At 46.2% G+C, this 57,671-nt stretch carries 29 protein-coding genes (1 of these 29 only partly in view); 23 read left to right on the top strand and 6 right to left on the bottom strand.

All coding sequences use genetic code 11. The annotated features are described in order from the left end of the window. The first annotated feature begins 27 nt into the window (after positions 1–27). The gene (locus AABI08_RS02765) at positions 28–420 is read left to right on the top strand and encodes a tautomerase family protein (RefSeq protein ID WP_338343852.1); all 393 of its coding nucleotides are present in this window, start codon (positions 28–30) and stop codon (positions 418–420) included. Positions 421–662: 242 nt separating this feature from the next. Continuing rightward, on the top strand, positions 663–1,835 hold the full coding sequence (locus AABI08_RS02770) for an iron-containing alcohol dehydrogenase (RefSeq protein ID WP_338343851.1): 1,173 nt from the start codon (positions 663–665) through the stop codon (positions 1,833–1,835). Positions 1,836–1,988: 153 nt separating this feature from the next. On the opposite strand, the gene AABI08_RS02775 is transcribed toward AABI08_RS02770, so the two are convergent. After that, positions 1,989–3,674, bottom strand: coding sequence for a glycoside hydrolase family 13 protein (locus AABI08_RS02775; RefSeq protein ID WP_338344189.1), 1,686 nt, complete (start codon positions 3,672–3,674; stop codon positions 1,989–1,991). Between the two features lie 164 nt (positions 3,675–3,838). On the opposite strand from AABI08_RS02775, the gene AABI08_RS02780 reads away from it, so the two are divergent. Next, the gene (locus tag AABI08_RS02780) at positions 3,839–4,687 is read left to right on the top strand and encodes an alpha/beta hydrolase (RefSeq protein ID WP_338343849.1); all 849 of its coding nucleotides are present in this window, start codon (positions 3,839–3,841) and stop codon (positions 4,685–4,687) included. Positions 4,688–4,813: 126 nt separating this feature from the next. Here AABI08_RS02780 and AABI08_RS02785 read toward each other — a convergent pair whose 3' ends face one another. Beyond that, a complete protein-coding gene (locus tag AABI08_RS02785; RefSeq protein ID WP_338343848.1) occupies positions 4,814–5,770 on the bottom strand; it encodes a GMP reductase in 957 nt (318 codons plus the stop codon). 136 nt (positions 5,771–5,906) lie between these two features. Beyond that, positions 5,907–7,196: an adenylosuccinate synthase gene (locus AABI08_RS02790; protein ID WP_203618111.1), complete on the bottom strand. Its 1,290-nt coding sequence runs from the start codon at positions 7,194–7,196 to the stop codon at positions 5,907–5,909. A 208-nt stretch (positions 7,197–7,404) separates the two neighbouring features. Between AABI08_RS02790 and purB the strand changes: the two genes are divergently transcribed. The 10 genes from purB (at position 7,405) to alsS (ending at position 45,728) form a co-directional block, all read left to right on the top strand. Then, positions 7,405–8,703 (top strand): adenylosuccinate lyase, encoded by a 1,299-nt coding sequence (purB, locus tag AABI08_RS02795; protein WP_338343847.1) that lies wholly within the window; start codon positions 7,405–7,407, stop codon positions 8,701–8,703. A 430-nt stretch (positions 8,704–9,133) separates the two neighbouring features. Continuing rightward, positions 9,134–12,388: a DUF1542 domain-containing protein gene (locus tag AABI08_RS02800; protein ID WP_338343846.1), complete on the top strand. Its 3,255-nt coding sequence runs from the start codon at positions 9,134–9,136 to the stop codon at positions 12,386–12,388. Between the two features lie 203 nt (positions 12,389–12,591). Next, a complete protein-coding gene (locus tag AABI08_RS02805) occupies positions 12,592–18,081 on the top strand; it encodes a DUF1542 domain-containing protein (RefSeq protein WP_338344191.1) in 5,490 nt (1,829 codons plus the stop codon). Positions 18,082–18,536: 455 nt separating this feature from the next. Continuing rightward, entirely contained in the window at positions 18,537–30,698 is a 12,162-nt protein-coding gene (locus AABI08_RS02810; protein WP_338344241.1) for a KxYKxGKxW signal peptide domain-containing protein, read from the top strand. Positions 30,699–30,713: 15 nt separating this feature from the next. Next, the gene (locus tag AABI08_RS02815) at positions 30,714–35,363 is read left to right on the top strand and encodes a DUF1542 domain-containing protein (RefSeq protein ID WP_338343843.1); all 4,650 of its coding nucleotides are present in this window, start codon (positions 30,714–30,716) and stop codon (positions 35,361–35,363) included. Positions 35,364–35,720: 357 nt separating this feature from the next. Next, a complete protein-coding gene (locus AABI08_RS02820; RefSeq protein WP_338343842.1) occupies positions 35,721–40,196 on the top strand; it encodes a S8 family serine peptidase in 4,476 nt (1,491 codons plus the stop codon). Positions 40,197–40,384: 188 nt separating this feature from the next. Further along, the gene (locus AABI08_RS02825; protein ID WP_338343841.1) at positions 40,385–41,281 is read left to right on the top strand and encodes an EamA family transporter; all 897 of its coding nucleotides are present in this window, start codon (positions 40,385–40,387) and stop codon (positions 41,279–41,281) included. A gap of 59 nt (positions 41,282–41,340) precedes the next feature. Beyond that, on the top strand, positions 41,341–41,880 hold the full coding sequence (locus AABI08_RS02830) for a GNAT family N-acetyltransferase (protein ID WP_338343840.1): 540 nt from the start codon (positions 41,341–41,343) through the stop codon (positions 41,878–41,880). 133 nt (positions 41,881–42,013) lie between these two features. Further along, complete coding sequence (gene lepA / locus AABI08_RS02835) at positions 42,014–43,813, top strand: translation elongation factor 4 (RefSeq protein WP_338343839.1); 1,800 nt, start codon at positions 42,014–42,016, stop codon at positions 43,811–43,813. Positions 43,814–44,048: 235 nt separating this feature from the next. After that, positions 44,049–45,728, top strand: a complete 1,680-nt coding sequence (alsS, locus tag AABI08_RS02840; RefSeq protein ID WP_338343838.1) for an acetolactate synthase AlsS — start codon at positions 44,049–44,051, stop codon at positions 45,726–45,728. 128 nt (positions 45,729–45,856) lie between these two features. Here alsS and AABI08_RS02845 read toward each other — a convergent pair whose 3' ends face one another. Next, on the bottom strand, positions 45,857–46,465 hold the full coding sequence (locus AABI08_RS02845; RefSeq protein ID WP_338343837.1) for a TetR/AcrR family transcriptional regulator: 609 nt from the start codon (positions 46,463–46,465) through the stop codon (positions 45,857–45,859). A 141-nt stretch (positions 46,466–46,606) separates the two neighbouring features. On the opposite strand from AABI08_RS02845, the gene AABI08_RS02850 reads away from it, so the two are divergent. Beyond that, positions 46,607–47,992 carry an MDR family MFS transporter gene (locus AABI08_RS02850; protein ID WP_338343836.1) on the top strand — a complete coding sequence of 462 codons (1,386 nt, stop codon included), beginning with the start codon at positions 46,607–46,609 and terminating at the stop codon, positions 47,990–47,992. A 114-nt stretch (positions 47,993–48,106) separates the two neighbouring features. Here AABI08_RS02850 and AABI08_RS02855 read toward each other — a convergent pair whose 3' ends face one another. Continuing rightward, positions 48,107–48,574: a DUF2798 domain-containing protein gene (locus tag AABI08_RS02855; protein ID WP_338343835.1), complete on the bottom strand. Its 468-nt coding sequence runs from the start codon at positions 48,572–48,574 to the stop codon at positions 48,107–48,109. A 405-nt stretch (positions 48,575–48,979) separates the two neighbouring features. Between AABI08_RS02855 and AABI08_RS02860 the strand changes: the two genes are divergently transcribed. The 9 genes from AABI08_RS02860 to AABI08_RS02900 all read left to right on the top strand — a co-directional run bounded on the left by AABI08_RS02860 (position 48,980) and on the right by AABI08_RS02900 (position 57,297). Next, positions 48,980–50,032 (top strand): 2,3-butanediol dehydrogenase, encoded by a 1,053-nt coding sequence (locus AABI08_RS02860; RefSeq protein ID WP_338343834.1) that lies wholly within the window; start codon positions 48,980–48,982, stop codon positions 50,030–50,032. Positions 50,033–50,259: 227 nt separating this feature from the next. Next, on the top strand, positions 50,260–51,312 hold the full coding sequence (locus tag AABI08_RS02865) for a 2,3-butanediol dehydrogenase (RefSeq protein WP_338343833.1): 1,053 nt from the start codon (positions 50,260–50,262) through the stop codon (positions 51,310–51,312). 168 nt (positions 51,313–51,480) lie between these two features. Then, the gene (locus AABI08_RS02870; protein WP_338344243.1) at positions 51,481–51,990 is read left to right on the top strand and encodes a CopY/TcrY family copper transport repressor; all 510 of its coding nucleotides are present in this window, start codon (positions 51,481–51,483) and stop codon (positions 51,988–51,990) included. Further along, complete coding sequence (locus AABI08_RS02875; protein ID WP_338343832.1) at positions 51,957–52,328, top strand: cupredoxin domain-containing protein; 372 nt, start codon at positions 51,957–51,959, stop codon at positions 52,326–52,328. Before AABI08_RS02870 ends, AABI08_RS02875 begins: the two co-directional genes overlap by 34 nt. Positions 52,329–52,382: 54 nt before the next feature. Beyond that, positions 52,383–52,652, top strand: coding sequence for a cupredoxin domain-containing protein (locus AABI08_RS02880; protein WP_338343831.1), 270 nt, complete (start codon positions 52,383–52,385; stop codon positions 52,650–52,652). A 34-nt stretch (positions 52,653–52,686) separates the two neighbouring features. Continuing rightward, positions 52,687–54,633, top strand: coding sequence for a copper-translocating P-type ATPase (locus AABI08_RS02885; RefSeq protein WP_338343830.1), 1,947 nt, complete (start codon positions 52,687–52,689; stop codon positions 54,631–54,633). A 238-nt stretch (positions 54,634–54,871) separates the two neighbouring features. Further along, a complete protein-coding gene (locus AABI08_RS02890) occupies positions 54,872–55,414 on the top strand; it encodes a PadR family transcriptional regulator (RefSeq protein ID WP_338343829.1) in 543 nt (180 codons plus the stop codon). Further along, positions 55,411–56,970 carry a DHA2 family efflux MFS transporter permease subunit gene (locus tag AABI08_RS02895; RefSeq protein WP_338343828.1) on the top strand — a complete coding sequence of 520 codons (1,560 nt, stop codon included), beginning with the start codon at positions 55,411–55,413 and terminating at the stop codon, positions 56,968–56,970. Before AABI08_RS02890 ends, AABI08_RS02895 begins: the two co-directional genes overlap by 4 nt. Positions 56,971–56,991: 21 nt before the next feature. Further along, positions 56,992–57,297, top strand: a complete 306-nt coding sequence (locus AABI08_RS02900; RefSeq protein WP_338343827.1) for a DUF2316 family protein — start codon at positions 56,992–56,994, stop codon at positions 57,295–57,297. Between the two features lie 44 nt (positions 57,298–57,341). Here the strand turns inward: AABI08_RS02900 and AABI08_RS02905 are convergent, their stop codons facing one another. Further along, positions 57,342–57,671, bottom strand: the 3' portion of a protein-coding gene (locus AABI08_RS02905) for a hypothetical protein (protein ID WP_338343826.1). Its footprint extends 48 nt past the window's final position; 330 of the gene's 378 nt are visible here — the last part of the coding sequence; the start codon falls outside the window, past its right edge — the gene reads right to left on this strand; it ends in the stop codon at positions 57,342–57,344.

Genomic DNA, 57,671 nt, shown 5'->3' on the forward strand with positions numbered 1-57,671 from the left:
AGCAAAGCCACATGAGGAGAAATGCGCATGCCATTAATGAAAATTGACTTGATTAAGGGTCAGTACGAACCCGCAGAAATTAAGAATATCATGCAACTGTCTTTCGACGTTGCCAAGGAAACGTTATCACTACCTGATCGTGACCGTTTCCAAATCGTGACACAACACGAAGATTATGAAATTAATTTTCAAGATGTTGGTCTTGGCTATGACCGTTCAGAAAAGGTTTTGTTCTTTACAGTATTGTCAACGCCACGTCCAGTGAAGGCCAAGAAGGAATTCACGAAGTCATTGGTGGCGGTCTTGGCCGACAAGGCCGGTGTTCGCCAGGAAGATGTCATTATCTCCTTTGTCAGCAACCATGCTGAAGACTGGTCATTTGGTGAGGGAAAGAATCATTTCTTGAACGGTGACCTTTAATAAAATTAGCTCGCTAGCACTTAGTGTTAGCGAGCTTTTTTGTTAAAATCAGTCATTGTTAACGGCCGGTCAATTTCCCGTAGCCACCGTGATAAATCCAAATGGTCTATTGAAAATTGACAGATGGAGATTGTTCTTCTAAAATAGATGGACAAACCTTTCAAGAGGTTTAAGTGGAACGAACAGGCCATTGAAAATTACAAATGGTCTGCTTGTATGTTTAAAAAGGAGTTCTGTCAAAAATGGAAAATTTTACATTTAAGAACACAACCGATATTCGTTTCGGGAAAGATCGCTTGGACACTGAATTGCAGGCTGCCATTGCCCAATTTGGTCAAAAGGTGCTCGTAACCTACGGTGGTGGTTCAATTAAAAAATCAGGTCTGTATGAACGCGTGATTAAGGCGCTTGCAGGTTTGGATGTGACAGAATTGTCTGGGATTGAGCCTAATCCAAAGATTGCCTCAGTACGAGAAGGGCAAAAATTAGTCAAGGATAACGATATCGATGTCATCTTAGCTGTTGGTGGCGGATCCGTGATCGATGCTTCGAAGGTAATCGCTTCTGCCAAATTCTATGAAGGCGACCCTTGGGACTTGGTTTTGGATTCCAAGAAGCGCTTTGCCATCGGCCAGTTGCCCGTTGTCGATATTTTAACGTTGGCGGCAACTGGAACGGAGATGAACACTGGTTCCGTGATTTCTAATCCGGAAACGAAGCAAAAGTTGGGAACCGGTGGTCCCAATACACCGGCCGTTTCCTTCTTGGACCCCAGTTTGACTTTCTCGGTTTCAAAGTGGCAAACGGCTGCCGGATCAATTGATATTTTCAGTCACTTGACGGAACAATACTTTGACCAAAAGGGTTATGAAAACGACGTTCGCAATGGCTTGATCGAAGGAATTATGCGCACTGTGGTTAAGTGGGCGCCGGTTGCCTTGCGTGAACCTGATAACTACGATGCTCGCGCTAATTTGATGTGGGCCTCAACGATGGCCTTGAACGGCTTGCCACGGACTGGGAATGTCAATTCATGGTCGGTGCACCCAATTGAACACGAATTGTCAGCCTATTATGACATCACTCACGGTGTTGGCCTGGGCATTTTGACACCACACTGGTTAGACTTTATCTATTCAGACGAAACAAAGCCTTATTTCGTTTCCTTGGGACGGAATGTCTGGGATTTGACGGGGGATGACGATGCCGTTGCCACCCAGACAATCGCAAAGACCCGAGAATGGATAGCAAGTCTTGACGTGCCAACGACATTGCCTGGAGTTGGAATCGAGACGGACCAGGACTTTGAGGCCATGGCTAAGAGTGCGGTTCAGGTTAACCACTTGGACCAAAACGCCTTTGTGAAGATGACAACGGTAGATGTTCGCAACTTATTGGAAGCGTCAATGAAATAAGTAGACTGATTTGCTGGAGGTCGAGTTTTCCTCGATCAACCACCGAATCATGGCCAAAGTAAAAGAGCCAAAGATCGACAATTTGTCGAATCTTTGACTCTTTTTTCGTTTCATTTAGTTGCGATGACCCTTTGATTTAAATCAAATCAGTCCTTAGCGCTGATACAAATAAGCCTTAGCTTCGTATGGCCGCAATTTCAGACCCAAGTCATCTTGGTAATTGCTGATGAGCAACTGGGCATCGGCGGGAACGGGATAATCGCGTTCCAGGTCTTGGTCGGTGAAGTTGTTAATAATCAAGAGTTCTTGGTCATCCCCAATTCGCTTGTACGTATAGACCTGGTCATCAGCCGGGTCAATCAATTCGTAGTGACCCGTGGTCATCAAATCGAGCTCGTGACGGAGCTTAATCAGCTTTTGGTAGTGGTAAAAGACGGAATGTTCATCCGCCAAGGCAGCAGTCGCATTGATGGTTTCGAAGTTGTCATTCAACTTCAGCCAAGGAGTGCCATCGGTGAAACCAGCGTTTTTCCCGGTTGACCACTGCATTGGTGTCCGGGCGTTATCACGACCCTTATAGTGGACGTAATCGAGCATGGTATCATTATCCACTAATTTTTCCTTGTCAACAATGAACTTCCGACCGTTGATGATTTCGATATCATCGAAGTCGTCCCAGCCCAAGTTGTAGGCATTGGTCATCCCCAATTCCTCGCCCTGGTAGATGTAAGGTGTCCCCTGCATGAAGTGCAAGAGGGTGGCCAGCATCTTGGCTGAAACCTCTCGGTATTCGGCAGAATCGTTCCCAAAGCGGCTGACGATACGAGGCTGATCATGGTTATCCCAGTAAAGGGAGTTCCAACTATTGCCTTCGAGTTCTGTTTGCCACTTGCTCAAATTGTCCTTGAGTTTGAGCAATGAAACTGGTTGGTTATCCCACTTGCCCAGTGCTGGGTTAGGGTTGTCATCCAAACCCATATGCTCAAATTGGAAGACCATGTTCAGCTCGCTACCATCGATGCCAGCATACTTGCGAGCATGCTCAATGTCGACGCCAGAAGTTTCACCAACGGTCATCAAATCAGCATTGTTCAACACCTTTTGTCGCATTTCCCGCAAGTATTCGTGCACGTGAGGGCCGTTGGCGGTCAATGAAACCGGATTAGCATAGGTATTACCGGCGGGCAAGGGTGCATCCGGCAATCCATCTGGCTTTGAAATCATCGAAATCACGTCCATGCGGAAGCCATCGATTCCCTTGTCGACCCACCAGTTCATCATTTGATAAACTTGGTCACGGAGTTCGTCGTTTTTCCAGTTTAAATCAGGTTGGCCCTCAACAAAGAGGTGGAGGTAATATTGACCACTTTTCTCGTCAAATTTCCAGGCAGAACCCGAGAAGAAAGAGGACCAGTTGTTTGGTTCATGACCATCAACGGGGTCACGCCAAATGTAAAAGTCGCGCTTGTCATTATCCTTGCTTGACCGGCTTTCGATAAACCATTTGTGCTGGTCGGATGAATGGTTGACCACCAAGTCCATCACGATTTTGATATCGCGGGCGTGTGCAGCGGCCAATAAATCATCGAAGTCCTGCATCGTCCCAAATTCTGGGTTGATGGCTTGATAATCCGAAATATCATAGCCGTTATCCTTGTTGGGTGATTGGTAGATTGGGTTGAGCCAGATTACGTCCGCTCCTAATTTAGAAACGTAGCTGAGACGCTTCTGAATACCCTTCAAATCACCAATGCCATCGCCGTTCGAATCCTGGAAGGAACGAGGGTAAATCTGATAAACAACGGCCTTTTGCCACCATTTAATCGCGCTTGTTGTCATTTAAAAACCTCCAATTTGTTTTTCGGTTGAAAATTGAATCTACCACGTCATTATAAAGAAAATCAGCTGTGAAATAAAGGGGCTCTAATTTAAAAAGCTTACTTTTCAACGGTAAGAGCGGTATAATTTTAGACATCAAATGAGGAATCTTGGAAGGAGTTTCTGTGCTTAAAAAGAAGTTGTTTTGGGGAATTCTGGTTGCGCTAATGGCAATTGGGGTTGTCTTTTATCTGGTTGGTGCCAAAATGAGTCCAACTTTGTCTGAGCAAAATGGCCAGCGGCCAAAGGAGGCCACGGTCTTCTTTCACGGCTACGGCTCCAGCCGCAATGCCGAGAAGTCGATGAGCCAGTACCTGGTGGACCATGATTATTCCAACCGACGGATTAACGTCACGGTTGCTAAAGACGGCACAGTCACCATGGATAAGACAATTGCCCCTGGTGACAAAAATCCGATTATCTTGGTCCAGTTTGATAACAATAAAAACCAGGACTTTAACCAGACTGCTAAGTGGGTTACGACCATTATGACCAAGCTGAGCCAGCAGGGTATCCGCTCAGTGAACTTGATTGGTCATTCGATGGGGAATATGGCCATCGCCTTTTACCTGATGAATGCAGCCGATAATGGTCACGACCTGCCGAAGGTGGTCCGCCAGATCTCGATTGCCGGGACGTACAACGGGCTGATTTTAGCTAATCCGCAGTCAAATTCACCGTTAAGTGCCGAAGGTGAGCCGCAAACGAAGACCGAAATCTTTAACCGCTTAGCGGGTCTGACGGCTTACTATCAAAACCACTCGACGAAGGTCTTGAATATCTACGGTAATTCGACCGGTGGTTCCGCCTCCGATACGACCGTTTATAACAATTCGTCCAAGGCCTTGAAGTATTTTGTGCGCCAGCCAAGTAGTTATCAGGAAACGCTGATTGAAGGGGCGGGTGGTCAACACTCAAAGCTTCATGAAAATCAGACCGTTGATCAAGATATCCTAAAATTCTTGCAAAATTAATATAGACAAAATAAAAATGATTGTAGCCATAGGGGCTGCAATCATTTTTTTGATGTCATCACTTGGTCGCCAATGCATTCAGCGTCGGCATCAGCGAGGCAAGGGCGAGAGCGAGTGAGGCAAAGATTAATAGTCAGTTAAGACAACGTAGTCAACCGTCTTGAGACTGTTCAAGTCACGGCCACCGGCATAAGAGATGGCTGACTGGATGTCTTCTTCCATTTCGGTCAAAGTGTTTTGGATAGGGCCCTTGTAAGGCACCAACAATTTGCGACCTTCCACGTTGTGGGAGTGACCCTTTTGGTAAGCTGAAGCAGAACCAAAGTAGGCCTTGTAAGTCTTGCCGTCCTGTTCAATCAAGTCACCAGGCGTCTCGTCGTGACCGGCAAACATCGAACCGACCATGACCATTGTTGCGCCAAAGCGAATTGACTTGGCGATGTCACCGTTGTGGCGGATACCACCGTCGGCGATGATTGGCTTATTGGCCACCTGAGCGCATTGGGCGATGGCGGCTAACTGCCAACCATTGGTTCCAAAGCCAGTCTTGTCCTTGGTGATGCAGGCCTTACCAGGTCCGATTCCGACCTTGGTTGCATCGGCACCGGCAGCTTCGATTTCAACGATGGCTTCTGGCGTTCCCAAGTTACCAACAAGCAGGAAGGCATCTGGCAAGTTTTCCTTAATATAAGTCACCATCTTGATAACATAGTCGGAATGACCATGGGCGACATCGATGGTGATGTAGTCCGGCGTGATTTGCGCTTCCTTGAATTGGTCAATCAAGGCGTATTCGCCATCCGTAATCCCCAGACTAATGGATGCAATCAAACCCTTAGATTGGATGTTTTGAACGAAGTCAAAGCGTGTTTCGGGTTGGAAGCGGTGCATCACGTAGAAGTAGCCATTGGAAGCTAACCATTCGGCCAAGTTCTCATCGATAACCGTGGCCATGTTGGCTGGCATAACGGGCAACTTAAAGGTGTTCTTTCCAAGAGTCACAGAAGTGTCGGCTTCGCGGCGAGACTTCAAGACTGATTTTTTAGGTAAAAGGCGAATAGCATCATAATCAAAGGTTTTCATCACATAATCTCCGTTTCTGCTGGTGCTTTAGTCTAACAAGACTAGATTAAAGCAATATCAGCAAAGAAAAGGGCGGCAGTGCTTGCAGTCCGACCATACCGGTCAGGCCGGCAGGACACTGTCGCCAAGTAATTCTTTAGTTGTTTTCCCACAAATCAGTTAAGACGTTTGTGGCATCGCGGTCTGGACCAACGGCAAAGGTAGCCAAAGGCAAATCAACGATTTCGCAAACGCGCTTCAAATAGTTGCGGGCATTTTCAGGCAAGTCTTCAAGTGACTTGGCCTTGGTAATGTCTTCAGACCAACCAGGCAATTCTTCATAAACTGGTTCGCAGCGTTCCAAATCAGCTTCGGAAGCAGGGTAGTGGTCGATGACCTGGCCATCCAACTTGTAGTGCGTGGCAACCTTAACAGTTTCAAAGCCAGACAAGACATCCAAACAGTTCAAGGAAAGTTGTGTCAAGCCAGAAACGCGCTTGGCATGGCGCAAGGCCACCGTGTCCAACCAACCGATTCGGCGGGGACGACCTGTGACAACGCCGTATTCGTGGGCGACGTCGCGGATGGTATTGCCGACTTCATCGAACAATTCGGTTGGGAAAGGACCTTCACCAACACGAGAGCAATAGACCTTGGCCACACCGACAACTTGGTCAATCCGGTTTGGACCAATTCCAGCACCGACGGCAGCGCCACCGGCAATTGGGTTAGATGATGTGACGAATGGATAAGTCCCATGGTCGATGTCCAACATGATTCCCTGGGCCCCTTCGAACAAAACGCGTTTGTCGTTGTCCAAAGCTTCGTTAATTAAATAGGAAGTGTCGGCCACAAAGGGACGCAACTTTTCGCCGTATTCCTTGTATTGGTTGAAGATTTCATCAAAATCAAGGGGTTCGCGGTCATACACCTTGGTCAAGAACAAGTTCTTCACTTTCAGTGCTTGCTTTAAGCGCTTTTCCAAAACCTTTGGTTCAAGCAAATCAGCAATCCGGATACCAATTCGATCCAACTTGTCTTGGTAGGCAGGTCCGATTCCCTTGTGGGTCGTTCCAATTTTTTCTTCCTTTAAACCTTCTTGCAATTCATCAAAAAGGGGATGATAAGGCATAATCACTTGGGCTCTTGAAGAGACCTTCAAGTTATGAACGGTGACACCGTTTTCCTTTAAATAGTTAATTTCATTAAATAGTGTTTCTGGGTTGACCACAACACCGGTACCAATCACGTTGGTGACCTGTGGCAAGAAGATTCCAGAAGGAATCAACTGCACGTGGAGTTTCTTACCATCAATGACCAATGTATGGCCAGCGTTGTCGCCCCCCGCGTAGCGGACAACGAAGTCGGCCTTCTGACTCAGAAAGTCTGTAATTTTACCTTTTCCTTCGTCACCCCATTGGGCGCCGGCAATCACGATTGAAGACATGGTTTACCTCTTTTATCATTTATTGGTCATTTTTGACCAAAGGTTAGTATACGGGGAAACGTTCAGAAAATCAAGGGAAAATCAGGGATTGGTTCGGTTTTAATGTTCGGATTCTGCATAAAACTGATTTATTTAATAAATAGTTCGTATTTATACCCGAATTCTTGCTATAATACTCTTGCACGTTTGATAAAAAAGGAGAGTCATAATGTTAGACCGTTATAGTCGACCAGCCATGCGTGATATTTGGTCACTGCAAAACCAGTACCAAACTTGGTTGGATGTTGAAATTGCCATTGATGAAGCTTGGTCAAAGTTGGGTGAAATCCCAGCTGAGGATGTTGAAAAGATTCGTCAGAATGCCACCTTTGATGTTGCACGCATCGAAGAAATTGAAGCGGTCACACACCACGACATCGTTGCTTTTACTCGGACAGTTTCGGAATCATTGGGTGAAGAAAAGAAGTGGGTTCACTTCGGCATCACGAGTACGGATGTTGTCGATACTGCCTACGGTGTTCGTTTGAAGCAAGCTAATGCCATCTTGGAAGAAGACTTGGAAAACTTCATTGCCGTTTTGAAGAAGAAGGCCATTGAGTACAAGGATACGGTCATGATCGGCCGGACACACGGTGTTCAAGCTGAACCAACGACCTTTGGTTTGAAGATTGCTCGTTTCTATTCTGAAATGGAACGCAATTTGGAACGCTTTAAGAAGGCTGCTCGTGGTGTTGAAGCTGGTAAGATTTCTGGTGCCGTGGGTACGTTTGCCAACATTCCACCTGAAATTGAACAGTATGTTTGCGAACGCTTAGGTTTGCACGCTCAGGAAATTTCATCACAAGTTTTGCCACGTGACTTGCATGCCGACTATATGGCGACTTTGGCCTTGATTGCTTCAAGTATGGAAGGTTTCGCTGTGGAAATCCGTTCATTGCAACGTTCTGAAATTCACGAAGTTGAAGAAAAGTTTGCTAAGGGCCAAAAGGGTTCTTCAGCAATGCCACACAAGCGTAACCCAATCGGTTCAGAAAACATCTGTGGTTTGGCCCGCGTGGTTCGTGGCCAAATGGTGACTGCCTACGAAAACATTCCTTTGTGGCATGAACGTGACATCTCACATTCATCAGCTGAACGCATGATTTTGCCAGACAGTACGTCATTGTTGGATTACATGTTGAACCGTTTCATGAAGATCATCGACACGTTGACGGTCTTCCCAGAACGCATGAAGTCAAACATGAACTTGACGCACGGTCTGATTTACAGCCAACGTGTGTTGTTGAAGTTGATTGAAACGGGAATGGCTCGTGAAACGGCCTATGACTTGGTTCAACCTTTGACAGCCAAGTCTTGGGATGAAGGCCGTTCATTCAAGGAATTGGTTGGAGGGGACAAGACGATTACTGCCCACTTGTCACAGGCAGAAATCGACGATGCCTTCGATTACCACTATCACTTAAGCCAAGTTGATACAATCTTCAAGCGCCTTGGTTTGACTGACTAAAAAATTAATCTTAATCAATCGATAGGAAGTAAAATTCCGCAGGATTCTTAGCTGCGAGTTTTACTTCCTTTTTTGTTTACCAATGGAAGCCCCATGAAAATCAGTTTTAAAAACGAAATGTTGCGTGATTATTTATTCTAAAAAGTATTACATTGTTACGAAAATAAGTGTGACCTTAATATTACAGAGTAGGTTGCTGTTTAGAAGAGCTCAAGACAAATATTAGATATATCATTTCCTGATGTCTAGAATAACAAACTTTTTACATCCTAAAGTTAGCGGTTTTTTTGTATAAAATGCTTATTTAATGGGCTTTTTCTCATAATAATCTAAATTATAAACATATAATGAGAATGAGAAAATTAATAAAAATCATTCTAAAAAAAACAATGTAACAGTATTGCAATGTTTTGCATTTTTTATTATAATAATGTTTGTAAATAATATTAAACATTTCCTGGGGGTATCAAACGTGGAAACTAGAGTAAATAAATTTCAAGAAAGAACGCATTTCAAGATGTACAAATCTGGAAAGCAATGGCTAGTTGCCGGAATGGCGACCTTTGCTTTGGTTGGTGCGGCCCAGGTCGTCACTGGCCATGCGCCAATTGACTTTGGACAAAATATTACGGCGCATGCCGCTGACTCAACCACGAACTACTGGATGGGTCAAAACACAGAATACTACAAGCGTTATAGTGAATTACCACAGAATTCATCAGTTCCTGAATCGACTCAGGCAAAGTGGGGTTATGCTTCTGGTGAAATCGTAAACATGAGAAATAACACCAAGTTTGTGTTCGACGGTTTGACTTATGATAAAGCCTCAAATAAGTATATTTTGAAGGCGGAATTAAGAGTACCACAATTGACGACTGGTGGTGCAGGACGAACATCATACTTTGATATGGGATTTTCTGATTCTCTGTCAGCAAAGACTAGTAACCCTCACTTGTCAGCAGCTAACGGTAACCAATCGGATTTAAGTCCTATCAACGGCGTTTATCATAATGATTTTAACGCTGGTGGAACAGTCGGTGGTACGTCAACAATCACGGTTGCTATTGATCCTGTTAAGGTTTTGCCAACTGATCAAATTACGGCGATGTATTCATCAGATACAGGTACGACTGGTTATCACGCTATCTTCTCAGTTGTTCGAACACTTGGTTATGATGACTTCGGCGCCGCATTTAACAATACTTTGATTGCTCAAATGAAGCAAAACTCAACAGATGCTATCAATAATTCAAAATTGTCGGATAAGCAAAAAACAGCTGAACAGGCTAAGGTTAACGCAGTCACGACTGACGATGATTTCGTTAATAAGTTGCAAGCCATCGATAAGGACGTTCAAGCTAAAAGTGCCGCAAACGCTGTTCCGATTGATCAGCAACGGGCAACCGCCTTACAACAATACAAGGACGCTCACAATGTCGATAAGATTTTAAACGAAATTGCCAATGACTCGACGTTGACTAAAGCTCAAAAGGATGCTCAATCAAAACAGGTTAACGATGCTGTTGCGGTTATTAAAGGTAACTTAGATAAAGCAACAGATTCTGATGATGTGGCCACTGCAATTGCAGATACATCGCAAGATAACGCCATTGCAACGGCCTACCAGCCAGGTACTGATTTAGCAACACAAATTAAGAATGCGCAAGATGCTATTGATGCACAATTAGTAAAGTCAAAAGCATTAGTAGATGATAATACCAACTTAACAGACAATCAAAAGACGGCTCAAAAAACGGCATTGGGTATTGCTGCAACCACTGCTAAGAATAATATTGGAACTAAAATAAATGCTGATGATATCAGCACGGCACAAACTGCTGGCATTAAGAACTTAACTGATTTGGACACGGCAAAGCCAGCAGCCTATACCACGTTGACAAATAAGGCTAACAGTGCCATTTCGACTATTAACAATGATCAAAATTTGACAGATGCTCAAAAGCAAGACCGAATTAACCAGGTTAATACTGCTTTGAAGGGTATCACTGACAAAATTGATCAAGCAACCGATGCTACGACTGTTAACAACTTAGCTGGTAGTGCTGATTTGGATAACGCGATTGCGACGGCTACTTCAGACAGTGGGGTAACACCAATCGCTAATCAGCGTGACAGTGCTAACAAGCAAATTGACCAATATGTAACGGATACGAAGGCCAAAATTGATGCTGACAATAATTTGACCTCTGATGAAAAAAAGACACAGAAGGCTAATGTTGATCAGGCAGCTTCAGATGCTAAGACAGCGATTGCCAACGGCTCGGCTCAAGTGGTTGCTGACACTGTTGCACGAGCACAGGGAACGATTGCGGGACAGTACGTTGCTGGAAAACCCTTGCCTGACCGTCAAAAGGAGGCTGAACAGCAGCTGCAAAACACTGCTGATACGGCTAAGTCAAACTTGGATGCCCAAGTTGCTCAAGCAAATAATGACATCAATAATAACAACTATTTGACGGATGCTCAAAAGCAGGCTCAAAAGGACGCCATCCAAAAGGCGGCGCAAAGCGCTATTAACCAGATTAATAACGCCACTGATGCTGATGCTGTCAATAATGCTTTGGTAAATGGACAAAACGTTGTTAGCAACTTGAACGCTCAAAAGTTAGCAGCACGTACAGCCGTTAACAAAGCAGTGCAAAATGCGGAAGCGACAGTCAACAACAATAATGCTTTGACTGCTGATCAAAAGAAGGATCGCATTGATCAAATTGAGGAAGCTAAGACGGCTGCAGGGAATACGATTGATTCAGCAACTGATGCTGATGTGATTTCAGGAGTGCCTGCAAGTGGTTCAACCTTCGATCAGGCCATTAAGGCTGCAACAGACTTCTCAAACGTAACCTCATTGGATGGCCAAAAGGATGCTGCTAAGGCTGCCCTTGATACTGCAGGACAAAATGCCAAGAATGCCTTGGACGCTGCCAAGACTGCTCAGGAAAATGCAATCGACCAAGATGGTAACTTGACACCTGAGCAAAAGACGGCCCAAAAGGCCGCAATTGACCAAGCAGTGACGAATGCGAAGAGTGATATTTCAAACGCAACGAATGCGGATGATGTGACGAAGGCAAAGGATACTGCGGTAATAGCTATTTCAAACTTATCTGGTGAGAAGACGGCAGCTCGCCAAGCATTAGCTAAGCAAGCACAAGCTGCTATTGATACGATTAATGGCAACAATGCGTTGACGGCTGCCGACAAGGCAAGTCGAATTAAGCAAGTACAAGATGCTTATAACACGGCAACCAGTGCAGTTGATGCCGCAACGACTGCTGCAGATGTAACGGCTGCCCAAAACTCGACTGATTTCTCTGGTGCTATTGCTAAGGCAACTGACTTTACTGGGATTCAGTCGTTGGATGGTCAAAAAGCTGACGCTCAGAAGGCATTGGATACTGCAGGACAAAATGCCAAGGATGCTTTGGATGCTGCTAAGGTTGCCCAGGAAAATGCCATCGACAAAGATGGTAACTTGACGCCAGAGCAAAAGGCCGCTCAAAAGGCCGCAATCGACCAAGCTGTGTCGAATGCGAAGAGCGACATTTCAAACGCAACCAATGCGGATGGTGTTGCTAAAGCCAAGGATGCTGGGATCACTGCCATTTCAAACTTGTCTGGTGAGAAGACAGCGGCTCGACAAGCATTAGCTACGCAGGCATAAGCTGCTATCGATAAGATTAATGGCAACAATGCGTTGACGGCTGCCGACAAGGCAAGTCGAATTAAGCAAGTCAAGATGCTTATAACACGGCAACCAGTGCAGTTGATGCTGCAACGAAGGCTGCAGATGTAACGGCTGCCCAAAACTCGACAGATTTCTCTGGTGCCATTGCTAAGGCAACCGACTTTACTGGGATTCAGTCGTTGGATGGTCAAAAAGCTGACGCTCAGAAGGCATTGGATACGGCAGGACAAAATGCCAAGGATGCTTGGGATGCTGCAAAGGCTGCCCAAGAAAATGCCATCGACAAAGATGGTAACTTGACACCTGAGCAAAAAACTGCTCAAAAGGCCGCAATCGATCAAGCAGTGACGGATGCTAAGACCAACATTACAAATGCAGCTAATGCTGACGATGTTGCTAAGGCCAAGGATGCTGGTATCACTGCCATTTCAAACTTATCTGGTGAGAAGACAGCAGCTCGCCAAGCATTAGCTACGCAAGCCCAAGCTGCTATCGTTAAAATTAATGGCAACAATGCGTTGACGGCTGCCGACAAGGCTAATCGAGTTAAAGAAGTACAAGACGCTTACAATACTGCAACCGGTAAGGTTGATGCTGCAACGAAGGCTGCAGATGTAACGGCTGCCCAAAACTCAACTGATTTCTCCGGTGCTATTACGAAGGCTACGGACTTCTCTGGTGTGATATCTTTGGATACCCAAAAATCAGATGCCGCAAAGGTCATTGATGATGCAGCCACTTCTGCCAAGGCCAAGATTGATGCTGATCCATCAATTTCAACTGATGACAAGACAGCTCAAAAGGCAGCCATTGACGGTTTGGCAACGACTGCTAAGAATAACATCAACGATGCAACGAACGCGGACGGCGTTATTGCCGCTCAGACTGCTGGTGTTAATAGCATCAATAGCTTGGAGAAGACAGCAGTTGATAAGACATTGGCTGACCAAGTGCAACAGGCGCACGATGCTATTAATAAGAACGTTAACTTATCACAAAGTGAAAAAGATACGCGCAATGCAGCCATTGATGCTGCTGCTAAGGCAGCTCAAGATGTCATCAACAATGCCAAGACGTTGGATGAAGCCAACGCAGCTTTGGCAAATGGCTCTGACTATGACAAAGCTATGAAGGCCGCTCAGGATGTCTCAAATGTTCCAACATTGGATACACAAAAGACGACTGCTGAGAAGGCCATTGATGATGCCGCCACTGCTACCAAGGCCAAGATTGATGCAGATCCATCAATTTCAGCTGATGACAGTGCAGCTCAAAAGGCAACCATTGACGGTTTGGCAACGAATGCTAAGACGAACATTGACAATGCTAAGGATGCCGACGGTGTTACAGCCGCAAAGACTGCTGGTGTTGATAGCATCACTAATCTGGATAAGACAACAGTTGATAAGACATTGGCTGACCAAGTGCAACAGGCACACGATGCTATTAATAAGAACGTTAACTTATCACAGAGTGAAAAAGATACGCGCAATGTAGCTATTGATGCCGCTGCTAAGGCAGCCCAGGGTGTCATCAACAATGCCAAGACATTGGATGAAGCCAACGCGGCTTTGGCAAGTGGTTCTGACTACGATAATGCCATGAAGGCAGCCCAGGATGTCTCAAAGGTTCCAACATTGGATGAACAGAAGAAATCAGCTGCTACTGAAGTTGATAATACTGCCCAGACAAACAAGAACAACTTGGACAAGGCTGCTGAAGCTGCCAAGGATGCCATTGACCAAGACGGTAACTTGACGCCGGACGAAAAGGCTGCTCAAAAGCAAGCAGTTGATAACGCTGTTGCAGCTGGTAAGACCCAAATTCAGGGCGCTGCCTCAGCCGATGATGTTACAAATTTTAAGAATGACGTTATCGATAACCTGAATGGCTTGAATGCTGAAAAGCAACAGGCTCGTGAAAGCTTGGCAAAGCAAGCTCAAGCTGCAGTTGATACCATTAACAACAACCCAGCATACTCTGCTCAAGAAAAGGCTGACCGAGTACAAGATGTAAAGGACGCTTACAAGCAAGCTGTTGATGGTGTTGATAAGGCCACTGACAAGCCTGGTATTGATTCTGCCGCTGATTTGAAATTAAACGGTTTGACAGATGCTATTTCAAAGGCAACTTCAATGGATGGTGTCAAGACAGTTGCCGAACAACAAGCAGCTGCTGTACAAGCTATCAACGATGCTCTTGCTAAGGTTAATAATCAAATTGATGCCGACAAGACATTGAATGATGCTGATAAGCAAGCTCAAAAGGCTGTTGCTGCAAAGCAAGCAGCAGATGCCATTGCCAATATCGATAAGGCAACCAACGCTGACGATATCGCTACTGCTCAAAAGGCAGGAATCGATGCTTTGAATAAGTTGGAAGATGCTAAGACAACTACTGACTCAAGCTTGGCTGACAAGGTCAAGGCAGCTGAAGATGCTATTAATGGCAACAAGGCATTGACGTCTGACCAAAAGACAGACCGTTTGAATGCTTTGCACCAAGCACAAGCTACTGCTCAAGACGCGATTAACAAGGCAACTGACCCAGATGCCGTTGCGCAAGTAATTGCGGATGGTTCAGACTTTGCGAAGGCTGTTGCTACGGCTACATCTAATGATGGTGTTAAGACCATTGCTGACCAGCAAGCAGATGCTGACAAGGCCATTGATGATGCAGCTGCCAAGGCAAAGCAAGCAATCGATGCTGACAAGACTTTGACGGATGCCGATAAGCAAGCCCAAAAGGACGTAATTGACGGCCAAGCTGACATGTTCAAGAAGGCAATCAATGCTGCGGACAATGCCGACGATATCAATAAGGACACCGCTACTGGTGTTAAGTTCTTGCAGGATTTGACGGATGCTAAGACGCAAGCAGATGCTAAATTAGCTTCTGATGTTCAAAACGCACATGATGCCATCAACAACAACAAGTCTTTGTCACAGGCGCAAAAGGATGCACGCAACAAGCAAATTGAAGATGCTAAGGTAGCAGTTCAAGATGTGATTAACAAGGCAACGACGCTAGATGGTGTTAACGGTGCTTTGGCAAGTGGAGCCGACTACGATAAAGCCATGAAGGCAGCACAAGATGTTTCGAATGTGCCATCAGTTGCCGATCAGCAAAAGGCTGCTATTGCAGCTATTCAACAAACAGCCGACAAGGAAAAGCAAACAATCGATGCCGATAAGACGTTGACAGATGCTCAAAAGGCTGACCAAAAGGCTGCCATTGATGCGATTGTTAAATCAGCTACGGACGCTATTAACCAAGCAACGGATGCTGATAGCGTTAACAAGATCCAAGCCGATACAACTGACGCTTTGAATAATATTCATGACCAAAAGGCTAATGCCTTGAGTAAGTTGCAAAAGCAAGCTGATGATGCCAACCATGCAATCGAAGCGAACAATGCTTTGACAACTGAGCAGAAGCAAGCAGCACATGAAGCAGTTGCCAAGGCTTTGACGAATGCGCAAGTGGTAACGAATCAGGCAACTACTGCCGATGACGTTGCTAAGTCAGGCAACCAAACCGTTTATAACAAGGCCCTCCAAGATATCGCCGATGGTCTCGCTAAGGTGCCATCATTGGCTGACCAAGCAAAGGCTGCTATCGAAAAGTTGACGGAAGCAGTCAACAAGGCCAAGGATGCCTTGACCGGACCAGATGCTGATGCTCAAAAGAAGGCATTGGACAAGGTTTTGTCAGACGGAACGGCTAAGTTGAATGCTCAGACAAACGCTGATGACTTGAATAAGACTTTGGCTGATGTTTTGAACACAGTTAACGGTTTAAACCAGGCCAAGGCTGATGCTTTGACTGATTTGGATGCTCAAGCCAAGAAGGCAACGGATACAATCAATGCTGACCCAGCCTTTACAGATGATGAAAAGGCAACTCGAGTTGCAGCAGTTGCGAAGGCGCTTCAAGATGCTCACGATGCCGTCAACGAAGCAACTGATTTGCCAGGTGTGGATGCCGCACGTAAGGCCGCTGCCTTCCCTGAAGCCTTGAACAACGCAATGTCTGATGCAGGGGTACAGACTCTTGCAGACCGTAAGGCGGATGCCAAGAAGGCTCTCCAAGATGCAGCCGACAAGGCTAAATTAGTAATTGATGCCGATAAGACTTTGACTGACGCTCAAAAGATTGCGCAAAAGCAGGCGATTGATCAAGCGTTGAAGACTGCTCAAGGTCAAATTGATGTTGCTTCGACTGCCACAAAGGTTGATGTTTCAAAGGCAACGAACTTGCCAACATTTGATACGTTGAACACTGCCAAGACTGACGCCCACCAGGCAGAGGACAAGGCTTACAACGATGCAAAGTCTGCTATTCAAAACAACAATGATTTGACCGATGCTGAAAAACAAGCTCGAATCAGTGATTTAGATAAGGCTCATCAGGCTGCTAGTGATGCCATTGATAAGGCTGTGACACCAGATGGAATCAAGACTGCTGCAGAGACAGCTGCCTTTGATAATGCTGTCAAGGAAGCAACTGATTTCTCAAAGGTGACACCTTTGGCAGAACGGAAGCAGGCTGGCGCTACTACGATTAACAATGCTTTGCAAAAGGCTGTTGATGAAGTCAACGCCAATACGAAGTTGGATGATGCTGCCAAGGCTCGTCAGATTAACATCTTGAAGCAAGAAGCACATGATGCCGTTACCAAGTTGAACGGTCAGACGAATGCCCAAGGTGTTGTGGACTTTGTCCCAACGTTTGAAAAGTTAAACCAATCAAAGGTTGATGCGCGTGCAAGATTGCAAACCAATGCAGCAACAACCAAGGCAGCTATTGATGCAGATGACAACTTGAGCAATGCCCAAAAGCAAGCTCAAAAAGATGCTGTTGACGCTGCTTTGAAGCAAGCTGTTATCGATGTTGATAATGGTCAGGATGTTCCAACGGTTAATGGTATTCCAAATGGTTCAACTGCTGTTAAGGAAATTAACCAAGGACACGTTACTGCAGCGAAGACATCTACTCAACAAGAAGATGACTTGAATGCCGAAATTAATGACCAGGCTGCAAAGGTTAAGGCTGAAATCGATGCCGATGTGACACTCAAGGCTGCTGAAAAGGCTGCACAAAAGCATACGATTGACAGCTTTGTTGCCGAAACAAAGGCAAAGATTGCTGGATTAACTAAGTACCAAGACCGTTTGGATGTAACTAACCAAGCTTTGGATTCTCTTCAGAATCTTCATCAGCAAGGTAAGCCATTAGTTGACCAAAAGGCCGATGCGATTGCAGCCATCGATCAGAAGGCAGCTCAGATTCGTTCACAGATTGCCAATGATACTCGTTTGACTCAAGCACAAAAGGATGTGGACTACCAGTTGGTAGCCGATGCAGTTGCCAAGGCAAAGGCCCAGGTCAACGCTGCTACGAACGCTGATGAAATCGCGGCCGGTTTGGATTACGGTACGGTTCAGCTTGAATCTGCATATCAACAAAAGGTCCAGGAGCAATATGCTGAAAAGCAACCAACGACTCCTGAAGCAGTATTACCAACTACTGCTGAAACGCCTGTTTTGCCACAAACTGGTGAAACAGAAAAGAACCATGAAGGAGCACTTGTTGCAGAAGCTTTGTTAGCTTCCGTAGCCGGATTCTTCCTTGGAAAGACAAACAAGCGTCGACAAGACGAAAAGTAAATACAGCGAAGAGATTAGAAGCAATTTCTAAGGTGATAAAGCGAAGTAATACACAAAACGTGTGTTGCTTCGTTTTTTTATACCAAATTGGACTAAAAATGGATAATCGCATTGCTGATGATGAGCACTTTCATCCGGCTGATAAAATTTTTTCGCCTTTTCAGCAGATTTTAAATAAATTATTTTAATTCACTTGAACTTAAACACGTAAAAATTTTTGTTATTTAAAAAAATACACAAAAAAGGCGTTAAAGTCTTATTTAGAGCGATTATGAAACATTTCAGAGTAATCTTTAGTTGATTTTTTAATCGACTTTTTAAACAAAACGTTGGTTAAACGCCTTGAGATTGGGAGCCTTGCTTTCATTTTCTAGACAAACGGCGTACAATAAAATCATGTATAGAATGTTTCAAATGTTGAAATGAGGTGTGGCTTATGTTGAATTACCACGAAAATATTATTACAAAAACAACATTATAAAATGTATAAGGCGGGGAAGAACTGGCTCTTTGCAGCGATTACTGCCTTTACTTTGGGTGCCGGGGCCTTCGCGGCGGCACCGAGTTTAAATGTGAATACAGCAAGGGTAGAAGCGGATTTGCAATCTTACCCGCAAGCGGGGTGGAAGACTGTCAACGATGCTCCTAATAATGGCTATGTCTATTATCAAATTCCGTTCGATTCTTCCTATGTTTCGCCAACACAATCCCAGGTTGAACACTTTGACAGTGACTTGGATGGCACAATTGGAAAGTGGACTGATTTACCTTGGATTTCGCGGGCGGCAACTGCAGCGAGAGTGAATGAGTCAGTTGATGTCCAACTCCGTAATGTCTATGTACGACGGATTAATGGTCAAATTACCTATACCATTGTTCCGAATGTGACGTTGCTGTATGTTCGGCCACTGGCTCCGTCTAGCGGGCGCAATAACTCAATTCAACCACTTTTTAATGGGGTTAACCCGGTTAACGTGAAGTACACACCTGATGCAGGGGTGTATGGCCAGGTGATTGTTCTTCCGGTTCCTAGTAATACCCAAGATATGGGCAGTAAAAATTCACTGAGTGTTGCTTTTGAGCCAAGTTCTGGAAGAGATTTTCCCAAATATACCTTTAATAACTTTTTTGTCTTGAGAACATTACAACAGGTTAACGACCAGCGGGCCGCTGATATCAAGGGCGCCATCACAAGTTTAGGTGGTTTTGGTCCAATTACTGCTGAACAAAAGCGAGTCAATGCTTTAATTGATAATGATCCAACTTTAACCCTGGCGAATAGGGCCATCCAACAGGAACAGATTACTACAGCTGTATCGAAGGCTGAAGAAAACATTAGCAGGGCCCAATCAACGGCAGATTATAACAGGGCAAGGGATGCTGGAATTAAAGCAATTAATGCTGTTTATCAACCAGGAGTTAGCTTACCTGATCAACGGCAAGCCGCTAAAAGTACAATTCAGGCTAAGGCCAGTTTAACGATTAACCAAATCGGGACCGATCCAACATTACTACAAAGTGAGAAATATCAAGAAACTTCAGCAGTATCAGCTGCGGTTAATGCGCTATCGGCCAAGATTGATGCTGCTTCTGATGCTGATAGCATTAATAAATTAGCTGCTGATCCAAGTATTGAATCACAAATTGTCAAGGGCTGGACTCCTGGTGCGCCAATCCCCAAGCAACAAACAGCTGCAGTTGGTCAAATTAATACCAATGCCCAAACGGCCATTGACCAAATTAACCAGGATTCTACCCTCGATAGTGGGCAAAAACAAAATCAAATTACTCAGGTAAATGCTGCCAAGCAGGCGGCACTAGATGCTGTGACGGCAGCAGTAACGGGTAATACCTTTCAAACGGCTGATTTGATTGCGGCCCAGGTGAAGGTCTCAACCGGCTGGAATTCCTTGCACACGGTGGGAAAATCCATCCCAGACCAACAAAGCGCTGCCAACACTGAAGTTAACGGTTTGGTTAGTGATGTCAAACAAAAAATTGACCAGGACTCAAGCTTGAGTAACGCTGAGAAGACCCAGGAAAAGCGCAATGTCGATATTGCCGCTGGAATTATCTTGGGTAATATTACCAAGGCCCAGACGGCTGATGCCATTATTTTGGCCAAAAACGATGAAGTGGATCGGGCAGCGGTTGCCAATGCTTATCAGCCGGCTAAGATTACCTTGCCGGATCAAAAGAACAATGCTAAAAAGCAGATTAGCCAGTGGGTCACCCAGGTGACGGCAACGATTAATGCCGATACAACACTTGTGCAAGACGATCAAAATCGTCAAATCAGTACCTTGAATGCTATGGCTCAGCAAATGAACCAAGATGTCGATAACCAGGTGGATGCTCAGCATTTGCTTGATTTAATGGCGACAGAGCAGGCAAAGTTGCAGGCAGTACACGTCTCCGGTACTGCTCTTTCGGACCGCATTGCTGATGCGCAAGAGCAAATTAAGAGCGAAGGGCAAAAGATATCCGGACAGATTCAAAATGATGTGACCATTTTGGAGGCTTCACGGGCTCAACAGCTGAAAAACGTGGCTCAATATGTCGTCAATGTGACGAATAGTATTGGTCAACAGCCAAATGCTGAAGGCGTCAAGCAGGCGCTGGCCCAAGCAATTCGCAATATTGACTTGGTTTACACGCCCGGTACGTCGCTAGCCAGTCAACAAAGGCAGGCTTCTGACCAGTTAGCTCAAAAAGCCGCGAATACGAAGACGGCTATTGCAACAGATGTCGCTTTGACGCAGGCACAACAAACATACCAGAAGGGCTTGATTGATCAAATTGTCACGGCCGCTCAGACGAATATCACCCAACAACAAACTGCCCAAACGATTTGGGATACGGAAGCCCAGGCCGAGCAGAATGTTGTGGCTCAGTACGAAGCTAGTACTACGATTCAAGCTGCTCAGCAGGCCGCAATGTCAGCCTTAGATCGGGCTAACCAGCAAACAACTAGTAAAATTCAAACAGAACCAACGCTTTCCCAGGACGAAAAGAATCAAGAACTAGGGGATTTGGCGACGGCTTATTCGAGTGCACAAAAATCTATCCAAGGTGTTTTGACGGCGGCTAATGCAACGGCTGCCGGTCAAACAGGTTCCAACGACCTACAGGCGGTCTTCCACACCGGGATGGCTGTTTCTGACCGACAAAATGTGGCCAAAGCTGATTTGAACCAAAAGCTATCTGATACGAATACGGCCATTAACCAGGATGTGACGCTAACTAATGCTGACAAACAGCAGCAACAAAAGGCCGCTCAGGATGCCTATAACCAGGCATTGATTGCTTTGACTGCTGCGAAGACGGCTCAGGATATCCTTGACCAGACTGCGATAGGGAATAGCAATATTGCTGGAGTCCATGTTAATGGTCAAAGTTTGGGCAACCAGCGTCAGGCAGTCCAGTCCCTACTTGATGGCGAAAATAACCAAGTAACCGGAGCGATTAGCGCAGACGGAACCTTGACTACTGCCGACAAATCAGCGCAGGCTAACAAACTGGCAGTCGCTTACCAGCAAGCCAGTCAAGCATTATCTGATGCTCAGGATGCGCAGGCAATCTTTGTTGCGAAGACGACCGGGTTAGTGAACATTGACCGTACTCACACCGTTGGGACTGGCATTGATCAGCAGAGGAAGGCCGCTCAAGCCACCCTTGATCTTGAAAATAGTCGGGTTCAGGGCTTGATTAATAGCGATCAGACCTTGTTAAACAGTGAAAAACAAGCTGAATGGTCCCAGTTGCAAGCCGCCTACACTCAGGCACAAGCTGACTTAAATCAGGCTCAGGATGCCCAGGGAATACTCGATGCCAAAACAACCGGTATTAACTCATTAGCACCAAACTATACAGCCGGTCAACCTCTGGCTGACCAGCAGCAGGCCGCTAGCGATGCTTTGACTGCCGCTGAAAATACTGTGACGACTGCCATCAGCAATGATGGTACTCTTTTGAATACCCAAAAATCAGACCAGCAGCAGGACGCATTAACAGCCCAAGAAAACGGGCAAACAGCGATTAAGCAGGCAACGACTGCCCAAGGAATTGCTGACGCTAAGGTCAATGCACTCACGTTAATCAATAATGCGCACCAGCCAAAGACAGACGTTGCTAGCCAACGCCAAAGCGCCTTGGATGCTTTGCAAGCAGAGAATGGTCAAATTCTCAGTGACATTCAAGGCGATGTCACGCTTTTAGATAGCGAAAAGACGGATCAAGAGGAAAAACTGGCCAAGGCTTATCAGGCCGGCCAGGATGCGCTGGCAGCTGATCAAACCCCAGACGCACAAAGTATTTTAGATGCGATGAATGCGGCCATTAAAAAAATTGATGGCAGCCATGTTCCGGGGACTGATTTTGCTAACCAATTACAGGCGGCAATTACAAGCTTACACAATAAGCATACTTATACTATTCAGGCTATTCATAACGACAAGACCTTGACAACGGCTGATCAGACTCTTCAGGTTGGCAACGCTGATACAGCCTTCCAGACTGCCCAAAGTGCGGTTAATGCTGATGCGGATGCTCAGACATTAGCCAATGACTTGGCAGCCGGTTTGACCAATATTGCGGCCACCCACCAGGTTGGGACGGCTGTGAGCGACCAGCAACAAGCGGCCATTAGTGTTTTGCAAGGCCTTGCCAAGCAGGAAGTGACAGCGATTAATATGGATGTCACCCTGTTGACCAGCCAGCAACAAAGCCAGGTTAGCCAAGTCAATCAAGCCCTGGCAAATGCTGAGACCACCATTCAGGCTGACGATAATGCCCAGGCCATCCAAAATGATCAAGCGACGACTACCAGCCAAATCAACGCTGTTCATACGCCCGGTCAAGCTCTTGATCAGCAGCAAACCAGTGCTTTGACCAAATTACAGACCACTAATGACCAAGTGTTAGCGGCAATTACAGGGGATGTCACGTTGACCGATGCGGATTCGGCTCAGCAAAAATCAGCCTTGGCAACTGCCTACGCGAGCGCGCAAAACCAGATTAACCAAGCAGCGAACGCACAAGCGGTCGCTGACCAGTTGGCTCAGCAGACAATTAATTTACAAGCCAGCCACCAGCCGGCTGACACGATTGCTAACCAGATTGCTACTGCACAAAACAATTTGAAGGCCGTTCAAGATGGCTTACAAAATGACATTCAAGACGATGTCACGCTGGTGGATGTTGAAAAAGCTAGTCAGTGGGCCCAGGTCCAAAGCGATTACAAGAAGGCCCAGGCTTCTTTGGCCAAGTTGACAACTGCTCAGGCAATTTTAGACCAGTTCAACCAGGCTAAAAGCCAATTAAGTGCCAATCATGTGTCCGGTGCGGCCCTTGACCAACAACAAAATAATGCCATCGCTGCTTTGACCAGTCAGGTCAAGCAGACAAAGGCTGATATTGCAGCTGACCCAACCTTAACAACAGCCACGCAAATAGCTCAAGGTCAGGCTGTTGATCAGTTAAACGAGACTTATGCGACACAGATCACTCAAGCACAAACTGCCCAGGCTGTGGCAAATCAAAAGGCAACCGGGTTGGCGGCTATTCAAGCCGACCACCAAGTTGGTGATTCCGTTTCGACTCAGGCGCAGGCCGCCACAGCTGCCTTAACGAAGTTGGCCAGTCAAATTGCCAATGCGATTAGCTTGGATGCGACACTGACGGATAGCCAGGAGGGCAGCCAACGTGCCCAGGTGCAAGCTGACCTACAAGAAGCGCAAGGAAAATTGCAGGGCGCTCAGACAGCTCAGGCGGTTGCTGATTTGCAAAACCAGTACCAAGAACGACTTAACGCAGATCATCAAAGTGCAAGTAATCTCTCCGATCAGTTGCTGCAAGCTCAGACTGCCTTAAGTGACTATGCTAGTGGTCTTCAGAGACAAATATCAAGTGATCCAACGCTACTGGCCTCTGAACAAACAGCTCAGACGGACACAGTGACCACTGCTCTTGCCCAAAAGAAGACAGATTTGGCGAATGCAGCCACATCAGCCCAGTCTCTCCAGGATGCCTTAACCCAGGCCGAAAAGAATCTTGATCGCCTGCATCAGCCGGGACTCGATTTACCGACGCAAATCGCCAACGCCAGTCAAAATTTGACGGGGGTGGCTAAGTCAACTAACCAAGCGATTACTAACGACGTGACGTTGACCGAATCTGCTCGCCAAGCACAGCGAGATGCTGTGACCCAGTTGGTTGCTCAGGCGCAGGCTGATTTTAATAACGAAACGACGGCCCAACAGTTGGCTGACCGTTTAGCTCAGGCCAACAACGACGTGGCGAACGCCCATCAAGTTGCCCAACCACTGGCCGATCAAAAGAAGACTGCTTTGGGACAGTTGCAGTCCACTTATCAGGCGACCCAAAATACCATTAAGAGTGACGTGACCTTGACGAACGCCGTTAAGGCTAGCCAATTGGCGAGCTTGGACACGAATAACGGTCTGGGTCAGACGGCGATTAATAACGCCGCTTCTGCCCAATTGGTTTCAGATACGCTTTTCTCATGGTCACAAAAGCTGAATAACTCGCATGTTGTCGGCAAGGACCTGGATAGCCAGCGTGTCGATGCCAAGACGGCTATTAAGACGCAGTACACGGCGACCTTGACGGCCTTATCAAACGATAAAACGTTACTGACGGCTGATAACCAGACGCAGACGACCAATGTCAACAACGCCTATGATCAGGCGGTTGCTTCTTTGGCAGTGGACCAAACAGTCGATGCGCAGAGCATCCAAGATGCTGTGACTGCCGGTAAATCAGCCATTCAGTCGGCTTATGTACCAGGAACATCGTTGGCTGACCAGCAAAAGGCCGCAACGGATGTTGTTGATCGAGCCGCTGAGGCCGTTATTAGCGAAATCAGTAATGATGAAACGTTAACAGTTTCGGCAGTCGGCACGCAGGGCCAAGCCGTGACCGGTGCCGGGGATAGCACCAACCAGGTCATTAGTGGGGATGTAACGCTCAGTAAGGCTGAAAAAGCGGCGCAAAAGGCGGCTGTGGCACAAATTATTCAGGCGGCCATTACTAAAATTAGTGCTGATACCAAAGCAGCTCAAATTGAGGCCGATAAAAACCAGGCCATTCAAGATATTAACGCTGCTTACCAGCGTGGTCAGGCAATTAGCAGCCAGCAAGCTGCTGCAATTGCCGTTTTGCAGGCTGAAGTCACCAAGGTCAAGGTTCAGATTGAAAATGATGGTACTTTGCCCGAGGCAGAACGCACGACTCAAAAGAGTGCCGTTGATGATGATTACAACTTAGCTGAGGCAGCCATCAACAAGGCCCAGACTGCTGATGATATCAACACTGCCCAAGTTAACGGTGTAAATAGTATTGACGCCGATTACAAGACAGGGGATGCCATTACGTTGCAGAAGCAGGCCGCTGTTGAGAGCCTGCGCGATGAAGCCCAAAAGATTCAAACGGCAGTGCAAAATGATCCAACCTTGGATACGGCAACCATCAATAGCCAGGTTGCTACCTTGCAAGCCGCTCGAGATGCCGCGATTGCCAAAATTAACGCTAGTGACACGCAAACGGCCGATCAAATTGATATGGCCAAAAACGATGGTGTAACGGCTATTGATCAGAGCCACGTGGTCGGGACTGATTTGCCAACCCAAGTGCAAAATGCCTTGAATCAATTAGAAGCATTGAATACCGCAGTCACGTACTCGATTAATACCGACAATACTTTGACCAACGCCACGAAGCAGACACAAAACCAGAATTTGACCGCTGCTTACCAAAGCGGCCAGACCAATGTGAAAAAGGCCGTGAATGCTCAGCAAATTGAAGATGCCATCACGAATGCCCAGTTGGCGATGGAACAAGCTTACGTGGTCGGAACTGCCGTTGAAAATCAGCGGGCCAATGCGTTAAACAGGTTGCAAAACCTGTCACAAGGTTTTAAGGCTTTGATTAATATTGACCCAACTCTGACGAATGCCGATAAGCAGAGTCAGGCGCAAGCCCTAGCTCAAGCGGTTACGGCGGCGCAGACAGCTTTGTCTGCCCAAAATGCACCTGATGCCGAGTCCATTGCTCAGGCGTTATCACAGGCAAATCAGAATTTGGCAGTAACCCATGTTAGCTTGACGTCCGTTGCCGACCGGGTCACGGCTGCTAAGGCACAATTGGATCAGGAGCTGCAAAATATTAACGGTGTGATTAATGGGGATGCTACGCTTTTAGCGACACAAAAATCAGCCCAAAAATCAGCTGCGCAGGATGCCCATGATCAAGCCGTGGCTAGTTTTGCCTCATCCTTCTTATTGGATGCACAAACTGTTCAAGACCGGTTGAATGTTGGATTAAAGGCGGTTGATGCCGCTCATACCAGTGGCACTGATTTGACCACACAGCAAAACCGGGCCATTGATGAATTGACCCAAACTGCTAAGAATACCAAACAAGACATCACGAGTGATAATACGTTGCTCGAAGCAGAACGGACGCGCCAACGTGCCTTGATTGACCAGAGCCTGGCCGATGCAACGAAGGCCTTGCAGGCAGCCAAGGATGCCGACAGTGTTCAAAGTTTGCAGGGCCAGTATGACCCACAAATTGCTGCGGACCATCAGGTTGGCACGCCATTGGCCGACCAGCAGACAAGTGCTAAAGCCGATCTAAGCCAATATGCTGGTTCTGATAGTAATCAGACTGGGGTATGGTTGGCCATTGACCGTGATTTGACCTTGACGAATGCTCAAAAAGCGGACCAAAAGGCTGATTTAGCTGCGGCTATGGCTAGTTATGAAGACAAGGTCGTTGTGACGCCGGATGCACAGACACTGGCTGATTTGGTTGCAAAAGCTCACAATGCCCTCGATGCTACTCATGTCGTAATGAGTTCACTAGCTGACCAGCGGGTAACTGCCAACAAGCAGTTGGCTGTGCAGCTTGCTCAAACCAAGGGGCAAATTGCTGCTGAAACGACCTTGACCACGGCTGAAATAGCAGCACAAGGCCAGGCAGCCGAGGCGGCTTCAACTACGGCCCAGACGAATTTGACTAACGCAGTAGATGCCCAGGCAATTTTGGATGCGACAACGGCTGGGGTGCAAAATATTAGTCAGCAATTCCAGCCGGGCCAGGCCCTCTCAGGCCAGGTGACTGATGCCAAAGAGGCCATTCAGGATGCAGTCATTGCTGCTAAAGCAGCGATTAGCACCGATAAAACGTTGAATACAGCCGATAAGGATAGCCAAGATCAGGCAATCGAAGCCACTTTGACGGGAATTGATGATGACTTTGCCAATACTTCGAATGCACAAGCTATCCTTGACTTGAAGAATAAGACCATTGCGGCGGTCAATGGGGTTCATCAAGCAGGCGCAGCCATTACCACTCAGCAACAAAAGGCCAATAATGGCTTGACTATTACGGCTAATCAGGTGCAACAGGCTATCTCCAAAGATCCTAACCTGACGAATGCACAACGGGTGAGCCAGCAACAGGCAGTTCAAACCGCCTTGGCAAGTGCCCAGGCAACCATCACTTCTTTGACGGATGCTCAGGCAATTTTGGATGCTCAGGCTCAGCAGAATGTGGTCATTCAAGACCAGCACGTCCTACAACCAAGCGTGCAAGCCCAGCAGGCAACGGCGCGGCAAAATTTCCAGGGTGAGTACGACCAAGTCCGCCAAGACATTGTTGATGATCAAACCTTGACTACCATAGATCGGAACAGTCAGTTAGCGGCTGTTGACCAAGCGTTGACGACCGCCAACAACCTGTTAACGAATACGGTTGATGCGCAAGATGTTTTCGACGCACAAACGCAGGGGATGAAGGATATCGATGCTAGTCACGTTTCTGGCCTGTCTTTGGATGTTCAAGTCCAAAATGCTGAAAAGACCTTGACTGATTTACAAGATTCATTGGCGACAGCTGTGACAAATGATGCCAACCTTCTTGACCGTAGTAAATCAGCCCGAAAGCTACTCCTATCAACATCGTTATCTAAGTACACTGACAAATTAAACGATGTTTTGGCCGATTCGGCAACGACTGGACAAACGATTTTAGACTTGTTAACGGCTGGTCAACAGGAATTGCAAAAAGACCGTCAATCAGATGACGGTCAAGGTGCTAGTGCTGATCAACCATTGGCAACACAAATCACAGCGGCCTTGCAACTGGTGAGCCAACAGTCGCAGAGCGTTCAAAATGCGATTAATCAAGATGACTCCTTGAGCCAGGCACAGATTGATCAGCAAACGGCTGCTAACCAACAAGTGCTACAACAGGCGCAGTCGGATTTGAATGGGAAAGCTAATGCGCAAGCACTAGCTGACCGCCTACAAGCCGCTTTGAGCGATTTGAATCAAATTCACGTACCAAATTCAGTTTCACTGGCGGACCAGAAGAGCACGGCGGTGGCTAATTTGGATAAGCTGTATGGTCAAGTTAAAGATGCCATTACCACAGATAAAACCTTAACGAGTAGCCAAAAAGCAAAGCAGCTTGCTGATTTGGATAATGCCAGGGCACAAGGTAACGATAAGTTAAATCAAAGTGCTCGGGCAACTGAGTTAAACACGCAGATTGAACCAATCAACCAGGCGCTTAGTGCAACCCATGTGGGGGGTACGGCAGTTGATAGCCAGCGACAGAGTCAAGAAAACTGGTTGGATAACCAAGCGTCAGCCCTCATGACCGCCTTGTCTCAGGTCCAAGAAAAAGCAAGTCAGGCACTGACTAGTGCTACGACGGCTGACCAGATTAATGCTGTCATTGATCAACTTAACCAGGACTTGGCCGGCGTTCAATTGAACCTGCAACAGGATATTTCTCAAAATGCGGTTAACCAAAATGCCCAGCAAGTGGCAACGGCTATTAACCAGGATGCAACCCTTGATGATGGTCAAAAGCAGGCTCAACAGGCCAATGTCAGTGCCCAGCAACAAGCCGCTCTGCAACAAATTGCTTCAGTAACCACTGTAGCTGATGTTCAAGCTGTTGAAACAACCTTTGATCAAACGGTCACTGCAAATCACGTACCGGGTCAAAGTATCGATGATCGGCGGTCACAGTTGACTGAAACGATTACGACTGCCTTTAATCGGGCCACGTCTGCCATTAATGGTGATGCCTCATTGACAACGGTCGCTAAAACCGACCAACTGAATCAATTAACCCAGGCTAAGGAGGGGGCTTTGACTCAATTAACCAAGGCAGCAACAGCAGCTGATGGTGTCAATGGTGTGAACCAAAGCGTGGCAAAAATCGTCGCTATTCATCAACCGGCAGAAAAGTCGCTAAATCAACAACGCCAGGACCTTCTGGACTCGATTACACAGTTAGCCAACCAGGTAGTAGAAACTATTGGTCAAGAAAAGTCCCTGACAGATAGTGAGACAGCCAGTTTGAAGGATCAAGTGACCGCCTTGCAAGATGCCGCTGTTCAGAGTGCTACTCAAGCTCAGAATGCTGATGATTTGCAGGTGGGCCAACAGGCACTTCAAGATGGTCTTGATCAAGTCAAGTTTATGACCCAACAAGACGTCGACCTGCATGCCTTGAATCAGGCTCAGTTAGCTGCCAACGAGGTGATTGCCAATAACCAAACTTTGTCGGACGTTGAGAAGGCGAGCCAAAATATTCAGGTCATGCTGCTCTTTACTCAGTACCAACAGGCCTTACTGGCGGCTCAAAATCTGGCTAGTTTAGCTAGTGCTTTGACTAACGGATCATCTGCCATTGCAGCCACACCACAAGATGGCGCTACAATCCAGCAGCGAATCGCGAACTATAGCGACCGGTTGAACATTGAGAAAAACAGGGTTCAAAGACGCATAGATGCCGATAATACTTTGACGACGGCTGCTAAGAATCAGCAAAAGGCTCAGGTTGAGCAGGTGCTTGCAGATGGAACAGCGACGATTCAGGCTGCTTCGAGCGTTCAGGATGGTGTGGACAAGACAAACCAAGCATTGCAAAAGATTGATGCCGTCTATCAGACGGGTTCATCACTCTGGGATCAGCAGGTCGCTGTTCGCAATACCGCAGCTAATGACTTAAACACGGTCAACAGCGCTATTAGTGGTGACGATACGTTAAGTACGGATGAAATCAGCAATCTCGATGGCTTGATGGACCAGTACAAAGCAAACTTTGTGACAGCTGTTCAGGCTGCTCAGTCGGCCGATGAAATGAATCAAGCATTGGTTGATTTCCATGCTAATTTGACAAAAATTAGTAACCAGCATATGAAGTACAACTTAGTTCATCAATTGCAACAAAGCGCAACGGATACAACGACTGCCATTGAAAATGACCCAACGTTATCCGCCAGTGCCGAACAAGAGCAGTTAGCAGCGGTGCAAACGAATCTGAACCAGGCAACGGCTGCCATTTCGGCCGTTGAGGTGGCTGATGATCAGGCACAAACTAAACTGGCGAGTGCTTTGTCAACAGGAACACAACAAATTGAGGCTAGTCACCAACCAGGCCAAGCCGTTGCAAGCCATGTAGATGACTGGCAGAAGGCTTTGACAACAGCTGCTAGTCAAGTGGCAGATGAAATTAATGCTGATCCAACGTTGACCACCGCAGACCGCAGTCGTCAGGTTGCAAGTGCTCAGTAGGCTTTGGCAAATGCTATGGCAGCCTTACAGGCCGTGACAACGGTCCAGTCCGGTGAAACGACCGTTTCAAATGGGCAAAAGGCACTTGGTGCCGTCCACGTCGCTGGCTCGGCAGTCACGGACCGACAGCAATCTGCTAGCACGACGGCTCAGAATGTAGTTCGTGCCGAGCAGCAAAAGATTAACCAGAATACCAGTCAATTACAGCCAAGTGATCAGTCTGATTTGACAGACCAGGTTACCGCTGCGCAGAACGCAGCAGACGCCGCGATTAAATCAGCGCAGTCGGCTGATGAAGTTAACCAGGCAGTGGCTGATTTGAATCAAAAATTAGCGGCCATTGATTTGGATTTGGCTCATCGAGTTGGCCAATTCCAGTTAGCGGCGGCTAATGAGCAGATTCAAGCGGCCATTGACGGGGATGTGACCCTCTTGCCGGATGTTAAGGCGGCCCAACAGGCTAACCGAATAGCAGCTTTGCGCAAGACGACTGCTGATTTAGCAGCGACAACAACGGTTGCTAGTGCGCAACAAAGCGCAAGTGATGGTGTTACGGTCATTCAGGCGGCTCACCAGGTTGGCCAAAGTCTGGCTGATCAAAAGCAGTCGTTGGTGACGAATTTGCAACAGGCCGACCAGGTGGTTAAGAGTCGAATCGATGCTGATCAAACCCTGCCACAGGCGGAAAAGGACCGACAAAAGGCTGCAATTGACCGTGCTGAAGCACAAACAATTAATCAAATTAACACTGCCACCACTGCCACAGCTGCTAAGCAGGTCGCCGATACCGGCACAACGACTAATGAAAAGATTTATGTTCCTGGCCAAACAATCACGGGGAACGGTGGTCAGGCTGCCCAATTTAAGGGCCAAGTTACCAATCAAAGTGCGGTCGTGCAACAGGCTATTAATACCGCGGCAACTAGAGGCCAGATTACAGCTAATCAAGAAGCCAGCTTGACCCGGCAGTTGCAACGGGTTGTGAGTGCTGCTCAAGCAGCTGGAACGGCAGCAACTAATGCTGATCAGATTTTGGCTGCCAACCAGCAATTGACGGCTGATTTGACTAGTGTCCAATATAATTTGGCTATCGCTAGTGCCAACTATCAGCTATTAGTGGCCTACAGTAGTGCTGACCAAGCGATTAATGATGATCCAACATTAAGTAACCAGGAAAAGGCTGATCAAGCTGAGATTGTGAATGCTCGTTGGAATACTGGCCAGCAAAACTTGGCAACAGCGAAGACAACTGAGCAAGTATCCCAAATTGCTACGGAGATGGTTACTGCTATCAGCCAGATCCACCATGGTGGTCAATCGGTTGAGGAACGAATGCAGAGTTATACTGCTAAAATTCAAGCGGCAACAGCCCAAGTTGTCGTCCAAACCAACCAGGATAAGAGTCTTTCGTCAACCGGTCAAGCAATTATTGTGGAAGCGGTTCAGAACAACCGCGATTGGTACTTGAATGAATTGCAGAGTGCCAAGAGCGTTGTTGAGGCCGAGATGATGGTCCAAGACGATTTGAATGCAATGACTTTTGGCCAGAATGCTACTAGTCAGCTTGGTCAGGGGAAGGCGGACTGGTTTGCTCGCATTTATAACGAATTGAAGACCACAGACCAGTCGATTAATGGCTATTCAGCCTTGTCTTCTGATGAAAAATCAGCCTTGCTGCAAACGATGCAGTCGCTGGTGGCAGCGACAAATACTCAGATTCGAAAGGGCCAGACGCTGGATCAAACAGTGCAATTGTTGCAAGATTTGATGCTGGATTTGACTAAGTTGAACTTGCATGCAAGTCAACGTGATGCCACTAACCAGTTACAATCAGCCTTGGTAACCACTAAGACGGCTATTACGGCTGACCGGTCATTAGCTCACCAAGCGGTCCAAGACCAAATTCAAGCTGCTCAAGCCGCATATGATCAAGCCAGTGCACAAGTGCAGCAAGCTGGTGATGTGCGGGCGGTAGCGAGTGCTTTGGCGGCAGGCCAACAGGCTGTTGAAGAAAGCCACGAATCCCAAGCTGATTTTGCAGAACAGTTACCAAAGCTTGACCAGCAAGTAGATGACACAGTCAAGGCGACAACGAATGCGATTAATCAGGATCGGACGTTGACTGCTACTGAGAAGCAGCAGCAAATTAACAAGGTTAACCAGAAGGCGGAAAACCTGAAAAAGGCCATGGCCAATGCGGTGGATTTGCGAGAAGCTGATGAAGCCCTAAGCCAAGGCTTGCCGAGCCTGAATGGCAGTCACCAACCTGGTTTGGCTGTCAACGGTTCAACCGGTCAAGCAGCTCAATTGAAGGCTCAGGTAGTAACTGCAAGCCAGCAAGAGCAAAATCAGATTGACCAGGCGGTAGCAAATGGTCTGATCACAACCGAGCAGAAAGATGCTTTGACAACTGCTCTTCAGGCAGCTAACACCCAGACACAGGCAGCAGCTAATCAGGCTGAGAATGCCGATCAAATTCAAGCAACAAATGCGGCTTGGCAGTCCGCTCTGGCTCAGAGTCAGACGGCGTTGGCCAAAGACATCGCCTTCCACCAGTTGGGAGTCGCTCAGTCTCAGGCTGATGCGGCGATCATTGCTGACGGCACTTTGAGCCAGCAAGAAAAGCTAGCCCAACAAATGAGTTTGCAACAAGTTGTTGATACTTGGACTAAGTCAATCAATGACGGTCAAAATGCTGACCAGGTGACTGGCGCCAGCACAACGGCTGTTCAAATTATCAATGGCATTCACCATAGTGGCCAACCCGTGGCCGACCGGTTAGCCGGCTTTAACCAGCAGGTTGTGGCTGCTTCGATGGCATTAGTTGCTAAAACGATGCAGCAGGCAAACCTTTCGGTTGCTGGTCAACAGATTATTGTCCGGGCAATCAACGGTATGCAGGTCTGGTTCATCAATGAATTGAAGTCTGCTCCAACAGTTGTGGCGGCCGAAACGATGGTTCAAGACGATGTAACGGCTTTGGCTCTGGGCCAACCAGCTCAGACGCCCGTTGCTGAAGCAAAGGCCGACTGGGTAAACCGGTTGTACCAAGGATTGCAGGCAGTGGACCAGACTATTCATGGTTACCAAAATTTGACTGATGATGATGTAACTGATTTGATGAACCGGTTGGGCGAACTAACCGATGAAACCAATGACCAGGTCCAAGAAGGTGCATCGGCCACGGTTGTCACTGCAGCCCTGCAAAAATTCTTGGATGCTTTGCCAACCTTGACTTTTGCGGCTAGCCAGCAGGATGCCGTTCGTCAACTTGAACAGACGGGAACGGCTACTCAGCAGGCGATTAGTACCGACCGGACATTGTCTGACCAACAGGTACAAAATCAGCAACAAGCAGCTCAGACTGCTCTTGACCAGGCCATTCAAGCAGTTAAGGCAGCCCAAGGTCCTACTGCAATGACGCAGGCCTTGGCAGATGGTCGTGCTGCTGTTGAAAACGCCCACCAAGAGCAAGGCGATTTGACTCAGCAGTTACCAAAGCTTGATCAGCAAGTTGATGATGATACTCAGCTTGTCGTTGACGTAATTAACCAGGATCAAACATTATCAGCTGACGAGAAGCAACAGCAGATTAAGGCCGTTCAGCAACAGGCAGCCGATTTGAAGAATGAATTGAAAAATGCTGTCGATCCACGCGCAGCCTACCAAGACCTTGACAGAGGCCTCCAAAAACTGTCGACGATTCACCAAAACGGCCAGGCACTGAAAGACCAAGAGCAATTGACCCAGAAAACAGTTGATCAAGAAGCGGTAGCGGCTAAGCAAAAGTTGCCGGACGGTCAGCAGGCTGCCTTTGACTCGGCCATTGATGCAGCGCGTCAAGATGCTGAAAAGAGCCTTGCTCAAGCAAAGAGTGCAGATGACATCCAGCAAGTCTTAACGAAGTTCAAGCAGACGGTTGATAGTTTGCAAGAACAAGCGGTGACGAATGCTCAAGCTCAAGCTGAGCAAGAAACGGCCAAGAGCCAAGCGGTCACAGCAATTACCCACGCTGTTGAAAGCGCCAAACAGGCATTGCCAGCCGGTCAAGAATTACAGTTTGAACCAGCTATTGATCAAGCCAAGCAAAAGGCACTGGACGAAGTTGGCAGAGCGAATGATCAAAAGGCCATTGCTGCTGCTGTCGCTGATTGCAACAAGGAATTGACTAGTGTTCAACAACAGGCAAAGGAGCAAGATGCAGCTGAACAGAAAGCTAAGAAGGAAGCGGACCAGGCGATTAACAACGCGGAAAAGCAATTGCCAGCAGATGAACAACCTCAATTGATTGATAAAGTTCAGCCTGCTGAGCAAGAGTTCTTGACTGAAGTACAGCGAGCGCGAACAGTGGGGGATGTTCAGGATGCTTATCAGCAGTTCTTGGATACGCTTCAGCAAATTAGCCAGCAAGTCCAACAAGAGAGTGCACAACAGCAGAAAGCGGAGAAAGATTCTGTTGAACGCCCTGCAAGTCCAGCAACGTTAATGAACAATTTGTTCCCTGCAAAAATTGTTCTACCGGATACTTGGGAAGTCGAGCGTTCAGACCAGCCATTAACATTTTTGGCTGTAACGATGGCGAGTCTCTCAATTGGTTTGGCTGGTTTTGGACTAAGATTACGTCAACTAAAGGTAAATGGAGGTAAAAATAGAACGGATAAATAGCATTAGTTTAGCAATAAGCATATAATGGTAATTTACGATTTAGACGGTCATTCCCAAAATTATATGGGGATGACCGTTTTTAATTGATTTTTGTTATTAGAATAATGGACTATTTGGAGGTAGTTTGTTGCTTTTTTATCGACTAGTTAATCGGCAGAATTTTTTTGGTCAAAAATAACGGCGGCAGAATGATTTTTTAGCGCTGAAAATGGCGATTTGGCATAACCGGTCTTATTTTGTCCTCGTTGGCGAGAAAATTTGTGTCGAAAATTGATTCTCTTTATAATAACGGCAGAAATAGGAAAAAAGGCAAGTGGAATCAACACCTCCATCAGAGGTAGAGAGGAAGGTTGTCCTATGTATTATCAGAAGAAGCGGTTGGCATTGGCGTTACTAGCCTTATTGTTAGTGCCCTTTGTAATCGAGAGTGGTCTTCCAGTTGTAGCAGCGGAAAATCAGTCCGAAAAACAAGCCGTGAAAAAAGCCAATAAGGACCCAGTCGGTGTACAGGCGAATCCTCAGGGTCAAAAGAACCCTGAAGAACAAATGAAAGCCGATCATCAGCGGATTCGCCAACAAGCTGACCAAAATTTTAAAAAACGGGTTAAAGATCAGCTCAAAGCGAAGGGGTTACCGGTCCCTAAATCAGAGCAAGCATTGGCCGAAAGTCCGGTGACTTTGATGGTTGAGTTTGATCGGCCACCGGCGGTCTTGAAAGAAGAAACCAAGGTGGAGAGTGCTGACACCGCGGCCACGCAACAAAAGCAAAAACAAGATGATTCGCCGGCTGGTCAGCACTCTCGCGTTCGACGAGATACAAAGAAGAAAAATATCGAGGAAATTCGCGCCGCTAGCCGACAGGTAGTGGCCGAACAACGTCCTGCCCGCCAAGCAGTCGAGAAAATCGCCAAGAAAAAGGCCCAACATGAATTTGGTTACTTAACGAATACGATGTCGATTGTGGCGAAGGTCAAGGATGTGCAAGCTGTTCAGGCCGTTGCCGGGGTAAAACGTGTGACGGCTGCCAATATTTATCAGCCTCAAGACCTGGCCGCTGATCAAATTGTTCAAGCTTCAACCGTTTGGCATCAGCATCGTCTGAAGGGGGATAAAACGGTCATCGCGATTGTTGATACGGGTATCGACACTAATCACGAAATCATGCGACTTGGGAAAAATGCCAAGAAGAAAATTAGTCAAAAAGAGGCAAAAGAGGCTATCGACCACCTTGGTCACGGCCGCTATTCATCGGCCAAGATTCCATATTCCTATAACTATGCCGACGGGACGGCCAATACGATCTTTGATTTAAATAAAAATTCGATGCATGGGATGCATGTTGCCGGCTTGGCCGCTGGTTATTCGGCCTTGCCTAATTTCGCTGGCTTTAATCAAAAGGCTTATGCCATCGGAACTGCGCCCAATGCGCAGCTTTTAAACATGAAGGTCTTCTCGAATAACGGTGGTGGAGCTAGTAGTGACGACATCATTGCGGCGATTGAGGATGCTGTTTTGCTTAAGGCTGATGTGATTAATCTTTCCTTAGGTTCTACAAGTGGCAATGTTGACTCGGATAGCCCGGAACAGCGGGCTGTGAGTTTGGCGGCACAGAAGGGGACGATTCCGGTTGTTGCTGCAGGAAATTCCGGTCTGTCCACTTCTAATAAAGGGCTCAACATTGTCAACACGCGCAAAACGAATGATACCGGGACAATCGACTCGCCGGGTGTATCACCTTCTGCATTAACCGTCGCTTCATCGGATAACTTAGCTTATGATATTCCGGCCGATGGTCCGGCAAAACTGAGTCATCTGTCTTCCTTTTCGTCTTATGGTCCGACACCTGATTTACAGCTAAAGCCTGATATCACAGCCCCCGGCGGTCGTTTGTTATCGAGCTTGAACGGTAATCGCTACGATTATAAGTCGGGCACGTCGATGGCGACACCGGTAATGGCCGGTTCTGCCGCTTTATTTGCCCAGTCATTGGCAGGACGGGTACCGGCTGAAAAAATCAGTCAGCACATGAAGACGGCTTTGATGAACACTGCTCGGCCGTTAATAGATGAAAAAACGCTATCAATTGTTTCACCTCGTGTCCAGGGCGCGGGCATCGCGCAGGTTGAAGATGCGATTGACAGCAAGACGTCTTTGACGACTTCTCAAGGCATTGCCTCTTTGTCGCTAGGTGCCTTTTCCGAATCGAAACAATCCTTGCAGGTTTTCTTAGAAAATCAGACTGATCAAGATCAGACGTTCCGTTATCAAGCAGATCACCGAGTCTGGACCGATGGCTCGGTTCCAGGAAAACCAGCAACGGATAAGCGCATTTTGGGCGCTGATTTATCAATATTGGGATTAGATACAGCAGGTCAAGCGCCAAATGGCGAGAAGGCAGTGATTAAGGTACCGGCCCATCAGCGGGTGGCCGTTCGCTTTGGTTTGACACTGCCCGACCGGGCTAAAAATGGCTTTGTCGAAGGCTATCTGCAATTTAAGGCGGTCGATTCTGCCGGCCACTTACTGAAAAAGGGTGGCAAGCAGTTAGCCATGCCATACCTTGGCTACTATGGTGATTGGAAAAATCAACAAATTTTTGACCGACCAGCATGGAATCCTGATTCCTACTTTGGCCAATCGATCCTTGTTAATCACGACCAAGTGCCTTTGGGACTGAACAAAGCGGGAACGATTATTCCAGAAAATATTGCCATTTCATCGAGCCAGGGGGCTACTAATAAGCAAGCCCAGCCACTGGTTAACCTTTGGCGCAATGCCCACCACGTCGTGGCCGAGATTTATCAGCACAATCCGGTTGAGGCCCAGTGGGTAAACCAACAGCCGTTACGCACGGTTAGCATTGATGAAGACGTTTTAAAATCCTATTATCAACGGGGAAAAGACCAGTTTACGACTTATGGTGCTGGTGGCAAAAGTTGGCGCGGTGACGTCTGGAATGCTAAAACTGGTCAAAATGAGGCGGTTGCGGACGGCCAATATTATTATCAACTATCAGCTGAGGCGGCTAGTGGCCGATTAAATGATGCAACTGGTGATCAATCCGCTCGCCAGCGTCTAATCTTGCCCATCAAAGTCGACGGCCACGGGCCGGTGATTGCCAATCCTCAGTTCCAGATAAAAAATCAGTCAGATCAGCAGTTAGCCAAATCAAAAAAAGAAATTGCTTTAGCAGCTGATTTATCGGATGGATTGAGCGGTATCGATGCTTTTGGTCGCATTGGCTTGGTGATTAATGGTGTGTTGACGATTGTTGATCAGCCATTGCAAGAAGATCACCAGGTTCACCAACGCTTATCGTTGTCATTAAATTCCGACCAAATCCGGTCGTTCCATCCGGGCCAAAGTAACCAGGTGCAGATTTTGGCTTTTGATAATGCTGGAAACCTGACCAGTCAATCCTTTACAATATCTGGGCCGGGTGCGACTGATTTAGCAAACAACTCCTCGTCGGAATCGAATTCTCCAGCAAAGGGAACAAAACCGGGTCAGTCGGAATTTGACAAGGGTGGTCCGAGTCCGATTGGTCAGACATTAACCGGGACAGGTAAGAAAGAGCCGGCTGACGAGGGGGTACTGGATGGCGCTGACCAGCCAATTGTCAGTTTTGATCATGGCGTTAACTTTGAGTTGAACATGGTGACGGCCCAAACACAGTACTACGACCAGCAGACGCAAAAACTTACGATTAGCGGGCACTTGCGCCGACCTGTTGAGCAACTATTGATTGGTGAAAAACAGGGAAAGCGTCAAGTGGTCGCAGTTGATCCAAAGACGTTGGCCTTTAAAACGGTTGTGGAAGCTAAAGCAAATGCGAAAACAGCGGTTCCAATTCAGATTAATGCTGGCGGCCGGACTGTGTTTGATGGTGGTCTGCAGTTTTATGTGGACACCAGTTTGCCGGAGTTAAATTTTTTTAACGAGAGCACGTTGGCGCGACTAGATGATGGTACTTACCAGGTTAAAACCAATCTGGAGACCTACCAACTGAGCGGGCAGGCTGGCGATAACTATGATGGCTACGAACTAACGATAAATGGCGATATGGTTGCTACTAAGCCATTTAGTCTGATTTTTAACCAAAAAACTACAGGTGGCTTGACGAAATTTTCAGTGCCTCTTCACCTAACCAAAGGGGATAATCGGTCGATTTTAGCTATTCGTGATGGTGTTGGCAATCAGACTAAAAAGAAATTAAATGTCCGCTATTATCAAACTAATTTGCCAGCACCAACTGTTACAAAAGATAGTAGTGGCGTTAGCCAGCGTTTCCCACTGTTACTCACAGCAAAGGCAAATCTACCAACCGATAATCCAAGCGATAATGAATTGACGATTGTGTATTCCTTGAATCAGGGTCGCCAGTGGCAAAAATACCAGGGTGATTTGTCAGTTCGAGAAAATAAAACGATTCAGTTTAAAACAGTCGATGCGTATGGGAATCAGTCGCAGGTGGTGGCAGTGACTGTTAATGAATTTTTGCCAGCCCAAAGTAAACAGGTAGCTGTTGTCAGCCATCAACCACAAAGGCCAACTCATAATGTTTCGTGGCCGACGCCAATCCTTCGCCGACAATCGCAAGGTCAACGAGGCCATCATGATGGCCTCCATTCACACCATTTTTCTCCTGCTAGTATGAACCATCATGGTCATGGTTGGGGTGTCCTTGGGCCGAGGGTCAGCCGAATTCATTTCAGCCAAAATCGAGGTTTTCGCAATTGGAATATGCAGGGATTACTGCAACTAATGCATGGTAGGCACCAAAATTTTTATCAATTTAACGGAAACATGCGTACCATGGGGAATCAGTGTTGATAACGATAATAATAGAAGGAGGTGATAGAAAAAGTAACTTTAGCAATATTTTTAGATAATGTACACTTATAAGTCAACTTAACAAAAACGCTTAATTAATCTCGGAAGAAGGCAAATCTATCTGGTTTGCCTTTTTTTCGTGTATAATCAAGCTAATTTTACTAATTTAGAAAGAGAAGGGCTTTGCCGTGGTCGAGAAGAAAACAGGGCGGGGAATTTTGTATGCTGTAACCGGTAGTGTTTTTTGGGGAGCATCCGGCACGGTGGCGCAAGCTCTCTTTGCTAACAGTCAAATTTCACCACTGTGGTTAGTAGGTGTTCGTTTATTGCTGGCTGGCCTGTTATTACTAGCATGGTATGGCTTGGCAAGTAAGCAATCTTTGTTTGCCATTTGGAAAAATCAGCGATCAGCAACTCTTCTCTTGCTCTTTGCTTTCTTAGGCATGCTACCATCGCAATTGTCCTATTTTATGGCCATTCATTATGGCAATGCGCCAACGGCGACGGTCTTACAATTTTTGGGACCAATTTTTATTATTTTGTACCTCACGGTTCGTAGCCATGTCTTGCCCCGGCGCTTGGACTTAATTTCGGTCATCGTTGCCTTGGTTGGAACTTTTTTACTGGTAACAAGTGGCAACCTGACGAAACTTTCGCTGGCACCGTTAGCTTTATTTTGGGGATTGGCAGCTGGTTTAAGCCAGGCTTCCTATACGTTGTTACCAAAAGAACTTTTGGCTAACTTTGATGGCCGTTTGGTTGTCGGCTGGGCGATGACACTTGGTTCGATTCCATTCCTTCCAATTCTGTTCAGCCATCCGTTGAAGTCGATTTCGCTAGTCAGTGGTGGGCAGATTACTTTTATCGTTATTTTTGGAACCATGCTGGCCTATTTGTTCTATATTAATAGCCTCCAGGATCTTCAGCCGGCAACAACAGGGATGTTAAGTTCTTTTGAGCCCTTAACGGCGACATTCTTAGCAGTTGCTTTCTTGGGGACCAGCTTTACGGCCATTCAAGTTCTTGGCGGACTATTTGTTCTTTCAACGATTTTCCTCCAGTCAATCCCAACAAAGGTGTCATGACTGTGTTAAAATACCAATAAGAAAAAATGCTTGCTAGCGCACTGAAAGGGGTGGTCACCATGACAGAGATTCAGTTGCAAGATCATCCTGGGGTATCTTTGGTTTCCGCTCGGGTTGAGATGGCGGAAGAAATTTATACGGTTGTGGACCAAGACCGCGAGCATATTGGCCAGTTTTTACCTTTTGTTGATCAAACGGAAGTCGTCCAAGATACGCTGACCTATCTTGAGTCAAAATTAAAAATCAGTGAACCGGGTAAGGAGCTGATTTTTACCATTCAAAAAGCTGGTCAAATCATTGGGATGATTGAACTACATCACTATTCAGCAATGGACCGGCGGGCTGAGATGGGCTATTGGCTGACCAAAGCCTATACGAAGCAGGGGATTATGACGGCAGCAGCCAAAACGCTTTGCGACTATGCTTTTCGGACTGTTGGTCTGCACCAGGTTGTTGTTTTGGCCGATGTTGAAACCCCCGGGTCAAACGGTGTGATTCGCGCTGCTGGCTTTACTTATCTGACAACGCATCCGGATTACTCATATCGGGCGGGCACATATCACGATATGAATGTTTATTACCGTTTGGCTAATGAATAGCCATTATTCAAAGTAAAAGGAGAAAAGTACTATGACGATTCAACTTGTTGGCTTCTCATTCTGATAACAGAATGGGATTGAAGCCTTTTCAGCCCATTCAACGTGCACAGCATTCGAATGGAGAAACTGAACAATGAACCTTAAATTAATTCGTAATTTTGCAATTATTTCCCACATTGACCATGGTAAGTCGACATTGTCGGACCGGCTAATGGAAGAAACCAAGACGGTTTCTGATCGGGAAATGACGCCCCAGTTGCTAGACAGCATGGGGGTGGAGCAAGCACACGGCGTGACGGTCAAGTCACGGACGGTACAAAATACTTACCGGGCCAAGGATGGTCAAGACTATCAGTTGAATCTGATCGACACACCGGGGCACGTCGACTTTAACTATGAAGTTACGAAAAGTTTGTCGGCAACCGATGGCGTTATCCTCCTAGTTGATGCAACTCAGGGTGTGCAAGCACAAACGGTTGCTAATTGGCGGTTAGCCCATGAATTGGGTCTACCAATCTTGCCGGTTTTAAATAAAATCGATGCCGCCAGTGCTCAAATTGATGAGAGCGAAGAGCAAATCAGACAGTTGGACCCAAGTCTAGTTAATCGGAAGATTTACCATATTTCAGCTAAAACTGGTTTGGGTGTAGCGGACCTTTTGGAGGCGATTGTTCATGAATTGCCGGCACCAGTCGGTGAAGAAAGCAGTCCGCTTAAGGCCTTGGTTTTTGATTCTGAATATGATGCCTTTCAAGGGGTGATTGCCCAGGTCCGAGTGATTGATGGTACCTTGAAAAAGGGAGCCGCACTCCAATTGATGGCCAATGGTCAAAAATTGTTGGCCAAGGAAGTTGGTATTTATCGTCCAAACCGGGTGCCAGTCGATGAGTTGACTGCTGGTGAGGTTGGCTATGTCGTGACTGGGATTAAAGATCCCAAACAGGTAACTGTTGGGGACACGTTGACGAGTCAAAGTCAGCCGGCTAAAACTGCCTTGCCCGGTTATCAGCAGAGCCAGCCAGTGGTTTACGCTGGAATTTATCCAGTTGATGACTATAATGCCTTACAAGAGGCACTGCAAAAATTAGCTTTGAATGATACCTCCCTTGTATTAACGGATGACCAATCTGAGGCGATGGGCCCGGGCTTTCGTGCCGGTTTTCTGGGAATTTTTCACCTACAAATCATTAAAGAACGCCTCGAAACGGAGTTTGGGATTGAAGTGGTAGTCACGGCTCCAAACGTCTCTTACCGGGTTCAAGTGGCACAAAAGGGTCAAGATATTCAAACGGTGGAAGTTAACAATCCCACTAAGTTTCCTGATTTTGACCAAATTTTAGCCGTTGAGGAACCGGTGGTCAAGGCAACCATCATGACACCCAATGACTCGGTCAACCAGCTGATGAAATTAGCGGATGACTATCGTGGAATCTTTATGGATATGGGCAATCAGGGCGATTACGTCCGTTTGGTGTATCAAATGCCTTTGTCCGAAATCGCTTATGATTTCTTTAACCAGTTAAAATCGTTGTCGCACGGCTATGCTTCGTTTAGCACGGAAACAATTGGCTATCAGGAAGCTGATTTAGTTAAGGTTGACGTGCAGATTAACTACGCCAAGGTTGATGCGCTGGCCTTTGTGACCCATCGTTCACGAGTGGCTGGGCAAACGCAACAATTGGTCCACGAACTAAAAATGACGATTCCAAGGCGTCTTTATCCGATGCCAGTTCAGGCGTTGGTGGAGGGCCGAGTGGTTGCCCGAGTTGATGTGCCACCGCTGCGTAAAAATGCTGCAGTGAATGGTCAGGCACGGAGTGTCTCTAAGAAGCAGGCACTTCTTCGCCGTCAAAGTGCCAACAAGCGTCAGGCGGCTCAGTCCGATATTGAGCTACCGCAAGCCGTTTTTAATGCCTTACTTTCACTAAAATAATCAAAAATCAGCCTCAACGTAGTTCGCGTTGGGGCTTTTTAATGCTAAATTAAGACTGCTATTTAGAATTGACGAAAAGAAAAACATCTCGATATTCGGAAAAAAGTGGGCTAATTCGCCAATTGTTTTTAATATTTAAAGAAAAATTTGATAATTTTTGAACTAAATTGACTTTTATTGTTTCAAAGCATAGACTAAAAATTGTAATATTAATAAAAAAGAAGGAAAATTTAAAATGAAAAAACATGGTGCCGATATTGTCACAGATTCTTTGGTGAATCACGGGGTTGATCTCGTTTTTGGAATTCCAGGAGCGAAGATTGACCGTTTATTCGAGACATTAGAGCACCCTCAACCGGGGCAGCGGGTACCAAAGTTAATCGTGACCCGTCATGAGCAAAACGCCGCCTTTATGGCCCAGGCTTTTTCGCGAATTACTGGTAAGACTGGGGTTGTGATTGCCACTTCTGGTCCTGGGGTTGGAAATTTGGTAACGGGGTTGATGACCGCTAATGCCGAAAGTGATTCAGTTTTGGCCATCGGTGGTCAGGTTCCTCGTCGTGACTTGTATCGGTTGACACACCAATCAACGAATTCGGCGGCTTTGTTTCAAAGCGTGACCCGGTTTAGTTCTGAAATTCAAGATCCAAACAATATTTCTGAGATTATCGCTAATGCCTTTGCGGCAGCGAATGGAACGAAGCGGGGAGCAGCCTTTGTTTCTTTGCCACAGGATGTCGATGATGTTGAAGTGACTAGCCCTGCCATACCAGTTGTGAACCAACCTCGCCAGGGGGCAGCGGCTCTAACTGATTTAGACTGGTTGGCTGAACAAATCAAGGCGGCCAAGTTGCCCGTCTTGCTTGTTGGTGCGCGCGGTTCAGACGATGACACGGTGGCGGCCTTGCACACGTTATTGAAGCAAACGCCTTTGCCAGTAGTCGAAACCTTCCAGGGTGCCGGCGTCATTTCGCGTGAATTGGAAGCCCAATCATACTTCGGTCGGGTTGGCCTTTTCCGTAACCAAACGGGTGACAAGTTGCTGAAGCAATCTGATTTAGTTGTGACGGTTGGCTACGACGCTATCGAATACGAACCACGAAATTGGAACAAGGAAAACGATTTGAAGATTGTCGCAATGGATGTTGCGCCAGTTCAAATTGACAATAACTTTGTACCAACGCGCCAATTAGTTGGTAATTTGGCTCAATCATTGACGCTTTTGACGGAGAAGGTTGCAGGCTACCAGGTGCCATCAGAAAGCCAGGGCACTTTGCAAGAGTTGAAGGCTGATTTGAAGGCGTCTGATGAACCTTCCTACACGCCGGCACAAGCCAACTTGAATCACCCACTGAACGTTATCAAGGCTTTGCAGAGTCATGTGACTGATGACATGACGGTTTCGACTGATATCGGCTCGCATTATATTTGGATGGCCCGCCACTTTAAGTCGTATGTCGCTCGCCACTTCTTAACGTCTAATGGAATGCAGACTTTGGGAGTTGGACTACCTTGGGCAATGGCCGCTGCGATGGTTCGTCCCAACGCCAAATCAGTTTCCGTTTCTGGCGATGGTGGCTTCTTCTTCTCCGCAATGGAATTGGAGACGGCTGTTCGCTTGCAATTGAACACGGTGCATATTGTTTGGAACGATAATGCCCATTACGACATGGTCAAGTTCCAAGAAGAAATGAAGTATGACGGTCAAGCCGCTGGTGTCGACTTTGGTAACATTGATATCGTGAAGTATGCCGAAGCCTTTGGCGCTAAGGGATTGCGTGTTGAAACGCCAGATGATCTTGATGCCGTTTTGACAGAAGCCTTTGCAACAGAAGGACCAGTTGTTGTCGATGTACCAGTTGATTATTCACACAATTTTGAATTAGGAGCTCAGTTGATCGAATCTGAGGGCTAATATTGGCTCGATTATCGTTCAAAAAATTTTTTCGTTTGGACAAACGTCGGCCTCAACCCTTCTTTAATAATTAAAAGCCTTTCAGAAAAATGTTTCTGAAAGGCTTTTTTGGTTGACCGACGCTGATTTTACTGCTGGTTGGCTAACCAAGCTGGCAGGACAATTTGGTCGATTAGTTCTTCTGGATTAGGCGCTTGCTGGGTAGCGATAAAGGCATAGTAGCGGCGGATATTACCGAGGAGCATGAGGACCTCCGTGGTAGGAACCTTCTTTATTTCACCACGATTGATGGCTCTGGTGGCCAACAAGGTGCCGAGCGTAACGGCGCCTTCCTCGGCCTTTTTCAAGAGGTCGTCACCGATTGCTTCACCGTTGACTGCTTGATAGAGCGTAAATTTGATTAGATATTGGCTGATTCGTTCATGGAGTCCTTCAATTTGCCGGGCGTTTTCAATCAGGTCACCACGGAGACTACCGGTATCGGGAAAGGATTGCTTGTCCAAATTTTCTGGAAAACCAGAATTTTCGTGTGCCCAATGGTGGACAGCAGCGACTAAGAGGGCGGAGGGTGAGTCCCAGCGGCGATACAAGACGCTCCGAGATGTTTTGGCATAGTGCGCGACGTTTTTAAAGGTCACCGCATCGATGCCTTCTTGATCAAAAAGGCGTAGTGTGACCGCATAGATTGTCTGTTCAAGGGCTAAGCCACGTTTTCTTGTTTGGGTTTCTTTTTCCATAGAAATAGTTTAACACACAATATAAGGAACGTTATGTTTCTTATTGACTTTTCCTTGATAGCCGAGTATATTAATCAGCGAATCAAGATAGAGAACAATTTGTTCCTTATTTTCTCAAATAAATCGAGTGGAAATGGAAAAATGGAAATTAAAAAGATACGCAATGTCGCGCTGATTTTGGCTTTTGGCCTTTTGGCGCCCATGCTTGATACGACCATGACCAATATCGCTATTAATGATATCGGTCGTGATTTGCATACCACGCTATCGAATGTGCAGTGGATTATTACGGCCTATGTTTTAGCCACGAGTATTGCTGTGCCGTTCTCGGGCTGGTTAACGCAGCGCTTTAATGGCAAATATGTTTTCTTGGCGGCACAAATTTTCTTTGGTTTGTCCTCAGTTGGAGCGGCGTTGAGTCATGATATCAATGTCTTGATCTTTTACCGAGTCGTCCAAGGGTTTGCAGCCGGATTAATCATCCCGCTGGTCACAACGATGCTGGTCAATGTCGCGCCACGGGAGCATTTGCAAAAACTAATGATGGTGGTAATGTTGCCAATTATGGTTGGCCCAATCTTTGGTCCGATTATTGGGGCGCTCGTTGTTGAATACGGTAATTGGCAATGGATTTTTTGGATTAACGTGCCAATTATGATTCTCGCAGCTGGCTTGAATTTTTGGAAAGTACCAGATGTTCCGGCCTTGAATAAATCAGCGAAAATCGATTCCCTTGGCATTGCCTTGCTAGGGTTAGGATCGGCCGCCGTTATTTATGGCCTTTCCCGTGCTGGTGATTTGGCTAGCTTTAATAATGCCGATACCCGTCTCTATGTAAGTGCTGGCTTGTTGGCTTTTGTTGTCTACTGGATTTGGGGGCGGTACAAAAAAGATCAGGCGGTTTTGCCACTTGCTTTGTTTAAGTCGCCGGTTTACTCAGCAACGACGATTAACTTGGTCTTGGCTGGGATGGTCACGAATGGGCCGATGCTGATTTTGCCACTGTACTTCCAACAAGGCCGCTCAATGTCTGTCTTGGAAACAGGCCTTTGGCTGTTGCCTCAAGGAATTGGGATGTTGTTGATTCGCCCGGTTTTGCTGAAATTACTTGATCGCGTTGGTGTTCGCTATGTGGTTTGGTTTGCGCTCTCATTGGCATTAATTGGGACGATTCCGTTTGGTTGGATTAATGCCAACACGAACATGGGGATTGTTAGTGCCGTTCTCTTTGTCCGTGGCCTGGGTGTTGGTGGTGTGATTATGCCACTGATGACGACAATCCTCTTGGGTATGGAAAAGGAATTGATTCCGCAAGCTAACATTGGCGCACGAATTTTCCAAAACGTTGGTGGCGCCTTCGGATCCGCCTTGGTTGCGACCGTTGTTGCTGCCTATATTTCAACTCACCGGGTCCTCGGTGCTAATATTGTTGCCTATCAACACGCCTTTTGGTGGTCGGTGGCCATTACTGTTGTAATGTTTATTCCGGCAATCTTTTTGCCAAAGCAAGTTGAGCCAAAGAAATAATGCGTTTACAGCAAAGTAAATGATAAAGAAAAAGTATCCGCCAGTTTGTCTCACTGATTTTAAATCAGCAGGGCAGTGATGGATACTTTTTTCGTTAATTAAACATTGTGTGGCTTAGTTTTTAGCCGGCGTAACTGATCCTTGGACCTTTGCTAAAACAGCTCGAGCAATTGGTCCAACGACTAGGATTTGCATTGGCAAGGCCAAAAGTAGGTTAAAAATCCAAGCCTTTGGATAAGCTGACAGCGAGTGACCGTTGATTAAAACACCAAAGAGGGACATGCAAGTGACCATGCCCAAAACCATTAGCGTGGAAATGGTCAGTGGAATCTGGAGGCCATCCGTTGTTTTGAAGCGGGGGACGATGTGCTTGAAGGTCAGCATCTTAGCTAAGGGACCAACGAGGAAACCGTCGCAAACCATGGCAACAATTAAGGCGATGGGGTAGCCAACGACGACTTCGTGCCAGAAACCATCCGTTAGTCCCTGGGCGAGGTAGATATTGTAAATGGACATGCCTAAGACCATTAGGCCGGCCATCATCAACATGAAAATCAGTTCTTCTTTAAAATTACGTGGCATTAATCAATGCTCCTTTTCTTAGTAATTCCAACTTAGCATATAAAAAATTTTCTCGTAAGTAAGAATTTGATGAGAACTACTAGAAGATTATTTCAAAAATAAAATAGCAATCAATAAAGTCTTCTTCAATCTAAATTAATTGCTTATTTTGGTAAAAATACTCGATAAATGCTTAAAATCAAGATGATTATTTGTTGTCCGATTTCATTAAAAAGACCATGATGGTTCGGTGTTCTGTTGTACTTGTTAATGTTGATTTAACGAAACGTGACTTTGGTTGATATTTAGAAAACGGTCAGCGTCAAAGTAATGACAAATGTCCAAATTCCTGCTATGATGTAACTACATTGGAATATTATTGCAACATTGATGCGATGAGTTCGCTGATTTTTACAGGAGTTTTACATGAAGGCAGCTGTTTGGCATGGAGCCAAAGACATCAGAATCGAAGAAGTGGACCTTAAACCACTTGCCAACGACGAAGTGACGATTAAGGTAGCCTATGCGGGTATTTGTGGCAGTGACCTTCATGAATATCAAGAAGGACCGGTCTTAATCCCAACGACCTTCCCTGATCCGCTGACAAATGAAGAGGCGCCAATCGTCCTCGGCCATGAATTTTCGGGAGTTGTTGAAGCTGTTGGACCTGATGTCTACGATTTTCAGGTGGGTGATCACGTGGCGGTCAATCCTGCAATTACCAAGCGAGAATCTCCGGACGACGTCGATGTTTATGATGGTTATAGCTTTATTGGGCTGAGCAAGGACGGTGGGTTAGCACCCTATGCGAACGTGTCAGTTCAAAATCTTTATCATTTGCCACAGAATTTTTCATTAAAAGCGGCTGCTATAATGGAACCAGCAGCGGTGGCCGTACAAGCGGTAAAAGAGGCTGGTTTGGACTTCGGCCAAACGGTCGTGATTTTCGGTGCAGGTCCAATCGGTGCAATGCTGGCAGAGGTTGCCCGTACGGCAGGTGCTTCGAGAATTGTTGTTGTTGACCTTTCAGAAGTCCGCCTGCAAAAGGCCCGCGAAATGGGGGCGACGGATACGATTAATGCGAGCCAGGTTATTGATGTTGAGCAAAGTATCGCCCAAATTTTACCAAACGGAGCGGATGCCTCCTTTGAGGTGGCAGGGGTTCAGGAAACCTTTGACCAAGCAATTGCTGTGACGAAGCCGCGGGGCTTTGTTGTCGTTGTCTCGATTTTCCCACAGCCAATCCGTTTGGATATTCGACAGCTGATGAATGCCGGCGTGCGGCTTGCTACTTCGATTGCTTATTCACGTCAAACTTTCCAACAAACGGTTGATTTAGTCACCAGTGGGCAACTCAAGGTTGAACCGCTGATTACGTCTGAAATTCGTCTAAATGACTTTTTCAAGAAAGGATTATTGCCTCTAATGGATGATCCTTCTGAAGAAAAAATTTTGGTGAACTTGGCCAAAAGTAAATAAATGGTGAGGAAAAGCTTTCAGAGATGGGAGTTTTTTTTGTTGGTTCCAAGAAGAAGGATGATACTTAGAATTAGGTTACTATCTTCACATTTATTTGCTCGATAATAAACAAATTTAGCGTTGAAAACGATTTTTTTCTTTAAATCAGTGCTATAATGTACTTGTATCATGATATATAATTCACAATATCCGGTTGATATCGACCGGTCAATGAAAAGAGGTCAATCATGAAAGCAGCTATTTGGCATGGTAAAAAGGATGTGCGGGTTGAGGAAACTGATTTGCCGGAACCTAAAGAAAATGAGGTTCGGGTCAAGGTAGCCTATGCGGGTATTTGTGGCAGTGACCTTCATGAATATCTAGAAGGGCCAGTCTTTATTCCGACAGAATTTCCTGATCCCTTAACTGGTGGGCAAGCACCTATCACAATGGGGCACGAGTTCTCTGGTCAAATTGATCAGGTTGGTACAAATGTTCACAACTTTAAAATTGGCGACCATGTGTCTGTCAATCCGACGATTACTAAAGGTGAGCTACCCGATAATGTGGATGTGTACGATGGGTATAGCTTTATTGGGCTGAGCACGGATGGCGGTTTTGCTAGTTACGTCAATGTCCCGGTTGAAAACTTGTATCCGCTACCAAAGGATTTTTCTTTGAAATTAGCAGCGGTGATTGAGCCGACTGCGGTTGCTGTGCAAGCGATTAAGGAAGCCCATCTTACCTTTGGACAAACCGTGGTGATTTTTGGTGCGGGTCCAATTGGCGCAATGGTTACAGCGGCTGCGAAGGCGGCCGGTGCAACCAAGATTGTCGTTGTTGATTTGTCGGCTGTTCGGTTGCAAAAGGCACTTGCAATGGGGGCTACGGATATCATTAATCCAAGTGAAGTCAGCGATGTCTTGGCAGCAGTCCATCAGATACTGCCGGAGGGGGCAGACACAAGTTTTGAGATTGCTGGTGTGCAAGCCACTTTTGATCAGGCCATCAAAACGACAAAAGCGCGTGGTTATATGGTCGTGGTTTCAATCTATGCCCTTGCCATCCAATTTAATCCAATGGCGTTAACGAATAGTGGCGTCAACTTAACTTCGACGATTGCTTATTCACGGCAAACTTTTCAGCAGACGGTGGACTTAGTGACAAGTGGGCAAATCAATGTGGCGCCGATTATTACGAGCGAGATTAAGTTAGATGATATTATCACGGATGGTTTTGATGTGTTGACAACGGACCAATCGCAGGCAAAGATTTTAATTAACTTAACGCAGGAAAAATAAGGCCCGAATGGGCGATTAATCAATGATTAATCAGAAACATTTCCAAATTTGGGAATGTTTTTTTATTTTACTGTTTACAAATGTAAACCATCAGGTTATACTAACTTTGTTGTTTACAAATGTAAACACGTTTTGTTTTGATGAACGGAGGGCAGGATTATCATTAACATCACTGATACCGAACAGGCGGTTATGCGGATTATTTGGACGAAGAAACGGGCAACGGGTCGTGAAATTGTTGAAGAAGCCCAGTTATCGCATGACTGGTCAGCCTCAACGATTAAAACGTTAATTCGACGTTTAACGGATAAGGAAATGATTGCAGTCGACAAATCAGAAAAAGTCTTTACCTACGTACCAGTTGTGGCTGAAAATGAGGCAACCGACTATAACGCTAACCGGTTCTTTGATTCCGTTTGTGATGCCTATAAGGGGACGCTCTTAACGGCACTCATCAAAGACGAACCATTAAGCAAAACGGATATTCAAAATATCCGAGCGATTCTTGATGAACGCGAAGCCAGTGCGCCTGACCAGGTCGCTTGTCATTGCCTTCATGAAGATGATGATTCTTGCGCAATGGTCCCATCATTAAGACAAAAAATTGACGAACTGGCAAGCAGTGCTCGCAAAGGGAGTATTTTATGGATAAAATTTTGGTTATGGCGGCTGGTCTAGCGGCGATTGCATTCATTATTTGGTGGTTCTTTGGTCAACATAAGGTTGAGAGTGCAGCGGCGACTCTTGATGACCAGGAGCAGACTATCGATATTCAAGTCGACGGTGGCTATTCGCCTGAGCATATTGTCTTGAAGCAGGGAGTGCCAGCAACCTTGAATTTCACTCGGACTGATCCTTCTGGTTGTTTGGACCACGTGGTTTTTGCCGATTTTGGCATTAACCAGGAGTTGCCACAAGGACAAAAAGTGTCGTTGAAAATCAATACCGACCAACCAGGTCAATACCAATGGGCTTGCGGAATGGATATGTTCCATGGTCAGGTAACTGTTGAATAAAAGTTTCCATATCAAGATAAAATTAATAAGTATACGTATAAAAAGGGGTTAATCATGACAGAAAAAGTAGAACAAACAGTAACAGTTGACGGACAATACCAACCAAACGTGGTAACTTTCCAAAAGGGCGACCAAGCAACCTTAACGTTTAAGCGCGTCAGTGAAAGCGGCTGTTTAGACACGGTTCAATCACATGATTTTGATTTCCAATCAAAGTTGCCATTGAACGAAGAAATCAGCTTTACCATCCCAACTGACCAGGCCGGCGAATTTGAATTTGCTTGTGGCATGAACATGGTCAAGGGAAAGGTTATCGTTCAATAAGGCAATTTAATTGAGTTAAGAGGTAAAAAAACACATGCAAAAATTGACAACCAGTCGGCGCTTTGTGATTGCTCTGATTTTTTCAGTACCGATGCTCGTTAAGATGGTTTTGATGCCCTTTGGCTTCCATTTACCGGGTGGCACCATCACGGAATTTGGACTGACGACGATTGTCATGGCAGTATCTGCCGCACCATTTTTGAAGTCATCTTGGTCATCCTTTAAAAAGCATCACTCAAACATGGATACCCTTGTTGCGATTGGGACGACGACGGCTTATTTATATAGTATTTACGCCATGATTGCTGGGCAGCCAGTCTTTTTCGAAGGGGCGGCCTTGGTCGTGACCTTTATCTTGTTGGGGCAAGTGTTCGAGGAACGGATGCGTAAAAATGCTTCCAGCGCCGTTGAAAAATTGTTGGACCTTCAGGCAAAGGATGCCGTCGTCATTCGTGATGGGCAAGAAGTCACGATTCCATTAGATCAGGTAGTCACCGGTGATTTGATTAAGGTCTTACCCGGACAAAAAATCGCCGTGGATGGAACCATTGTTGATGGTCAGTCAACGATTGATGAATCAATGGTAACTGGAGAAAGTATGCCGGTCGAGAAAAAGGCGGGCGATGCTGTCATCGGCGCCACCATCAACACTAACGGTTCCTTCGTCTTTAAGGCCGACAAGATTGGTGAAGAAACGATGCTTTCTCAGATTGTGGAGATGGTGAAAAAGGCTCAAACCAGTCGGGCACCAATTCAGAATTTGACGGATCGAGTTTCAAGTATCTTTGTACCGGTTGTCTTGATTTTGGCGATTGCCACTTTTCTGATTTGGTATGTCTTCCTTGGCTCCGCTTTGTCAACGGCGTTGGTCTTCGCCATTTCCATTTTAGTGATTGCTTGTCCTTGTGCATTGGGGCTCGCGACACCGACCGCACTAATGGTTGGTACTGGCTTGAGTGCGAAGCACGGTATCTTAATTAAGAACGGTGAAGTACTGGAAGCTGTGAACCAGGTGAAGACGGTTATCTTTGATAAGACCGGGACGATTACGGTTGGTCAACCTGTGGTGACTGATGTCATTGGTCCAGAAGAAAAGATTATGACCTTAGCTGGGCAATTGGAAAAGAATTCAGAACATCCCTTGGCAATCGCCGTTTTGAATTATGCCGAAAAATTAGGTTTGAATAACCAAGAGAGTGCCAAAAATTTTGCGGCAATTGAAGGGCAGGGCGTCACAGGGGAAGTGAACGGTCAAACGGCCTTTGTTGGGAATACTCGTTTGTTGGCCGAGCGCCAGATTGATTCTGATTTGCAAAAGAAGATGGAAGAATTACAGGCGGAAGCCAAAACCGTGGTCTTGGTTGGTGAAGCAGATCAGGTTATCGGTTTGGTTGCCATTCAAGATGCGCCAAAGGCGAGCTCGAAGAAGGCAATTGCTGACTTGAAGGCACGCGGCCTGAAAACAGTTATGTTAACTGGCGATAACCAGCTGGTTGCCGAAGCAATTGCTGACCAAGTTGGCATCGACCAGGTGATTGCGGAAGTGATGCCAAACGATAAGGCGGATCATGTTCAGGCCTTCCAGCAGGATGGGGCTGTGGCCTTTGTTGGTGACGGAATCAACGATGCACCGGCACTTTCAACTGCCAATGTCGGCATTGCAATGGGGTCCGGGACGGATGTTGCCATTGAATCTGGGGACATTATCTTGGTCAAGAATGATTTGCAGGATGTGGCGACAGCCATTGAGTTGAGTGCCAAAATCTTTAATCGGATTAAGCTGAACTTATTCTGGGCCTTTGTCTATAATGTTTTGGGAATTCCTGTTGCAGCGGGGCTCTTCTATGGTATCGGCTTTATTTTGAGCCCTGAATTAGCCGGACTTGCCATGGCCTTTAGTTCGCTATCGGTTGTCACCAGCTCACTGCTCTTGAACAAAACAAAGTTAAAAACTTTAACTGCCAAGAAAGCTTTAGCATAAAAATTAGGATTGATCATCTTAGCGATGACCATCCTTTTTTTGTTTTATGGCTACTTTTTCTTGTTTGGCAGATGAATCCTAAATTTCGGGGGTTCATATCATTTTCAACCGATTTTTTCTCAGTTGGTCTGAAAGTCTTGTCTTTTTTTGAAATGGGTGTATAGTATTTTTGGTTGATAAGTCGAAACGACCTGTCATTTCGACTTGTTAAAGAAAATTCATCAAAAGGAGGCTGTTGATGTACGATTTGTTGATTTTATCAATGTTAAGTTCACGTGATATGTCGGGCTATAAGCTCGCCATTGTGTTGGGCTCAACGGTGGTACCCAGACGCAAGATATCAAATGGTGTTTTATACCCGGTTCTAAATCGGATGGAAAAGGCCGGCTTTATCAAAAGTGTCGACGGGAATGTCCGTAATTCAAAAATTTTTCATATTACCGAGTTAGGTCAAGAGCGACTAATCGAATTAATCAACGAGCCGGTTGCTCAGGATGCCAATCGCGATAATTCCTATCATTTTAAGTTCCGGTCCTTTTCGTATTTGGCAAAAGATAAGCAGATGGAAATTTTGTCTGATTATCGCAATGCCGTTTTAACGGATCGCAATGTCTATCAAGAATTGTCAACGCACTATCGAGAAGAGACGAAAGACCATCCTGAACGAACTGATTTTTACCGGTGGGGGCTGAAAACGATCACCTTAAAGGATAACCTGGCGTTAGCTAAGCTGGCCTGGATTGATGAATCTCTGCAAGAGTTAAAGGAGAATGAAATATGAATAATACAAACGAGCGCTCGGCAAAGCGCTGGTGGGCACTCTTAGCCTTATCTTTGGGTGTCTTTATGGGCTTGTTGGATGTGAACATCGTCAACGTTGCCCTGCCAACAATGGTGAAGAGCTTTCATACGACTTTTAGTAATGTTCAATGGGTCATTAGTGCTTATACCATTTCATACGCTGTCGTGATTTTAGTTTTGTCAAAGTTGGCCGATATGTATGGTCGCAAGAAGATGTTTCTGACATGTATGATCATCTTCGTGGTCGCTTCCGGAGTGAACGGATTAGCACCGAGCTTGCTAGTCTTGGACATCGGCCGTGCCGTGCAAGCCTTTGGTGGTGGTGGATTGATGACCATCTCAATGGCTTTGGTTGCTTCCATTTTTGAAGGGAAGGAACGTGGCTTTGCCATGGGAATCTTGGGTTCTGTCATGGGGCTTTCAACCGTTTCCGGTCCTTTGATTGGTGGCATCTTGTCTGAGGCCTTTGGCTGGCCAGCCATTTTCTACGTCAATGTGCCAATTGGTATTTTTGCAGCCATCTTAGTTTGGTTGACGGTAGCCGAAACACCAAGCTATGGTCAGGGACAAAAGATTGACTTTGCGGGTATGTTATTATCAGCCGTTGCCATCTTTTCAGCTGTCTTTGGCTTAATTCAAAAGGAAGATAACCCACATTTAGCCTGGACAAGTCCTAAGATTGCCTTGTGGTTGCTAGCTGCCGTGATCTTATTGGCTATCTTTATCGTTGTTGAACTAAAGATTGACAAGCCAATGATGAATCTGGCACTCTTTAAGAACAAGAACTTTGTCGGAGCGGTTTTTGTTGCCTTTGCATTAGGGTCTGCTATTTATTCGAATAACGTTTTCTTGACGTCTTTGATGCAAAACTATATGGGTTATTCAGCCTTTAGTACTGGTGTCCGTCAGATTCCATTAACGATGTGGGCACTCTTCCTCGGCCCAGTGACGGGTTACTTGAGTAGCAAGTTTTCAACGCGTAAGCTGATTTCTGGCTCATTGTTGTTGTCTGCCTTGTCCTTCTTGGTCTTCTTAAACGCAATGACGACTAAGTTAGCTTATACTGATTTAATTGTACCAATGGCTTTGTTGGGAATTTCCAATGCTTTGATTAACCCGTTATTGAATACTGCTGGTTTGGCCGGTGCCAAACCTGAAGAAATCGGCATGACGTCTGGATTGATTAACGTCTTCCGTCAATTGGGGGTTTCCTTTGGTGTCGTCATCCTTGGACTGTCTCAAACAAATCAGTATGACAACTATTTGAACAACCATATGACCTTTACCGGTGTTCCTGCAGAAGCTCTTGCATCGATTAAGCACGCCTTAATCGATGCTGGTCCATTTGCTAGCCAAGCCTTTGTGACTAGCACCAAGATGACGCACTTACCATTTCACTCGACCTTGAAGGCTGTGACTGACAATGCTTTCTTTGCCGGTATGCGCGGCGTGACGGTTGCTTCACTTTTGATTACCGCCGTCGGTTCGGTTTTGGCTTTCGCCTTGTTGCAAGATCCTGCTAAAAAGGAAAACTAAGAAAAATTGGGAGGGGATTCAATGTCATTGACAATAGCTGAGCAAGTAGCGACACGAAAAGAACTGCAAGAAAATTTTGCGATTCTGAATTGGTCGCTTGATCAGGTGGCAGAGGCTTTACAGACGACGCCGGCGCATTTACAAGCTGTTTTGGCGTTGGAACCAGCTTATATTGAAGAACCCTGGATTTTAAAATGCTTTTTAGAAGAAAAAATTCGCTTAGCGGGGCGAGAGCCAGTGGCGTTTACGGCGCTTGTTGGTAATCCGGAGGATTACTGGTTTTTGAAGCAGCGACGCATTCAAAGCGGTGTTCTCGCGCCTCAATAAGTAAAAAAAGGCCAACACTCAAATTTGAGTGTTGGCCTTTTGTGTTAATTTTTATGAGTGTGCCATTCGAGCAGGTATACCAGTACCGCCGGCAATAGGATTAGTGCGATGAAGACTGGGTAAACGCTGACACTATTTTGTGTTGCCATTTGCCAATCAATTTCTTGCTGGTAAAGAAAATTACCCGAAAAGGCAAAGGCACCAGTTAAAATAATGGTCATCAACTTGAAATAGCGTGGGCGAACCAAGTTGTCACTTTGGCTATTTTTGCGCAATGGCAAAAGGGCAATCGCCGCGACAGCAACAAAGAGGCTGAAGACCAAATTATTTTCAACTCGACTGAGATGACCAGACAATTCAATTAATGCTAAAGG

It is taken from the genome of Fructobacillus evanidus (assembly GCF_963580165.1).
Classification (GTDB): domain Bacteria; phylum Bacillota; class Bacilli; order Lactobacillales; family Lactobacillaceae; genus Fructobacillus; species Fructobacillus evanidus.

What these genes read in the sequence shown, in the direction of transcription:
- AABI08_RS02815 (WP_338343843.1), top strand. Translation starts at nt 30,714, where the DNA reads ATGGCAGCCTTACAGGCCGTGACAACGGTCCAGTCCGGTGAAACGACC.
- purB (WP_338343847.1), top strand. Translation starts at nt 7,405, where the DNA reads ATGTTAGACCGTTATAGTCGACCAGCCATGCGTGATATTTGGTCACTG.
- AABI08_RS02765 (WP_338343852.1), top strand. Translation starts at nt 28, where the DNA reads ATGCCATTAATGAAAATTGACTTGATTAAGGGTCAGTACGAACCCGCA.
- AABI08_RS02845 (WP_338343837.1), bottom strand. Translation starts at nt 46,465, where the DNA reads ATGGAAAAAGAAACCCAAACAAGAAAACGTGGCTTAGCCCTTGAACAG.
- AABI08_RS02830 (WP_338343840.1), top strand. Translation starts at nt 41,341, where the DNA reads ATGACAGAGATTCAGTTGCAAGATCATCCTGGGGTATCTTTGGTTTCC.
- lepA (WP_338343839.1), top strand. Translation starts at nt 42,014, where the DNA reads ATGAACCTTAAATTAATTCGTAATTTTGCAATTATTTCCCACATTGAC.
- AABI08_RS02895 (WP_338343828.1), top strand. Translation starts at nt 55,411, where the DNA reads ATGAATAATACAAACGAGCGCTCGGCAAAGCGCTGGTGGGCACTCTTA.
- AABI08_RS02890 (WP_338343829.1), top strand. Translation starts at nt 54,872, where the DNA reads ATGTACGATTTGTTGATTTTATCAATGTTAAGTTCACGTGATATGTCG.
- AABI08_RS02900 (WP_338343827.1), top strand. Translation starts at nt 56,992, where the DNA reads ATGTCATTGACAATAGCTGAGCAAGTAGCGACACGAAAAGAACTGCAA.
- AABI08_RS02855 (WP_338343835.1), bottom strand. Translation starts at nt 48,574, where the DNA reads ATGCCACGTAATTTTAAAGAAGAACTGATTTTCATGTTGATGATGGCC.
- AABI08_RS02790 (WP_203618111.1), bottom strand. Translation starts at nt 7,196, where the DNA reads ATGTCTTCAATCGTGATTGCCGGCGCCCAATGGGGTGACGAAGGAAAA.
- AABI08_RS02880 (WP_338343831.1), top strand. Translation starts at nt 52,383, where the DNA reads ATGACAGAAAAAGTAGAACAAACAGTAACAGTTGACGGACAATACCAA.
- alsS (WP_338343838.1), top strand. Translation starts at nt 44,049, where the DNA reads ATGAAAAAACATGGTGCCGATATTGTCACAGATTCTTTGGTGAATCAC.
- AABI08_RS02860 (WP_338343834.1), top strand. Translation starts at nt 48,980, where the DNA reads ATGAAGGCAGCTGTTTGGCATGGAGCCAAAGACATCAGAATCGAAGAA.
- AABI08_RS02775 (WP_338344189.1), bottom strand. Translation starts at nt 3,674, where the DNA reads ATGACAACAAGCGCGATTAAATGGTGGCAAAAGGCCGTTGTTTATCAG.
- AABI08_RS02770 (WP_338343851.1), top strand. Translation starts at nt 663, where the DNA reads ATGGAAAATTTTACATTTAAGAACACAACCGATATTCGTTTCGGGAAA.
- AABI08_RS02850 (WP_338343836.1), top strand. Translation starts at nt 46,607, where the DNA reads ATGGAAATTAAAAAGATACGCAATGTCGCGCTGATTTTGGCTTTTGGC.
- AABI08_RS02800 (WP_338343846.1), top strand. Translation starts at nt 9,134, where the DNA reads ATGTTTGTAAATAATATTAAACATTTCCTGGGGGTATCAAACGTGGAA.
- AABI08_RS02865 (WP_338343833.1), top strand. Translation starts at nt 50,260, where the DNA reads ATGAAAGCAGCTATTTGGCATGGTAAAAAGGATGTGCGGGTTGAGGAA.
- AABI08_RS02875 (WP_338343832.1), top strand. Translation starts at nt 51,957, where the DNA reads ATGGATAAAATTTTGGTTATGGCGGCTGGTCTAGCGGCGATTGCATTC.
- AABI08_RS02885 (WP_338343830.1), top strand. Translation starts at nt 52,687, where the DNA reads ATGCAAAAATTGACAACCAGTCGGCGCTTTGTGATTGCTCTGATTTTT.
- AABI08_RS02785 (WP_338343848.1), bottom strand. Translation starts at nt 5,770, where the DNA reads ATGAAAACCTTTGATTATGATGCTATTCGCCTTTTACCTAAAAAATCA.
- AABI08_RS02820 (WP_338343842.1), top strand. Translation starts at nt 35,721, where the DNA reads ATGTATTATCAGAAGAAGCGGTTGGCATTGGCGTTACTAGCCTTATTG.